This window comes from Micromonospora sp. LZ37 (genome assembly GCF_059359015.1).
Genome location: NZ_JCADBL010000002.1, coordinates 676,268 through 733,497, shown reverse-complemented (window position 1 = coordinate 733,497; position 57,230 = coordinate 676,268). Strand labels below are relative to the sequence as shown.

The window sequence follows — 57,230 nt, the reverse complement described above, 5'->3', positions numbered from 1 at the left end:
ACCAGCAGATGCGCCAGTCGGTCAACAGCCTCCAGAAGGAGTTGGAGCTGGAGGAGGACTTCGCCGCCGAGATGGCGCAGGTCGTCCTGCCGGGCAAGCTCACCGGCAAGCGGGTGCTGGTGCTGAGCATGCCCACCGGCCGGGACCAGACCGAGGGCGTGCTGGAGATGCTCAAGCTCGCCGGGGCCGACGTCACCGGCCGGGTCGACCTGCAGGACAAGTACGTGGACCCGGACAACAACACCAACCTGCTGGAGCTGGCGGTCACCGCCGCCCGCCCCACCGCGCCCGCCTCCGCGCTGCCGGGCAACGGCAACGGGGTGGAGACCTCCAGCGCGCTGCTGGCCAGCGTCCTGCTCGACCCCGCCCAGGGCGCCACGACCGTCACCGAGGCCGACCGCCGGGCGGTGCTGGCGGCGTACTCCAACGCCGGGTACCTCACCACGGAGAACAAGGTCACCGGGCCCGCCGAGGCCGTGGTGGTGGTCAACGGGCAGCCGTACGTCGACAAGGACTCCGCCACCAAGGACGAGTCGGTGGTCAAGGTCGCCGAGCAGTTCGACCGGACCGGCGCGATCGTGGTCGCCGGCAACGGCGCGGCCGGCGGCAACCTGGTCGCCGTGGTGCGGGCCGACCCGGTGCTCGCCCAGACCATCTCCACCGTCGACAACGCCAACACCGTACAGGGCCAGCTGGTCACCAGCCTGGCGCTGGTGCAGCAGCTCACCGAGAAGAAGGCCGGGCAGTACGGCGTCGCCGACAACGCCTCCCTGTTGCCTAGACTGCCCCAGTGAGCGAACCACGTACCCGGCTGACCGGAGTCCACCCGAGCGTCCCGTCCGGCGGTGCCGCGTGAGGGCCCTGGGGCGGCTGCTGGTCGCCGTCGCCGGAGCCGCCACCGCCCGCTACGCGCTGCGGGAGATCTCCATCGCGCCGCCCGCGCCGACGCTGGAACGGACCAACTTCCGCGGCCGGACCGTCACCCTGGCGGCCGGCCCGGCGCTCACCGTCGGCGCCGTCACGGCGGCCGCGCTCGGCGCGCCCAGCGCCCCGGCCGGCGGCGCGGCCCTGCTCGCCGGGGCCGGCGCGGGCGCGGTCGGGCTCTACGACGACGTGGTCGGCGCGCGTCCTGAGCAGAAGGCGGCCAAGGGCTTCACCGGCCACCTCGCGGCGCTGCGTGAGGGGCGGGTCACCGCCGGCCTGGTCAAGATCGTCGGGGTAGGCGCCGTCGGCCTCGGCGCGGCCGCGCTGCTCGCCGCCGACCCCGAGGTCGCCGCGCACCCCCGCCGGCAGCGCCACGGCGCGCTCGGGCGCACCGTCGACGTACTGCTCGGCGCCGGGGTGATCGCCGGCACCGCCAACCTGCTCAACCTGCTCGACCTGCGTCCCGGCCGGGCCCTGAAGTCGGGCCTGCTGCTGGGCGCCCCGCTGACCCGCGGCCCGCACGGCGGCATCGCCGCCGGCGCCCTCGGCGCGGCCTCCGGGCTGCTGGAGGCCGACCTGGACGAGCGGGTGATGGTCGGCGACAGCGGCGCCAACGCGCTCGGCGCGCTGCTCGGTGTCGCACTCGCCGCCCGCAGCGGGCCGCTCGGGCGGGCGGGGATCCTCGCCGCGCTGGCCGGGCTCACCGCCGCCAGCGAGAAGGTCAGCTTCACCCAGGTGATCCAGCGCACCCCGGGACTGCGTGAGCTCGACGCGCTGGGCCGGCGCACCGACTGACGTGACCAGACCGGCACCCCTCGCCGGCGCCGGCCGGGTGGCCGGAGCGGCCGCGCTCATCGCCGTGCTCACCGTCGTCGCCCGGCTCGCCGGTTTCGGCCGGACCGCCGTGTTCACCTGGGTCGTGCAGCAGAGCGACCTCGGCGGCATGTACGTGATCGCCAACACCGTCCCGAACATCATCTTCGAGATCGTCGCCGGGGGCGCCCTGGCCAGTCTCGTCGTACCGCTGCTGGCCGGACCGGTCGCGGCCGGCGACCGGACGGCGGTGGCCGCCACCACCGGCGCGCTGCTGACCTGGACGGTGACCCTGCTGGTGCCGCTGGCGGTGCTGGTCGCGCTGCTCGCCGACCCGATCGTCGCGGTGATCAGCGAGGCCCGCTCCCCGGCGGAACTGGCCGCGGGCGCCCGGATGCTGCGCGTCTTCGCACCCCAGCTGCCGCTGTACGGCATCGGCATCGTGCTGACCGGGGTGCTCCAGGCGCACCGCCGCTTCGCCTGGCCGGTGATCGCGCCGCTGCTGTCCAGCCTCACCGTGATCGTGGTCTACCTGGTCTTCGGCGCCACCCAGGGCCGGGGCGCCGCGGTCGGCGAGGTGAGCCGGGCCGGGGAGCTGATCCTCTCCGGCGGCACCACCCTCGGCGTGGTGGCGCTCTCGCTGTCCCTGCTGGTCCCGCTGCGCCGGCTCGGCCTGCCGCTGCGCCCCGGGTACGCCTTCAGCGCCGACGTCCGGGCCCGGGTCGGCGGGCTGGCGCTGGCGGGCGCGGTCACCGTCACCGCCCAGCAGGCCGCGCTGGTGGTGATCCTCAACCGGGTCTCCGGGGGCCCGACCGGCTCGCCGCAGGTCTACAACCTGGCCCAGACGATGTACCTGCTGCCGTGGGCGGTGCTCGCGGTGCCCCTCGCGGTCGCGGCGTACCCGACGCTGACCGCCGCCGCCACCGTCGGCGACGAGGACGGCTACCGGACGACCCTCGCCTCGACGGTGCGGGGGGTGCTGCTGTTCAGCTTCCTCGGCGCGGCGGCCCTGGTCGGCGTCGCCGAACCGGTGGCCCGGTTCTTCTTCGGCGACGCGGCGGTGACGCCCACCGCCGCGGCGATCGCCGGCTTCGCTCCCGGCCTGGTCGGCTACGGACTCTTCGCGGTGCTGTCCCGGGCGCTCTACGCCCGCGGCGCCACCCGGGCCGCCACCGCCGCCATCACCACCGGCTGGCTGGTGGTGCCGCTGGCCGCCGTGGCGCTGGCGGCGCTGCTGCCCACCGCGGACCGGGTCCTCGCGGTCGCCCTGGCCAACTCGGTCGGGATGCTGGTGCTCGGCGCGCTGCTGGTCGTCGCCGTGCTCCGGGCCGCCGGCCGGCCCGCCCTGGCCGGGGTGGGCCGTGCGACGGCCGCCGGGCTGCTCGCCGCCGCGCTGGCCGCGCCGGCCGGTGTGGCCGCCGCGCGCGTCGTCGGGGCGGCGGGGGACGGCACCCCGACGACATCGCAGGCACTCGTTCAGGGCATGCTGTCCGGGGCCGTGGTCGGCGTCGTGTTCCTCGTCGTGGCCGGGCTGACGGACCGGCCGGACGTCCAGCCGCTGCTCGCCGGGGCGCTGCGCCGGATCCGGCGGCGGCGCCCGCCGGCGCGCGACCTCCAGGACGGTATCCCGCCGGAACGGGGTGACGGGAAGGAGACGGTGCACCGGTGAGCGCGAGGAGTGAGCCGGGTTTGCGAGCCCCGCAGTCGCGAACGAAAGGTCGGCACCGGTGAGCGCGAGGAGTGAGCTGGGTTTTCGAGCCCCGCAGTCGCGAACGAAAGGTCGGCACCGGTGAGCGCGAGGAGTGAGCCGGGTTTGCGAGCCCCGCAGTCGCGAACGAAAGGTCGGCACCGATGACCGAGCCGACGCCGGCGTCCCGCCGGCAGGGCACCGTGGTCCTGCTGCTCGCCTCCAGCACCGGTGGGGTGGGCCAACACGTCCGGTCCGTGGCCCGGGGGCTGACCGGGGCCGGCGTACCGGTGCTGGTCTGCGGACCGGCGGCCACCGAGGACCAGTTCGACTTCACCGGCGTCGGCGCCCGCTTCGCCCCGGTGGAGATCCCGGCCAGCCCCACCCCGGCCGACGGTCGGGCGGTTGCCGCCCTGCGTCGGGCGCTCGCCGCCGAACCGGCGCGGGTGGTGCACGCGCACGGCCTGCGCGCCGGCCTGGTCGCCGCGCTGGCCCGCCCCGCCGCGCCGCTGGTGGTGACCTGGCACAACGCCGTGCTCGCCGGTGGCCTGCGGGGGCAGCTGTCCCGGTTGGCCGAGCGGATCGTCGCCCGCTCCGCGCGGGTCGCGCTGGGCGCCTCCGCCGACCTGGTCGAACGCGCCGTCGCGCTGGGCGCCGCGGACGCCCGGCTCGCCCCGGTCGCCGCGCCGGCCCTGCCCGCCCCGCGCCGCCGCCGGGCCGCGGTCCGCGCCGAGTTCGGCGTCGTGGCCGACCAACCGCTGATCCTCTCCGTCGGCCGGCTGCACCCGCAGAAACGGTACGACGTGCTCGTCGACGCCGCGGCCCGCTGGCGTACCCGGACCCCGCCGCCGGTCGTCGTCATCGCCGGCAGCGGCCCCGCGTACCTGCAACTGGCGGCCCGGATCTCCACCGCGCGGGCGCCGGTGACCCTGCTCGGGCACCGCACCGACGTGGCGGACCTGCTCGCCGGCGCCGACCTGGCCGTGGTCACCAGCGACTGGGAGGCCCGCCAGCTCTTCGCCCAGGAGGCGCTGCGCGCCGGCGTACCGCTGGTCGCGACCGCGGTGGGCGGGCTGCCGGAGCTGGTCGGCGACGCCGCCGTGCTGGTGCCCGCCGGCGACGTCGACGCGGTCGACGCGGCGGTCCGGTCGCTGCTGGACGACGAGAGCCTCCGCACCGACCTGGCCCGGCGCGGCGCCGCCCGGGCCGCCACCTGGCCCACCGAGGAGGACACCGTCGCCGCGCTGCTGTCGCTCTACGCCGAGCTGGGCCCCGACGCCGCCGGGCCGGCGGCCCCCGGCGCGGACGCCCCGTCGACGGGACGCCGGTGATGCTGCGCAGACTCACCCCGGTCCTGCTCACCCTGCTCGTGGTGGTGCTCGGCGTCACCGCGCTGGCGGCCCGGCCGGACACCGGCGCGCCGCAGCGCACCGCCGACTTCGTGGTGCTCGCCGGGGTGGCGGGGCTGCGCTGGGACGACGTCGACCCGCAGACCACGCCGACCCTGTGGCGGATGGCGGAGCAGGGCTCGATGGGATCGCTGTCGACCCGCTCCGCGCACCGCCCCACCTGTCCCACCGACGGCTGGCTCACCCTCGGCGCCGGCAGCTACGCCGCCTGGAACGGCAGCCGCCGGGCCGACGGCTGCCCCTCCGCCCCGGTGACCGTCGAACAGCCGGACCGGATCGGGGCGAACCTGCCCGCCCAGGAGAGCGTGGTCCGATACAACTTCGACCGGCTGCCCTGGGGCACCGTGCCCGGGTCGCTGTCGGAGTCGGTGCGCTGCTCGGTGGCGGTCGGACCGGGGGCCGCCGTGGCCGCCGCCCGCCCCTTCGGCCGGGTCGACCGGTACGCCCCGCGCCTGCCCGCCGACCCCGCTCCGCTGCTCGGCTCCTGCGTGCTCAGCATCGTCGACCTGGGCACCGTGGCCGCCGACGATCCGGCCACCCGCCGGGCCGAGGCCCGCGCCGCCGACGCCGCGCTGGCCCGGGTGCTGGCCGCCCGGCCGCCCCGCTCCCTCGTCATGGTCGCCGGGGTCTCCGACACCGGCACGCCGTCCCGGCTGCACGTGGCCGTCGCCGACGGTCCCGGCTGGGAGCGCGGCTGGCTGACCTCGGCCAGCACCGGCCGGGCGGGCTACCTGCAACTGGTCGACCTGGCCCCGACCGCGCTCGCCGCGCTGGGCCGGCCGATCCCGGAGCGGCTCTTCCTCGGCCGCGCGGCGGTCCGCGTCGACGGTCGCCCCGACGACCTGGCGACCGCGATCAGTCGGCCGGTCGACGCCGACCGGGAGGCGGGCGCGCAACGCACCGTCGCCGGCTGGTTCTTCGCCCTGCTCGCCGCGGCGCAGGTGGCGCTGGCCGTGACGGTGCTGCCCCTGCTGCGCCGGGCCCGCCGGCTCGCCGGCCCGCACAGTCCGCCGCCGGTGTCCCGGCGGGTGGTGGCGGCCGTGGAGCTGATGCTGGTGGCCGCCGCGCTGGCCGTGCCCGCCGCCCTGCTCGCCGACGTGGTGCCCTGGTGGCGCGGCGACCGCGCCGGCCTGTGGTTCGGCCTGGCCACCGTGACCCTGATCGCCGCCGGCACCGCCCTGGTCCGGTTCGCCCCCGGCCACGAGCGCACCCTCGGCCCGCTCGGCGCGGTCGCCGGGTTGGCCACCCTGGTGCTCGGCGCGGACGTGCTCAGCGGGTCGCGGTTGCAGCTCAACGGCGTGGTCGGCTACTCGGCGTTGGAGGGTGGCCGCTTCTCCGGGCTGGGCACGGTGGGCCTCGGCGTCTTCCTCGCCGGGTCGCTGCTCAGCGCCGGCTGGCTGGCCCAGCGGGTACGCCGGGGCTGGCGGCCCATGGTGACGGTCGCCGTCGGCGGGGCCGCCGTGGTGGTCGTGGGCAGCCCGTATTTCGGGTCGGATCCGATCGGCGCGGTGGCGCTGACCGCCGGCGTGGCCGTCGCCGCCGCGATCAGCACCGGTGGCTGGCTCACCGTGAGCCGGCTGGTCTGGGCGGCCATGGCGGGATTCGCGGTGACCGTCGGCTTCGCCGTGGTGGACGTGCGCCGGCCGGCCGAGGAGCGGGCCGCCCTGGGCCGGTTCCTCGCCGCGCTGGCCGACGGCACCGGCGGGCTGACGGTGCACCGGGTCAGCACGGCCAACTTCCAGACCCTGGTCAACAGCCCGCTCACCGTGCTCGCCGTGGTCGGCGCCCTGCTGGTCTGGTTCGCGCTGCTCCAGCCGTGGGGCGGGCTGATGCGGCTGTTCGGCATCTACCCGGCGATCCGGGCGGCGCTGGCCGGCACCGCCGTGGCGGCGGTCTTCGGCGGCCTGCTGGGCGGTTCGGCGCTGGACGTGGCCGGGGCCGCCGCCGCGCTGGTGGTGCCCATGGCGGCGCTGGCCTCGCTGCGGGTGCTCGACCATTCCACCGACCGCACCCAGCCCGGTGCCGGACGGCAGCGCGGGGACGGGTCGGGCGGCCCGCCGGTCGGCGATGCCCCGGACCGTGGCCCGGACGGGGGCGTCGTCGACAGCGGCGACCTGGTCGCCGAACCCGGCGCGGCGGCCGGCCGCGACGAGGGCTCCGGGCGTACCCGGGGCGGGGCCGGGACCGGCCGCGGGCCCGCCGCCGTGGACGCGGCCGAACCCGGACGGTCCGACGCGGCCGACCGCGATCGACCCGGTCCGGACCGCTCCGCCGGCGACGGGGAGCCGGACGGGCGTGCTGACGGCGCGGCTCGTCCGGCGGGGGGCGGTCCGAACGTCAGCGTGCCGTCGGCGCGTACCCCGGGCGACGCCGCCGCGACATCGACCGAGGTCGCGGCCCCGTGACCGGGTCCGCGCCCGGCGCCCGCCCAGGTCGGGTGCGACGCCGGGTCCGGGCCGGAGAGGTGTTACCGTGGAATCCCGTGGATCGCGTGATCACTTCGGTGGTCGGCACGGCGGTTCGCACGACCGCTACGGACGACACGGGAGCAGGCCTTGGCCCCTTCAGCACGGACGACCCGGCACATCTTCGTCACCGGGGGCGTCGCCTCCTCGCTCGGTAAGGGCCTCACCGCCTCCAGCCTCGGCAACCTGCTGACCGCGCGCGGACTGCGCGTGGTGATGCAGAAGCTCGACCCCTACCTCAACGTCGACCCCGGGACGATGAACCCGTTCCAGCACGGTGAGGTCTTCGTCACCGAGGACGGCGCGGAGACCGACCTCGACGTCGGGCACTACGAGCGGTTCCTGGACCGGGCGCTCTCCGGCAAGGCGAACGTCACCACCGGCCAGATCTACTCGGAAGTGATCGCCAAGGAGCGGCGCGGCGAGTACCTGGGCGACACCGTCCAGGTGATCCCGCACATCACCAACGAGATCAAGGCGCGGATCCTCGGCATGGCCGAGCCGGACGTCGACGGCCAGGTGCCGGACGTCGTGATCACCGAGGTCGGCGGCACCGTCGGCGACATCGAGTCGCTGCCGTTCCTGGAGGCGATCCGCCAGGTTCGCCACGACCTGGGTCGGGACAACTGTTTCTACCTGCACGTCTCGCTGGTGCCGTACCTGGCGCCGTCCGGCGAGCTGAAGACCAAGCCGACCCAGCACTCGGTGGCGCAGCTGCGCAGCATCGGCATCCAGCCCGACGCGCTGGTGCTGCGCTGCGACCGGGACATCCCGGACAAGGTCAAGGAGAAGCTCTCCCTCTACTGCGACGTGGACTCCGAGGCGGTCGTCGCCGCCCCGGACGCGCCGAGCATCTACGACATCCCGAAGGTGCTGCACCGCGAGGGTCTCGACGCGTACGTGGTGCGCCGGCTCGGGCTCTCCTTCCGTGACGTCGACTGGGTCGGCTGGGACGACCTGCTCGACCGGGTGCACCAGCCGCGGCACACGGTCACCGTCGCCCTGGTCGGCAAGTACGTCGACCTGCCCGACGCGTACCTGTCGGTCAGCGAGGCGATCCGGGCCGCCGGCTTCGGCCACCGGGCCCGGGTGCAGCTGCGCTGGGTGCCCAGCGACGACTGCGTCACCCCGGCCGGCGCGGCGGCCGCCCTGGCCGGCGTGGACGGCATCGTCATCCCCGGCGGCTTCGGCGTGCGCGGCATCGAGGGCAAGATCGGCACCGCCCGGTACGCCCGCGAGAACGGCGTCCCGCTGCTCGGCCTCTGCCTCGGCCTGCAGTGCATGACCATCGAGGTGGCCCGCCACCTGGCCGGCCTCGACGGGGCGAACTCGCTGGAGTTCGACGAGGAGGCCAAGCACCCGGTCATCGCCACCATGGCCGACCAGGAGGACATCGTCGCCGGCCGGGGCGACCTGGGCGGCACCATGCGGCTCGGGGCGTACCCGGCGACCCTGGCCGAGGGTTCGCTCGTCGCCGAGGCGTACGGCAGCACCGAGGTCAGCGAGCGGCACCGGCACCGGTACGAGGTGAACAACGCCTACCGGGACCAGCTCACCAAGGCCGGCCTGCACATCTCCGGCACCTCCCCGGACGGCCGGCTGGTCGAGTTCATCGAGTTGGACCGGGAGCTGCACCCGTTCTTCGTCGCCACCCAGGCGCACCCGGAGCTGAAGAGCCGCCCGACCCGCCCGCACCCGCTCTTCGCCGCGTTCGTGAAGGCCGCGGTGGCGTACTCGGAGGCCGGTCAGCTGCCGGTCGACCTGGACGGCGTGGCGGAGACGCCGGCGGCGAAGAAGGCGGCGCGCAACGGCGGTGCCGCGGCGAAGGCGGCGTCCGCCTCGTGAGCGCCGTCGAGCACCGCTACGAGCTGACCCACCGGCAGGAGCGATTCGCCGGGCGGATCTTCTCCGTGGTCACCGACGAGGTGACCATGCCGGGCGGCGGCACCGCGAAACGGGACTACGTCCGGCACGTCGGCGCGGTCGCCGTGGTGGCGCTCGACGACGCCGGCCAGGTGGTGCTGGTCCGCCAGTACCGCCAGCCGGTCGGGCGGCACCTGTGGGAGCTGCCCGCCGGGCTGATGGACGTCGACGGCGAGGAGTTGCCCGTGGCCGCCGCCCGGGAGCTGGCCGAGGAGGCCGACCTGACCGCCGGCGCCCTGGACCTGCTGGTCGACGTGCACACCTCGCCCGGTTTCTCCGACGAGGTGGTCCGGGTCTTCCTCGCCCGCGACCTGCACGAGGTGCCCGCCGAGCAGCGGCACGAGCGTCGCGAGGAGGAGGCGGACATCCAGATCGTCCGGCTCGACCTGGACGAGGCGGTCGGCATGGTGCTGGCCGGGGAGATCACCAACGGGCCCTGCGTGGCCGGCCTGCTGGCCGCCGCCCGGGCCCGGGACGCCGGCTGGTCGGTGCTGCGCCGCCCCGACGCCCCACTGCCCCGCTGACCCGGGACCCACCCGGAAAGGGCCGCGCGGCTACACCGCGCGGCCCTTTTCTCTGCCCGGCCTCGACCGCCTCGCCCCACGCCTCGTGCCGTGGCGGCCGCTTCGCCCGCCCTGCACCGCGCGTGCCCACCTGAGCCCCCCGTTTGCGGCGTGTCGGGGTGTCCCGGCGTCGGGAAGCCGCGACACGCCGCAAACGGGGGTCGGCCAGCTCGCGGCCGGGACCGGTGAGGGAGCGGCGCCGCCTGGTCGACGGCGTGCGGCGGCGTGCCGGAGCGGCCGGCACCGAGCGCGGCGGCGTAGACACCCGGCGTGTCGGCTGCGGCTTCCGCCCGGCGATGCCCGTCCTGCGGTGCGACGATGAGAGCGAACGTCGCGCGGACGGCGTGGACCGGGCGCCTGACACATCGTCAGGCGCATCGGGCACCGGATGTCACTGTGCTGGGCCCCACCGGGTGCTCCCACGCCTAGACTGCCGCCGGCGGGACCGGTGGACCGCGCCGGCAAAGGAGCCGGCGCGCACCGCGCAGTCGGGGGAAGGCAGCCCCGAAGAGAGGTGTCTGCATCGTGAAGGTCGGAATCCCACGCGAGGTCAAGAACCACGAGTACCGCGTGGCGATCACGCCGGCGGGTGTCAACGAGTTCACCCGCAACGGGCACGAGGTCTTCGTCGAGTCCGGCGCCGGCGTCGGGTCGAGCATCACCGACGACGAGTTCGCCGCCGCGGGCGCCAAGATCCTCGCCACCGCCGACGAGGTGTGGGAGACCGCGGAGCTGGTGCTCAAGGTCAAGGAGCCCATCGCCGAGGAGTACCACCGGATGCGCGAGGGGCAGGTGCTCTTCACCTACCTGCACCTGGCCGCCTCGAGGGAGTGCACCGACGCGCTCATCGACCGCAAGGTCACCGGCATCGCGTACGAGACCGTCGAGCTGCCGGACCGGTCGCTGCCGCTGCTGGCCCCGATGTCCGAGGTCGCCGGTCGGCTCGCCCCGCAGGTGGGCGCCTTCTACATGATGCGCACCGGCGGGGGTCGGGGCGTGCTGCCCGGCGGCGTCTCCGGCGTGTACGCGGCGAAGACCGTGGTCATCGGCGCCGGTGTCTCCGGCCTGAACGCCGCCGCGATCGCGCTGGGCCTGCAGTCCGAGGTGCTGCTGCTGGACAAGAACGTGGCCCGGCTGCGCCAGGCCGACGCCATCTACCGGGGCCACCTGCAGACCGTGGCCTCCAACGCGTACGAGATCGAGCGGGCCGTGCTCGACGCGGACCTGGTCATCGGCGCGGTCCTCGTCCCCGGCGCGAAGGCGCCGAAGCTCATCTCCAACGAGCTGGTCTCCCGGATGAAGCCGGGCAGCGTGCTGGTCGACATCGCCATCGACCAGGGCGGCTGCTTCGAGGACTCGCGTCCCACCACGCACGCCGACCCGGTCTACAAGGTGCACGAGTCGATCTTCTACTGCGTGGCGAACATGCCCGGCGCGGTGCCGAACACCAGCACCTACGCGCTGACCAACGTCACCCTGCCGTACGCCCTGGAGCTGGCCAACCAGGGCTGGCGCGAGGCGCTGCGCCGCGACCCGGCCCTGGCGCTGGGCCTGAACACCCACGCCGGCCAGGTCACCTACGGCCCGGTCGCCGAGGCGCACGGCATGCCGACCCTGCCGCTGGCCGAGGTGCTGGCCTGACCGCTGCACCGGACACCGCCGGCGCGGGCACGCAGCCCGCGCCGGCGCTGCGCCGTGCCGTCCGCGGCTACCTCGACCACCTCACCGTCGAGCGGGGGCTGTCGGCGAACACCCTCTCGTCGTACCGGCGGGATCTGGAGCGGTACCTGACGACCCTGGCCGACGCCGGCGTCGCCGACCTCGGGTCGGTCGGCGCCGGCGTCGTCGAGTCGCACCTGGCCCGGCTGCGCGCCGGCGACGACGACCATCCGCCGCTGGCCGCGTCCTCCGCCGCCCGCGCCGCCTCCGCGGTGCGCGGGCTGCACCGTTTCGCGCTGCGCGAGGGGCTGGCCGGCGCCGACCCGAGCCGGGACGTCCGCCCGCCCACGCCGCCGCGCCGGCTGCCCCGGGCGCTGCCCGTCGACGACGTGGTCCGGTTGCTGGAGACCGCCGGCCCGGTGACCGCCGCCGGTGACGGCGCGGCCCTCGCCCTGCGCGACCGGGCGCTGCTGGAATTCCTGTACGGCACCGGCGCGCGGATCTCCGAGGCGGTCGGCGCCGCCGTGGACGACGTGGACGTTGACGAGGGCACCGCCGTGCTGCGCGGCAAGGGCGGCCGGACCCGGCTCGTCCCGATCGGCGGGTACGCCGTCGAGGCGTTGCGCGCCTGGCTGGTCCGGGCCCGACCCGGGCTGGTCGCCGCGGGTCGCGGCACCCCGGCGGTCTTCGTCAACGCCCGGGGCGGGACGCTGACCCGGCAGGGCGCCTGGACCATCCTGCGGCGCGCCGCCGAGCGGGCCGGGCTGCCGGTGACCGGGCCGGGCGCGGTCTCCCCGCACACCCTGCGTCACTCGTACGCCACCCACCTGCTCGACGGCGGCGCCGACGTGCGGGTGGTGCAGGAGCTGCTCGGCCACGCCTCGGTGACCACCACCCAGGTGTACACGTTGGTCACCGTGGAGCGGCTGCGCGAGGTGTACGCGACCGCGCACCCGCGCGCCCTGGGCTGACCGGGCGCCGCCACCGGCCGACACGCCGGACCGGTACCGAACGCGCTGCTGGTCGGTGGCGTAGAGTCGGTTTCGGCGCGGACCTCCTGGGGCGACATCCGGGGTGCGCAGCGGCGCCGCGAAGGACGTCGGAAGGCTCCGACGCCGGGTGGTCGTCGGGAGGGGGCAACGAGGACATGGCTGGCAACGGTGATCGTGCCGACGCCTGGACGTCGGAGCTCCGCGAGCAGCAGGCGTCGCTCGGCGCGGATCTGGGTCCGGCGGACCCGGCCGCGTACACGATGCGCAAGCCGATCCCGGAGCCGATGCCCACCGACCGGCACGGTCCGGCGCGGATCATCGCGATGGCCAACCAGAAGGGTGGCGTCGGCAAGACGACCACCACCATCAACCTGGGCGCCGCGCTCGCCGAGTACGGCCGCAAGGTGCTGCTGGTGGACTTCGACCCGCAGGGCGCGCTCTCGGTCGGGCTGGGGGTCAACCCGCACAACCTCGACCTGTCGGTCTACAACCTGCTGATGCAGGACGACGTCACCGCCGAGGACGTCCTGATCAAGACCGACGTGGCCGGGCTGCACCTGCTGCCGGCCAACATCGACCTCTCCGCGGCCGAGATCCAGCTGGTCAACGAGGTCGCCCGGGAGATGGCGCTGGCCCGGGTGCTGCGGACCGTCCGCAAGGAGTACGACTACATCCTGATCGACTGCCAGCCCTCGCTGGGCCTGCTGGCGATCAACGCGTTGACCGTCGCGCACGGCGTGCTCATCCCGCTGGAGTGCGAGTTCTTCAGCCTGCGCGGGGTGGCGCTGCTGCTGGACACCATCGACAAGGTGCGCGAGCGGCTCAACTTCGACCTGGAGCTCGAGGGCATCCTCGCCACCATGTACGACAGCCGCACCACCCACTGCCGCCAGGTGCTCCAGCGGGTGGTCGAGGCGTTCGGCGACAAGGTCTACCAGACGGTCATCACCAAGACGGTGAAGTTCCCCGAGTCCACGGTGGCCGGAGCGCCGATCACCACCCTCGACCCGGCGTCGTCCGGCGCGCGCAACTACCGCCAGCTGGCCCGTGAGGTGATCGCCGCCCAGGCGGACCGGTAGGCCACGGTGCACCTTCGCGCCGGCCGGCCGGGGCCGTGGACTACGGTCTTCCGGTGACCGCGCCGCCCCTCGACCCGCCGACGACCCCGGAGCAGCCGCCCGTGGTGGCCGCCGAGGCCGCCGCCGGGCCGACGACGGACGCCGCCGGTGTGCCGCAGGCGGAGCAGAGCGCCGGGTTCACCGTCCGGCTGGCGAACTTCACCGGCCCGTTCGACCTGCTGCTCCAGCTCATCGGCAAGCACAAGCTGGACGTCACCGAGGTGGCGCTGCACCGGGTCACCGACGAGTTCATCGCCTACATCCGGGCCATGGGCGACCAGTGGGACCTGGACGAGGCGAGCGAGTTCCTGCTGATCGCCGCCACCCTGCTGGACCTGAAGGCGGCCCGGTTGCTGCCCGCCGCCGACGTGGAGAACGAGGAGGACCTCGCCCTGCTGGAGGCGCGGGACCTGCTCTTCGCCCGGTTGTTGCAGTACAAGGCGTACAAGGAGGCGGCGGCGCACATCGCCGAGCTGGAGTCGGTGGGCGGGCGACGCTACCCCCGGGCGGTCACCCTGGAGCCCCGGTACGCCGAGGCGCTGCCCGACCTGGTGCTCGGCATCGGCCCGGAGCGGCTGCTGAAGCTGGCGGTCAGAGCGATGACTCCGAGACCGGTGCCGGAGGTCTCCATCGCCCACGTGCACATGGTGCGGGTCAGCGTGCGGGAGCACGCGGCGATCCTCACCGAGCGGCTGCGCCGCGCCGGCACCGCCACCTTCTCGCTGCTCTGCGCCGACTGCGAGATCACCCTGGAGGTGGTGGCGCGGTTCCTCGCGCTGCTGGAGCTCTACCGGGAGGGGCTGGTCGCGTTCGTGCAGGAGCAGGCCCTGGAGGAGTTGACGGTGCGCTGGACCGGCCCGGCCGAGGGCGGCGCCGAACTGCACATCGACGAGTACGCCGGCGCCCTCGCCGAGCCGGCCGACGCCGGTGCGGCGGACGCCGGCCCGCAGGACACCGGTCCGGCTGAGGTCGATCCGGGCGATGCAGGTCGGGCCGACGTCGGGCAGCACCGGGCCTCGCCGGCCGGGGCCGGCGAGCCGGCGTTGCCGGGGACGGCGACCGGTCCGTCGGGCACCGCGCAGGACGCCGAGAACGAGGAGCAGCGGGATGAGTGACGAGGAGCGCCGGGACTCCCTGGCCGACCAGGCCGCCGCGTGGATCCCCCCGTGGCAGCGCCCCACCCCGCCGAAGAACCCCACCCCCGACCCCGCAGAGCGGGCTGAGCCCGAGATCTTGGACAGTTTCCGTTCGTCGGGAACGGAAACTGTCCAAGATCTCGCCGCCGACCTCACCGCGTCGGCGCCGACCGCGGGGTCGCCCGTCGATGCCGAGCCTTCCGTCGACGACGAACCGGCCGTACCGGCCACCGCCGACGCGGGCGGGACCGCTCCCGAGCCGGCCGGCGTCGGCCCGGACAGCACGGCGCTTCCCGCCGCCGAGCCGGCCGAGCCGACCGCCGCCGACGCGGGCGGAACCGCCGCCGACCCGACCGGCGCGGCTTCGCGCAGCGCCACGCTGCCCGGCGCCGACCTCGACGGCGCCGAGTTGGACGGCACCGACCTCGACGGCGCCGACTTGGACGGCGCCGACCTCGACGGCGCTGAGTCGGCCGGGGCCCTGCCGGCGGAGCGCGCCGCGGCCGGCGTACCGGGGAAGCGGGGACGGCGGCGGGTGACGCCCGCGCCGGAGCCGGCGCCGGTGCTCGACGACGCCGAGCTGCGCGGTGCGCTGGAGGCGATCCTGCTGGTGGTGGACGAGCCGGTGAGCGAGCTCACCCTGGCCCAGGTGCTGGAGCAGCCGGCTGAGCGGATCGGCCCGGCGCTGGACCGGATCGCCGCCGGCTACACCGCCGCCGGGCACGGTTTCGAGCTGCGTCGGGCCGCAGGTGGCTGGCGTCTCTACACCCGTCCGGAGTATGCGACCTACGTCGAGCGGTTCGTGCTGGACGGGCAGTCGGTACGGTTGACCCAGGCCGCGCTGGAGACCCTCGCCGTGATCGCCTACAAGCAGCCGGTGACCCGTTCGCGGATCTCGGCCATCCGGGGTGTCAACTGCGACGGGGTGATCCGTACCCTGGTCTCGCGCGGGCTGGTGGAGGAGTGCGGCACCGAGGCCGACAGCGGAGCCTTCCTCTACCGGACCACCACCCTGTTCCTGGAAAAGCTGGGGCTGAACTCGGTGGCCGACCTGCCGCCGCTCGCCCCGTTCCTCCCCGACGACGTAGAAGAGCTTGCCGATGCGACGCGATGACCGTGCCCCGAAGCCCGACGCCCCCGTGTACGAGGGGGCCGAGCGCCTGCAGAAGGTGCTCGCCGCCGCGGGTGTGGGCTCCCGGCGTGCCTGCGAGGACCTGATCTTCCGGCGCCGGGTGACCGTGAACGGCCGGGTCGCGCAGCTCGGTGACAAGGCCGACCCGTCCCGCGACGTGATCCACGTCGACGGGGAGCGGCTCCAGGCCGACACCCGGCTGGTCTACCTGGCGATGAACAAGCCGCGCGGGGTGGTCTCCACCATGGCGGACGAGAAGGGCCGCACCGCGCTGGCCGACTTCATCGGCAACCGGGTGGAGCAGCGCGTCTACCACGTGGGGCGGCTCGACGCCGACAGCGAGGGTCTGCTGCTGCTCACCAACGACGGCACCCTGGCCCACAAGCTGATGCACCCGTCGTACGAGGTGCTGAAGACCTACCTGTGCGAGGTGGCCGGGCCGATCCCGCGCAACCTGGGCAAGCGGCTGATGGCCGGGGTGGAGCTGGAGGACGGGCCGGTGCGGGTCGACTCCTTCAAGCTGGTGGACAGCCTGGGCAAGACCGCCCAGGTGGAGCTCTCCCTGCACGAGGGGCGCAAGCACATCGTCCGGCGCCTGCTGGCCGAGGTGGGGCACCCGGTGGCGCGTCTGGTGCGTACCGCGATCGGCCCGATCCGGCTGGGTGACCTGCGTGCCGGGCGGACCCGCCGGCTGACCAACGCGGAGGTCGCCGCCCTGTTCAAGGCCGTGGGGGACTGACCCGCCTCGTTCGGGGTACCGGTGCCGGTAGGCTCCCTCGCGGCCGGTGCGCCGGCGGGTGGCGCGGGTCGCCCCCGACGGCGTCGCGCACGGCTGCCCGCGTGGCGCGGGCATGATTGAGAATGTTGGACAACCGCTCAACGGCGCCGGAGACACCGGCGACCCGCGAGGTACGGGCTGAGGAGGACAACGGTGGGGGAAAACGTACGGGCCGGGCGCTGCGTGGTCGCTGTGGACGGGCCGTCCGGTTCGGGTAAGTCCACCGTCTCGCGGCGGCTCGCCGTCAGCATCGGTGCCCGCTACCTCGACACGGGGGCCATGTACCGGGCGATCACCTGGGCCGTGCTGCGCTCCGGGGTCGACCTGACCGACGTCGAATCGGTGGCCAAGGTCGCCCGCGAGGTCGACCTGCGCATCGGCACCGACCCCCAGGGGTACGGGGTGACCGCCGACGGCGTGACCGTCGACCGGGAGATCCGCGGCCCCGAGGTGACCGGTGCGGTCTCCGCCGTGGCCGCCGTGCCGGCGGTGCGCGAACTGCTCGTCGCCCGGCAGCGTCAGATGATCGCCAACGCGGGCCGGATCGTGGTCGAGGGCCGCGACATCGGCTCGGTGGTGGCGCCGGACGCCGACCTGAAGGTCTACCTGACCGCCTCCGAGGCGGCGCGGGCCCTGCGGCGCAGCACCGAGGACGCGGCCGACGTCGCGGCGACCGCCGCGGACCTGGCCCGGCGGGACAAGTTCGACTCGACCCGCAAGGTCAACCCGTTGCAGCAGGCCGCCGACGCGGTCGAGCTGGACACCACCGAGCTGGGCATCGACGAGGTCGTCGCCCGGCTGCGCGAGATGCTCAACGAGCGGGGGGTGGCATGACCGACGACGCTGGTTGGGTGGAGCTGCGGGAGCCGGACATCGACGTCGAGGAGCCGTCCGGTCCGCAGCCCGTGGTGGCCGTGGTCGGCCGGCCGAACGTGGGCAAGTCGACCCTGGTCAACCGGATCATCGGCCGTCGCCAGGCGGTCGTGGAGGACATCCCGGGGGTGACCCGCGACCGGGTCCCCTACGACGCGCAGTGGACCGGCCGCTCGTTCACGGTGGTGGACACCGGCGGGTGGGAGCCGGACGCGAAGGACCGGGCCGCGGCGATCGCCGCCCAGGCCGAGATCGCCGTCGCCACGGCCGACGTGGTGGTCTTCGTGGTCGACGCGATGGTCGGTTCGACGGATGTGGACGAGGCCGCCGTGAAGATGCTGCGGCGCAGCGCCAAGCCGGTCATCCTGGTGGCGAACAAGACCGACAACACCGCCATCGAGATGGAGGCGACCTCGCTCTGGTCGCTCGGCCTCGGTGAGCCGTACCCGGTCTCCGCGCTGCACGGGCGGGGCTCCGGCGAGCTGCTCGACGCCATCCTGGAGGCCCTGCCGGAGGCGCCGAAGATCGTCGAGAACCGGCCGCGCGGCCCGCGCCGGGTGGCCCTGGTCGGCCGCCCCAACGTCGGCAAGTCCAGCCTGCTCAACCGCTTCTCCGGTGAGGAGCGGGCCGTGGTCGACTCGGTCGCCGGTACCACGGTCGACCCGGTGGACAGCCTGGTGGAGATCGGCGGCGAGACCTGGCAGCTGGTGGACACCGCCGGTCTGCGCAAGCGGGTCGGCAAGGCCAGCGGCACCGAGTACTACGCCAGCCTGCGGACCGCCTCGGCGATCGAGGCGGCCGAGGTCGCGGTGGTGCTGCTCGACGCCAGCGAGCCGATCAGCGAGCAGGACCAGCGGATCCTGACCATGGTCACCGAGGCCGGCCGGGCGTTGGTCATCGCCTTCAACAAGTGGGACCTGGTCGACGACGACCGCCGGTACTACCTGGACAAGGAGATCGAGCGGGAGCTGCGCCGCATCCCCTGGGCGATCCGGCTGAACCTGTCGGCGCAGACCGGCCGGGCGGTGGACAAGCTCGCTCCGGCGCTGCGCAAGGCCCTGGCCAGCTGGGAGACCCGGGTGCCGACGGCGCAGCTGAACCAGTGGCTGACCGCGCTGGTGCAGGCGACCCCGCACCCGGTGCGCGGCGGCCGGGCGCCGAAGATCCTCTTCGCCACGCAGGCCGGTGTGGCCCCGCCGCGCTTCGTGCTCTTCACCACGGCTCCGCTGGACGCCGGCTACCAGCGCTTCGTCGAGCGCAAGCTCCGGGAGGAGTTCGGCTTCGAGGGCAGCCCGGTGGAGATCTCCGTACGCCCGCGCAAGAAGCTGGGCCCCGGCGGCCGCGGCAAGGCGCACGGCTGATCCTGGTACGTCCCGACGCCGGGTGGTCCTCGTGACCACCCGGCGTCGCTGTTTCTCGCCCACGACCACCACCCCATCCTCCTAGGACGCCCTAGGGGGAGTGGCGTGCCCGATCGAGTTGCGGTGCCGCCGGCCGTCGGCTCGCCCGCCCCGCCGCACCAGCGCGACAGGGCGGGCGGCCGTTCACTCGGCGTCCGGCGCCGCCGTCTCCCGTAGCCGGCCCTCGTGCAGCCGCAGCCACCGCCGCACCCCGATCTCCGCCAGGAACCGCTCGTCGTGGCTGACCACCACGAACGCCCCCTGGTACGCGCCGAGCGCCCCCTCCAGCTGCGCCACGCTCACCAGGTCGAGGTTGTTGGTCGGCTCGTCCAGCAGGAGCAGTTGCGGCGCCGGTTCGGCGCACAGCACGCAGGCCAGGGTGGCGCGCAGCCGCTCGCCGCCGGAGAGCACCCCGACGGGGAGGTGCGCCCGGGGACCGCGGAACAGGAAGCGGGCGAGGAGGTTCATCCGCTCGGCCTCCGGCATCGCGGGCGCGTACGCTGCCAGGTTCTCCGCCACCGTCCGGTCGGGGTCCAGCAGGTCCAGCCGTTGGGACAGGTAGGCCACCCGCCCCTCGGCCCGCCGGGTCGAGCCGTCCTCCGCCGTCAGGTCGCCGTTGATCAGGCGCAGCAGGGTGGACTTGCCGACGCCGTTGGGTCCGGTCAGCGCGATCCGCTCGGGTCCACGGATCACCAGGTCGACGCCGCCGTCGGCGAACACGGCCCGGTCACCGTGGCGGACCTGCATCCGCGCACCGTCGAAGACGGTGCGGCCGGCCGGGACGGCGGTCCCGGGCAGGTCCAGCACGATCCGCTGTTCCTCGCGCAGGGCCCGGCCCGCTTCGTCGAGCCGGGCCTTGGCCTGGCTGACCCGCGCGGCGTGCGTCTCGTTCGACTTGCCGGCCGACTCCTGGGCGTCCCGTTTCAGGGCTCCGGCGACGATCCTCGGCAGGCCGGCGTTGCCGAGGTTGCGGCTGGCGTTGCCGGCCCGGCGGGCGGCCCGCTCCCGGGCCTGCTGCATCTCCCGCTTCTCGCGTTTGACCTCCTGTTCGGCGCTGCGGACGTGCCGCTCGGCGGCCTCCTGCGCGGCGCGTGCCGACTTCTCGTACGCGCTGAAGTTCCCACCGTGGAAGCGGAGTTCGCCCCGTTCGAGTTCGGCGATGCGGTCCATCCGGTCGAGCAGGGCCCGGTCGTGGCTGACCAGCAACAGGCAGCCGGTCCAGTTCTCGATCGCCTCGTGGAGCGAGCGCCGGGCGTCGAGGTCGAGGTTGTTGGTCGGTTCGTCGAGCAGCAGGACGTCGGGCCTCCTCAGCAGTTGCGCGGCCAGGCCCAGGACGACGATCTGACCGCCGCTGAGGGTGTGCAGGTGGCGGGTGAGGGAGACCGCCCCGAGGCCCAGCCGGTCGAGCTGGGCGCGGCTGCGCTCTTCGACGTCCCAGTCGTTGCCGACGGTGGCGAAATGCTCCTCGCTGGCGTCTCCCGACTCGATGGCGTGCAGCGCCGCGATCACCGGGGCGACGCCCAGGACCTCGGCCACGGTCAGGTCGCCGGCGAGGGGCAGGCTCTGCGGGAGATAGCCGAGCACCCCGTCGACGGTGACTGCGCCGGCGGTGGGCCGCAGCTCGCCGGCGATCAGCCTGAGCAGGGTGGTCTTACCGGCGCCGTTCGGCGCGACGAGTCCCGTGCGGCCCTCGCCGATGCTGAAGGAGAGGTCCTCGAAGACGGGTGTGTCGTCCGGCCAGGAGAAGGAGAGGCGCGAGCAGATGACGAAGGCGTCGGACATGCGAAGTCCTCGGGTCTGACACGGGTCAGGCTACGGCCGCCCGTGGAGAACAGGGGCAGGTGGAACGACGGCATGGCCACGGCGGCCGCGCTTTCGCGCGCCGAGCCGGTGGCCGGACACGTCCGGTATCACCCGGAGATGTCGTCGTCACCTGCCACGTCTGGTCTCCTCTGTCGCTCCCGATGGATCGGCGACCATTTTATCGCAGTGCGAGGTCCCTTGCTGCTGGAGCGCAGCAGTCGGTCACTCGGCGTGATCGGCGGTTGGCGGGCGGTGAATTTCCACCGGCCCGGCGGGTACCCGTCGCCCATGGGCAGTCATCAGCAGAACAAACACGACAGCGGTGGCGAGTCGGCCCGCGGCCGGCGACACCCGGGCAGCGGCGCGCCGGGCCGGCAGGGCTCGGAGGTCGAACGCTCACCGAAGCGCCGGCACCTACGGACGGCGACCGGCGCCTCCGGTAGCGAACGCGACCACGGCCGGTCGAAGGTGACACAGGAGGGCCGGGTCCACCGGCAGGGCACCTGACCCGGGCGGGTGGGGCGGGTTCAGGGCTCCTGCCGGTCGTCGGTCATCGCCTGGCCGGCGGCGGCGGGCAGCAGGTGACGCACCTCCGGCTCGCCGTCGGCGAGTTCCCGGGCCCGCTCCTCCGCCTCCTGGTCGGCCCCCGTCAGCCGGCCCCCGTGCTGGCGCAAGTGCTCGTCCCAGGACGGCACCAGGTACACCTCGACGAGTCGCTCCCGGGATTCGCCCTCCCGGAACAGTCCCCAGCGCATCGCGCCGGTCCGCTGCCGGGAGCCGCGAACCAGGTCCATCGCCTTGAGGAACTCCCGCTCGCGCTCGGGGCGCACGGTGTAGGCCACCGTCACCAGCACCGGGCCGACCCGGGGGTCCGGTTCGTGCGCCAGTTGCAGGCGGGGCCAGTAGGTCGCCGGGTCTCCGGCCACTCCCCGCAGGTCCGGCAGCCGCCAGATCTGGCTGGTCACCGAGCCGACCAGCATCAGCGCCCCCGCCGCGACGAAGGCGGTGACCAGCCCGGCCATGTCGGCCACGACGCCCCAGATGAACGCCCCGAGCGCCTGCCCGCCGGCGAAGACCACCTGGTACACGGCGAGGCCACGGGCGCGTACCCAGCCGGGCAGGAACAGCTGCAGCTCGGCGCTGACGTTGACCAGCACCGTCACCCAGGCCAGCCCGGCAGGCAGCAGGACGAGCAGCACCAGCGGGATCGCCCGGACCGTCCCGACCACCAGCAGCGTCCCGCCGAACAGGAGGCCGGCCGCCAGCAGGATCTGGTTCGGCGACAGCCAGGTCTGCACCCGGGGAAGCAGCACGCCACCGAGGACCGCGCCGACCCCGAGGGCGGCCAGGAGCAGCCCGTACCCGGTGGAGTCCAGGCCCAGCCGTCGGTCGGCGACCAGCGGCAGCAGCGCCCAGAGCGCGCTGCCGGGCACCAGGAAGACCAGTGCGCGCCGCAGCAGCCGCCGGACGATGGGGGAGTGGCGTACGTACCGGCCGCCGGCGCGCAGCGCGGCGGTGAACCGTTCCGGCACCTCCACCGCCCGGGCGTTCTCGGGCCGCCACCGGTACAGCGCCAGCGCGAAGACGCCGAAGGCCACCGCGTTGAGCGCGAAGACCGGGGCGATCCCGATCCGGGCGATCAGCACCCCGGCCAGGGCCGGCCCGACGGCCCGCGCCGCGTTGAAGCTGATCGAGCCGAGCGCGGCGGCCGACCGGAGCTGGTCCCGCGGCACCAGCTCCGGGACCACCGCCGCCCAGGCCGGCAGCGTCAGCGCCTGCCCCACCCCGAAGGCGAAGGTGAGGGTGAGCAGCAGCGCCGGTGGCATCCGGCCGGCGGCGGTCAGCAGGGTCAGCGCCGCCGCCACCACGAGCAGGAACAGTTGGACCGAGATGAGCAGGTGCCGGCGGTCGAAGGAGTCGGCCAGCGTGCCGGCCGGCAGGGCCAGCAGCAGCACCGGCAGCAGGCTGGCGGTCTGGACCAGCGCCACCAGCGTCGAGGCGTTCGGCGCGTCGATCAGCAGCCACTGCGCGCCGACCGTCTGCATCCAGGTGCCGACGTTGGCGGCGAACAGGGCCAGCCAGAGGTTGCGGTACACCGCTGTCCGCAGCGGTACCCACGCCGAGAGGGGCCGCTCGGCGGTGGTGCCTTCGGCCCTTACCACCGCCCGTCCGCGCGCAGCACGCGCTCGCCGGAGACGTAGAGGTCGTCGGGGGCCAGCAGCAGCAGCCGTACGACCTCCGTGGCGACCTGGTCGGGCAGTGCGTAGGTCTCGTCCAGGAACTCGTCGCCGACGCGCTCCTGCAACCGGGTCGGCATCGGCCCGGGGTGCAGCTGCATCACCTTGACCTGGTTGCTGTGCTGCGCCTCGGCCAGCGACTCGACCAGGCTGCTGCCGTAGCTCTTGGTGGCGCGGTAGACGGGAATGCCGGGGCGGGCCTTCGTCACGGCCATCGCGCCGACGTACACCACGTTGCCGTAGCCCTGCCGGTGCAGGTGGTGCAGCGCCTCCTTGAGCACGTAGGTGGTGCCGAGCGCGTTGACCTCCACGGCCCGCCGGATCCGCTCCGGGCTGAGGTCGGCGAGGTCGCCACCGGCCCACACCGAGGCGGAGTCGACCACCCCGTCGATCGTCCCGTACCGGTCGACCACCCCGGCGAAGGCGTCCCGGACCTGGTCGTAGCAGGAGATGTCGCAGACGCTGCCGTCGCAGCCCAGCTCGCTCATCGTCGCGGTGACCTCGTCGGCGACGTTGCCGAGGACGACGACCCGGTTTGCGCTCGCGAGCCGGCGGGCCACCGCGAACCCCAGGCCGCTGGTGCCGCCGACCACCACGAACGTTGCGGCGTCCATGTTCCTCCAGCCGTCGCCGTACGAGCGGGTCACGCAACGGCGCGGTCTTCCCCCTCTGCCGGGCTCCACACCCGGCTGGACCCGCCGGGTGTGCAACCCCGGCGGGTCGGCGCGGGTAACGGGCTTCCCCCTCAGGCGAAGGTGATGTCCCGCAGCTCGATCGAGACGATGACGGTGTCCTTGACGGGGTTGCGCTGCTCGTCGGTCAGGTAGACCAGGCGGCGGGTGGGGACCAGGATGCCGTCGACCCGCTGCGGGTCGAAGCTGTAGTTGGCGGCGACGGGGGCGCCGGGTCCGAAGACCTCCGGCACGTAGTCGTGCCGCCGGATGTGCCCCTCGTCGTCGACGTAGTAGGTCTGCTCCCTGCTGTGCGTGGCCACGTTGTCGGGGAACACCACGCGCAGCGGTCGCCACACCTCACCGTCCTCGTGGTGGGGTGCCAGCTCCTCCAGCTGGAACCCCGGTCCGGCGAGCAGGAACGGCTTGGTCAGGTAGTTCGACATCGCGTACCCGTTGAAGTACGCCAGGTGCAGCCGGTCCCAAGGGGTGCCGATCTCGTGGCCGGCGAAGGCGTCCCGCGGGTGGGACCGCTCCTCGACCACGTCTCCCGTCTCGGTCTAGATCGCGACGCGGTCGGGGGTGAAGGCGCTGCGCAGCCCGGGGGCGCCGAACGGGGTGGTGCCGCTGAACTGGCGGTGCAGCTCGGCCCGCGTCACCACGTCGTTCAACACGCCCTCCTGGCCCTTGAGCCCCCAGAGGGCGCCGCCGCCGAGCACCCGGGCGCTGACGGAGGTCAGCTGGTTCCACCGATCCATGCCGCCGTGCGCGGCGATCGCCCGGTCCAACAGTTCGCTCATCTCGTCGCTCCTGCTCGTGGTTGGGAAGGGGCCGGGCTCACGCGAGCGTGTCGAGCACGACGCGGAAGCGCGCCCGGCCGGAGAGCATGCGGGCGTACGCCTCGGGCGCCTCGGCCAGGGGAACCACCTCGTTCATCGACCGCACCCCTCGCCGTGCGCTGAACCGCAGGTTGTCCTCGTTCTCGATGGCGCTTCCGGTGAGGCTTCCGCTGATCGTCCGGGTTCCGAAGATCAGGTCTGCCGGCTGCACGGAGATCGGGTCGAAGCCGGCACCGACGACGACCAGCCGGCCGCGGGTGGCGAGCCCCGGCACCAGGGCGGACATCGACGCGCCGCTCGCGGCCGTGGCGATGATCGCCGCCGCTCCGCCGAGCTTGCGCAGGGCGGCGCCGGGGTCCTCGGCGGTGCTGTCGAGGTAGTGCTCGGCGCCCAGTTCGGCCGCGAACTGCGCCTTGTCGGTGCCGCGGGCGATGGCGACGACCCGGTAGCCCAGCTCGCGGGCGTACTGGATGCCGAGGTGTCCGAGGCCACCGATGCCCTGGACGGCCACCAGGTCACCGGGTCGGGCGTCGAGCCCGAGCAGCGCCTTGTACATGGTCAGTCCGGCGCAGAGCAGGGGCGCGGCGTCCGTTGCCGCCATGCCGTCGGGGATGCGCACGAGCCCGCTGGCCCTGGCGTAGGCGACCTCGGCGTACCCACCGTCCACCGTAGTGCCGGTGAGCGGCTGGGCGGAGCAGTTCACCAGGTCGCCGCGGCGGCAGAAGTCGCACTCGCCGCAGTTGCCGTTGAGGAAGCCGACGCCCACCCGGTCGCCGACCTGCCAGGCGGTCACGCCGACGCCGACCGCGTCGATCACGCCGACGATCTCGTGCCCGGGCACGATCGGGGTCGAGGGGTCGTCGCGGAGCAGCCCGTTCGCGGCGAGGTGGTCGGTGTGGCAGACGCCGCACGCCGCCACCCGCAGGCGCACCTGGCCGGGCGCCGGATCGGTCAACTCCCGCTCGACCAGGGCGAAGTTCTCGGTTCCGGTGACCTCGAAGGCGCGGTAGGTGGACATGGTTGTTCCTCTCGGTGGAAGGGGTGATCGCCGCCCGGCGGGGACCGCGTAGGGCGTATGACTGGTCGTCTTGGAACAGATACGCGACAGGACCGCGCCCGCCACCGGAGGCGTCGGGCGGACGTGCCGAAGATCAGGTGAGCAGCCGCGCCGTGGTGACGGCGAGGAAGTCCCGGACGGGCTGAGGACTGCCGGCGGCCTTGGCCCGCGCCACCGCGCCCTCGAAGCCGCTGATGATGTAGCCCGCGAGGATCTCCGCCGGCTCGCCCGGAGACAGTTCTCCGGCCGATCGCGCCTGCTCGATGGCCTCGGCCAGCATGCTCACCCAGCGGGTGAAGCGCTCGTCCACCGCCGCGCGGAGGGCGTCGCTGTGCGCCGGGACCTCGGCCGCGAAGTTGCCGAGCAGGCAGCCGCGGTCTCCCGTGGTCTCGGAGAGCTCGGCGAGGTGCCGCAGGTGGGCGGTGATCCGCTCCAGCGGCGTGCCGCCGTGCCGCTCGTCGAGCAGCTCCACCCGCATCGCCGCCGAGTACCGGGCCACCGAGTCGAGGGCGAGGGCTTCCTTGCTGGCGAAGTGGTTGTAGAAGGTGCCCTTCGGCGCGCCCGCCACGGAGACGATGTCCTGGACGCTCGTGCCGTTGTAGCCGCGCGAGTGGAAGAGGTCCAGCGCCGCCTCGGAGAGTCGCTGCCGGGTGCCGGCGGAAGCCGACGATCGGGGTCGCCCCATGGTCCTGCCCTCCCCACCGCGGTGGTCCTGACACCGCCCGGTCGGGCGACGTGCCACAACACTATGACCGGTCGTCTTGAAATGCCAGCCCTGTGACCGCCATCGCAGCGACCACCGCCCGGTCTGCGCCCGGGCGGTGGTCGTCGGCGCGGTTGACCCCGCCCCGGGTGGGTAGTCACCGCCGCCAGCCGGGTGCCGGGCGGAGCGTCGGCACCCGCCACGAACTGCTGGCCGCGCCGCGGGGGTTCACGGGCCTATGCCGGATGTGTCGCCGCCCTCCGGAGACCAGACAGCGTCGGAGGACGTCGTGCAGTTGCGCGTCCACGGCGTCTCGGGTGCCGGGGCCGCCCTGGTGCTCGACCGTCCGCACGTGCACCAGGTGGCCGGTGACCGCAGCGGCGGCTTCTACCGCCCCCGCCCCGACTACCCGGACGCCTCCGGGCCCGGGGGAGTGGTGCTGGAGGCGTACCGGTGGAGCGACCTGCCCTCGGGCACCGCCACCCGGACGCTGTCCCTGGTGTTCCTGCTGCCGTTCATGCTGAGCAACGTGGCGATCTGGATGCGGCCCTCGGGGCGGGGATCCGGCTACGGCGTAAAGGTGCTGTGCCGGCTCTTGGCGCTGAACCTCACCCTGACGTACGTGCTCTCCGCCGCCGGCGTCGCTCTCGACCTGATCGCCTGGAAGTGCATGGCCTCGCCGCAGTGCCTCGCGGGTCGTACCTGGCTGTCCTGGCTGGGTGGCCGCCCGGTCGGACTGCGCCTGGCGGTGCTCACCGTGCTGCCGATCGCCGCCGTCGTCCTGGTCTGGCTGCTCGGCGCCCGCCCCGGCCGCTCGTACGACGCCTTCCAGGTGCCCGGCGGCGGGCCCGAGGGCGACCGGCTCGCCGCGGTCGGCCAGTGGGACGCCATGCCGATGGTGGGCCGGTTACGGGCGATCCACATCGCTGCCGCCTTCGCGGTGCTGGACCTCACCCTCCTCGTCGCGCTGGCCGCCGCCGGCCCGTCCCCGGTGACGATCGGGCTGGGCGCGGTCGCCGCCGTGGTGCTGGCGACCTGCGCGGCGCTGCTCTGCGCTCCCACCCTGCTGGAGCGGCCGAGCGCCGGCGAGATCACCGACCGGGTGACCTCGGCGTTGCGCGCCACCGCCTGCGGCCTGACGATGGTGACCCTCGTCCTCGTCGCGACCGCACCGACCCGCTGGCCGAACTCCGACGGGCTGCCCGGATACGGCCGTCTCATCGGTTGGGTCCTGGTCAGCCAGATGGTGCTGCTGTTCATGCTGGCCGTGCTGGCGCTCTGGCGGCGCACCGACCGCGACCCCAGACCGGCGCTGCTGCGTGGCCTGGGCGCGCCGGTCATCGCCGCTGTCGCGGTGGGCCTGGCGGGCGCGCTCTCCGCCGAGCTGATCTACCGCACGGCATACTTCCTCAACCGGCGGGCGATCACCGGTCGCCCCGGCGACCTGGCCGCCCCGCCGCTGGCGTACAAGTGGGCGATCTCCACCTTCTTCTTCACGACGATGGCCGCGGTGCTGGTCGGCGCGGTGATGGTCCTGCTCTCCCGGCGGGGCCGTCGCCGGGCCGCGGCGGCGATCGTCGCCGCCGACTTCCCGGACGCCCCGGCGGGCGCGGCCGCCCGGGTGGAGCGCGTGAGGAGGACCGTCGCCCGGGCGCGGTTCACCGAACGGCTCGGTCCGCTGGCCATCGCGTACGCCTCGCTGACCGCATTGGGTCTGGGGGCCAGCGTGCTGGGGCTGTTCGGCCTGCAGCCCAGCCCGCTGGCCGAACGCTTCCTCGGCGTGCCGAGCGGGTTCGTGAACTTCGTGATCGTCCTGGGCAGCTACCTCATCGCCGTCGTCGTCGTCGCCCTGGTGGTGGGCGGCCTGTTCGCCTACCGGACGGCGGAGTTCCGCCGGTACGTCGGCGTGCTGTGGGACCTGGGGACGTTCTGGCCCCGGGCGGCCCACCCGTTCGCGCCGCCCTGCTACGCCGAGCGGGCCGTGCCGGAGTTGGCGAAGCGGATCTCCTACCTGGCCGCCCGGCACCGGGGTGTCCTGCTCACCGGGCACAGTCACGGCTCGGTCCTGCTGGCCGCGACCGTGCTGCAACTGCCGCCCGAGGTGCGCCGGCGGGTCGCGCTGCTGACCTACGGCTCCCCGCTGGACCGGCTCTACGCCCGGCTCTTCCCCGCCTACCTCGGTCGGGACGTGCTGCACCAGGTGGGTGAACAGATCGACTGGCGCTGGCTGAACCTGTGGCGGGAGACCGACCCCATCGGCGGCTGGATCTTCGCCCCGCACCGGCCGGGCGACCCGCCGGTGACCGGCCCGAGCGGCACCGTCGACCGTCGCCTCCGCGACCCGGAGGACGTCGTGGTGCCGGTCAGCGACAGCGTCCCGCCACCGATCAGGGGACACTGGCCCTGCGAGTCGGAGCCACGGTTCGCCGCGGCGGTGTGCGAGCTGGCGGACCGCCTGCGCGAGCGGAACCGAGGCTGACGGCGGTAGGGTCCGGGCGGTGGAGATCGCTGACATGGAGGCGTCGGGCCGGCGCGACCGGGTCGACAGGTGCCTCGCGGTCGCCGCGGTGAACCGGGTGTCCTCCGTCGTGCCGATCTTCTTCGGACGCCTGGCCGGCCTGTCGAACACCGACCGGGCCGACGGGATCCAGGGGGTCTACCTGGTCTGGCGTGAACTCGGTGGACAGCCCAGGGCGGACGCCCTGCGGCGGCAGGTGCGGTCGACACTTCCGCAGCTGCGGGACGTGGCAGCCGGATGCGGGATGCGAGGTGCCGCGGCGGTGGTGTCGGCGCTGGACGCGATCTCCGCGCTGATCGAGGAGCCCGTGGACGCCCCGGATTACCTGCGTCGGTCCCTGGCGGCGTCGCTGGCTGTCGCGCTCGACTTCGATCTGCTGGCGGTTCCCGCACCCGCCGGGCGGTCGAGCTGGCTGGCGCACGAGCTGCACGGCCAGGCCGAGCTGTGCGAGCTGCTGCCACCGTCGGCCGCGGACGTGTCGTCGGCGCTGGTGTCCGAGCTGCGGATGAGATCCGGCGAAGAGTCGATGAACTACCGCAACGCGATGAAGTCCGTACTCGCCGCCCCCGGTGGATGATCTCCGCTGCCCGACGGGCGGGCAGTCCGGGCACCTGCCCGCCGAGGACGCCGGCTGACCTGCCCGCATCGACGCGGTTCGGGCCGGTGCCGGTCTGTCAGCCGCCCTGTCGGCCGGAGCCCCACCGGTCCAGCTCCTCGCGGACGGCGGCGGCACCGGCCGGCACCACCTGACTCGCGGTGGTGGCGACGACGTCCTGCATCTCGTCGGCGAACCACGCCGACCCACCGCCGGCCGCCCGGAGCTGGTTCAGGCCGGCGCGTCCCAGCACGACGGCGGCCGCGAGGTAGCCGCCGGTGAGTCCGGCGGTGGCCAGCCGGCGAGGCAGGAAGGTCTCCAGCAGGCGCAGCGCGGTCGCTGAGGCAGCCCCGACTCCGAGCACGAGACACCCGCCGGCCGTGGCGAGCAGCGCCACGCCGACTCCCGTCGGACGAGCGACCCTCATCAGTTGGGTCCGCGCCTCCCGAATCTCCGTACGCACCACCGCAGCCACGTCCGCGGCCAGGCGTTCGGTGGGACCGACCGCCCCTGCGGACCGTTCCGCCGCCTCACCCATGAGTCCCCCTCGTCCGTATGCGGGCACCCGCTTACCCGCCGGGATCACCGCTATACCTGCGCGCGGCCGCGCGGGTAGGTGATCTTCCCCCGATCGCCGGACGACGGCCGGGTTCGCGGTGCGAACCCGGCCGTCACGTCGAGCGGTGTGCAGACGGCGGGAGTCCCATGCCGGGCGCGGGTCACGACGCCGCGCCGATGGACCACGGCTGCGCGCGCCGCTGTCCAGCGGAATCGGCCTGGTGTCGAGGTCGGCCGTCAGGCGGGGATGTCGGCGACGCCGTTGGGGAACATGGCTCGGGCGGCACGGACCTGGTCGAGCGACTCACGGAGCAGCTTGATCTTGCCGTTCTCGGCGACCAGGCGACCCATGTACAACTGGCTGAAGGGGCGTCCCGTCGCGGTGGTCCGCTCCACCGACCACTCGCCGAAGACCTGGTCCGGGGTCTCGATGAAGATGTTCACCTCGTCGAAGCCGAAGGTCGGCACCGTCTGCAGCAGTCCGACCAGCAGCTGCCGAACTCCCTCGCGCCCCTCGAAGCGCCAGCCCCCGCCGAGCGACTCCAGATAGGGCAGCTCAATCGCGCCGTCCTCGGCGAACAACTCCGCCGCCGCGTCCGGGTCCGAAACGTTCCCCGTGTACGCCAACAGCAGCTCACGCGCGTTCATCATGTCGATGTCCTTCTCTTGGGGGCGGTAGTCCCCGCACCGGCCGTCGGTGGCCCCCTGGCCGGCGCCCTCGGCGGACTGCTCGAGCGACGGCTTCGCGCCAGGGACAGGTCGGAGCGGTACCTAATCTGTACCGACTGGTACGTAATCCGATGCTAGCGGGTCCGTGGCGGACCGACAAACCGGGGGTCGTGGACAACCGACCGGCCGGTACGGAATTTGGGATCCGCCACGGGCTCCGCTACGCTGGAATCTTGTACCAGGCGGTACTGAATTCGGCGGGACGACCGGCGTCACCTCGACGCCGGACGTCCCGCTCTCTTGCCGGGCCGCAGCGCCAGCAAGGCCCCACCCGGTCGCCGACGGCGGCCAGGACCACGGCGGCCGGGTCGACACCGAGCAGGTTCGACCCGGTGACCGCCGGCGCCGCGACGCGGCCGTCCAGCCCTGAGATGCCGAAGTGACGCTGACTCGAGTTCGCGGGCCGCACACGGCGCGGAACCGGCTCGACGCGATCCCGACCCTCCCGAGAGAGACCAGAGATGAGACCAGCCGGCCCGGCCGCACCAGCCCCTTCGAGTACGCCCCGAGCGACGTCCACGACGCCGAGCGGCGGATGGCCGGCGGTGACGTCCGTCGCGGTGCTCTGTTTCCTGCTCGTCCTGTCGGAGTTCCTGCCGATCGGCCTGCTTCCCCAGATCAGCGCGGGTGTCGGCATCTCCACCGGCACCGCCGGACTGATGATCGTCACGCCGGGCCTGATCGCCGCGGTCACCGCCCCGCTCGTCACCATCGCCGCGGGGCGGCGGGACCGGCGGCACGTCCTGATCATTCTGAGCGGCCTGCTGGCCGCCTCCAACGCGCTGGTCGCCGTCGCGCCCAACCTGGAGGTCCTGCTGATCGCCCGCATCCTGCTCGGTGTGGCAGTGGGCGGCTTCTGGGCGCTCGGCATCGGGATCGCGGTCCGCCTGGTGCCCGCCGGCAGCGTCCACCGGGCGTCCTCGGTGATCACGGCTGGCATCTCGGCCGCCACCGTGATCAGCCTGCCGCTGGGCGCGCTGATCGGGCACCTCGTCGGCTGGCGGGTCGGATTCCTCGGTGCGGGCCTCGCCGCCCTGCTCGCCCTGGTCTCGCTCGTGGCGCTGCTGCCCGCTCTCCCGCCCAGCGCCAGCGTGGGCATGGCGACCCTGACTGCGGCTGCCCGCCACTCCGGCGTCCGCCGGGTCGCGCTCGCCACCGTGCTGGTCTTCCTCGGCCACTTCGCCAGCTACACCTACATCACCCCCTTCCTGCAGGAGAGCGCTCACTTCGGGTACCCGGCGATCACCGTGACGCTGCTCGGGTACGGCGTCGGCGGGCTGGTCGGCAACTTCGTCGCCGGCGCGGCCCTCGGCCGGGGCGTACGACGGTCGTTCGTCGCCGCGACCGTCGCGCTCGCGTTCGCTGTCGCCCTGCTCGCCCCCCTGGCCGGCGTCGCGCCGCTCGTCAGCGCGCTGGTCGTCCTCTGGGGCCTGGCCTTCGGCGCGGTGCCGCTCATCCTGCAGACCTGGATGGCGCGGGCCGCCACCGACGGACCCGAGGGCGGGATGGCGATCCTGGTCAGCGCCTCGCAGATCAGCCTCGCCGCCGGCTCCCTCGCCGGCGGCGTGCTGGTCGACGGCGTCGGAACCGGAGCCACCTTCGCCGCCGCGACCGTGCTGATCCTGTGCAGCGCCGTCGTACCGCTGCGCGCCCGGTAGCTGCCCGGCACCGGGTCCGGGCTGTCTCGCCGCGACGACTCCCCAGACAACTGCCGCTGTCCAGGGCTCTGTGCTCACCTGGTCATTCGTTCCGCTCCGGACCGACCGGGGTGGTGGTGGCGGGCCGGAGCTGGTGCAGCCGACGAGACCCGTCGGGCGGTTCAAGTGGGAACCGCCCGGCGGTGATCCGCCTGTCGATGGCGACGACGCTGGCCGAGGAGCAGAGCACGTAGCCGGGTGTGGAGCCGGACGAGACGGTGAGGTGGAGCAGCCGGTCCTGATGGCGTGCCGGCACCTGCGCAAAGGAGATCATCGCCGCGCGCTGTGCCGGCCCGGCGTGGTCCAGGACCAGCGGCCGGTACGAGGAGCGGAGCTGAACGGCCAGTACGCCGCGAAAGTACACCGCCACGTCTTCCTCGTCGTCCGTGCCCGCCCAGGAACGGATGACCAGGCGCGAGTGGCCCACGTTGTAGGCCCAGGGCCGGAAGTACCGGTCAAGCACGATCGGCAGCACGCCTGCCAGGTTACGGCGGCCGGCCTCGTCGGCGATGCGTCGTAGCAGCTCGACCAGCGGCTGTCGCGTTTCAGCCGTGGGCCACCGGCTGGTGGTGGCTGGCTCAGCGGACGGTGGGGTCGGCCAGTCGGGCCAGTTCGGTGGCGGCGAGCCGGCGCAGGGCCTGGTCGGGGTCGTGGGTGTACCGCTGAAGGATGCCCGCGGCAGTGTCGGGCCCGAGGTGTCGCGCCACAGCGGCGACTCGTTGCCGGACGGTCGGGTCCGGATCGTCGGCCAGCTCGACCAGGAGCTGCTCCCAGTGCCCTGGCCTGCCACCTGCGCTGGCGATTCCGCTGACGGTGGCCGCTCGTACCGCCACCTCGTCGTCTGCCGCCAGCACCCTGACCCCCGGCGTCACGCGGGGATCCGAGTCGGCCGCCTTCGGGAGCGCCTTGGCGGCCTGGATGCGCAGCTGAGGGTCATCGTCGGCAGCCAGCGCCATCAGCGCGTCGACCGCGGCCGGCCCGCCGACGGAGCCGAGGGCTTCTCCGGCGTACGCACGGACCTGTCGTTCGGGGTCGTGGAGCAGCCGCAGCAGGGCCGGGGTCGCCTCGGCGCGGCCGAGCCGCCCCAGCGCGTACGCGACCATGGACCGCACCCGGGGCGCCCGGTCGGCGGACAGGGCAACGAGCGACGCGACCGCGTCAGCCCGGCCGGTGTGGCCGAGCCGGCTGACCGCCGCCACCCGTACCTTCTCGTCGAGGTCGCGCAGCGCCTGCACAAGCACGCGAAAGGCCCGGTCGTCGCCGGCCGGGTCAGGAATCGCGCCGACTGCCCTGGACCTCACCTCCGGGTCGACGTCAGCCGCGGCTGCGGCCAGCAGCTCGAGATCCTCTGCCTCGACCACGAATCCGAGCGCCCACAGCCCCACCCGGCGCAGCTCGGGCCGATCACCCGTGACGCACTCCAGCACCGCGCGGCGGCCAGCCGCCCGGTCGGCGTGCAGCAGCTCGATGATCTCAGTCCGCAGGCTGTCCTGGTCATCGCCGAGATCGCGGGCCGCGGCGCGCAGCAGCACCGGAAGCGCCGCCACACCCTGGACTCCGGCCAGGACGCCGGCGATCAGGTCGCGACCGTAGAAGTTCTCCTCGTCGAGGAACACCTCGAGGGCCTCGTGCAGCCGGGGTGCCAAGGTGCTGTCACCACACGCCGCCAGCGCGCTGAGGGTTGGCGCGATGTCGTCGTAGTCGTCCTCGAGCTCCACGGCGTGGCGGACCACGGCCTCCAACGCCGCGCGACTGTCGATCATCCGGGCACGATGCCACAGGACGACCGGCGGTGGAACCCCGCACCGGTCGTCGCGCCCGGTCGTTGGCGAGGACGATCAGGGGGAGTGGGGTGGCCGGATCGGGTCCGTGGTTGACGACGCGGTGGCGTGGTCGCTCGGTCTGTCTCGGGGCGGGGTCGGCCGGCACTCGAGGTAGGCGTCCAGTGCGGCGGCGCCGGTGAGCATGGCGCGGCCTCGGGCCGAGAGGCGGGCATGCCAGTCGCGCAGCGTCGACTCCAGCGGCGCGACACCTCCGGCGGAACGGACCTGGGCGATCAGCGGGGCGACCTGTTCGAGCAGGTAGCCGCCCCGCCTGAGCTGGTGGGCGAGCAGAGCGTCGCGTACGTCGGCCGCGCTGTAGACCCGGTAGCCCGTCTGCGGGTCGCGGCGCGGCTGGACCAGGCCGGCGCGTTCCCATTTGCGCAGGGTGGCCGGGCGGACGCCGAGTCTTCTGGCCAGGGCGCCGACGAACATCGCCCCGCGTTCCGGCGGTACGGGTTCGAGGTCGCGGAGCGCGGCTTCGACGGCCTGGAGGGTGCGGCGGTCGTCGAGCAGCTGGGCGTGGCTCTCGTCGATGAGTCGGAGCGCGTCCGCGGTGGCGTCCCGGTTGATCGCCTGCATGATCGCCGTGGCCGTCTGGTGGCCGTGTCCGGGCACGAGAGCCAGGAACGCGCGCAGGGCTTGCGCGTGCCGCGGGGTGTAGGTGCGGTAGCCGTGTGCGGTGCGTTCAGCGGCCGGGAGGATCCCGGCCGCCTCGTAGTTGCGGATCGCCTGCGTGGAGAGACCGTGCGCTCGCGCCAGGTCGACCGGCCTGAGTTGTCCGCCGCTTTGAAGGTTTCGCCCCACTGTCCTGCCAATATCGACGAGAAGTTTCCACCGGTGATTCAACGATACCGTTGAGGGCATGACTGCTGGTATCACCGCCGCCGCCCATGTCGTCGACGCTGCTGCCGTCATGGGCCTGCTCCCGGGCAGGCCGCGGCTGCTCGCCCTGGGCGAGCCCACCCATGGCGAGGACGTGCTGCTCGAGCTGCGAAACGAACTGTTCCGGCAACTCGTCGAGCAGGAGGGCTACCGGACGATCGCCATCGAGAGCGACTGCATGACGGGCCTGGTCGTGGACGACTACGTCACCTCGGGCACCGGCGTCCTCGACGAGGTCATGGAGCGCGGCTTCAGCCACGAGTGGGGCGCCTTCGCGGGCAACCGCGAGCTGGTGCGCTGGATGCGCGCGTACAACGACGGCCGGCCGGCGTCCGAGCAGCTCCGCTTCGCCGGTTTCGACGGCCCGCTGGAGATCACCGGGGCGGCGAGCCCCCGGCAGGCCATCACCGCACTCCACGCCTACCTCACCACCCGGGTCGACGTCGACCTGCTTCCCTGCACCGCGGAAACGCTCGACCGCCTGCTCGGCACCGACGACCGGTGGACCAGTCCCGCCGCGATGTGGGACCCGTCGCAGTCCGTGGGGCAGACGCCTGAGGCCAACCAGCTGCGGCTGCTCGCCGACGACCTGGTGGCGCTGCTCGAGGCGCAGACGCCACAGCTGATCGCGGCGTCCTCTGCGGACGACTGGGACCGGGCACGCCTGTACGGACGTACCGCCATCGGGTTGCTGCGGTACCACTTCCGGATGGCCGACACGTCACCGAGCCGCATGGGTTGGCTCTGCGCGCTGCGCGATTCGATGATGGCCGCCAACCTGCTCGCCCTCGCCGAGCGGGGCCCCACGTTGGTGAACGCCCACAACAGCCATCTGCAGCGGGACAAGAGCAGTATGCGGATGGGCGGCCTGCCGCTGGAGTGGTGGAGCGCCGGCGCGATCGTGAGCGCCCACCTGGGCGAGGGGTACGCCTTCCTGGCCACGGCCCTCGGCACGATCGGCCACCACGGTGTGGACGCCCCGCCCCCGGACACCGTCGAGGGGCTGCTGTACGCGCTCGGGCAGCAGCGGTGCCTGGTCGACGCCCGCCGGCTGGCCGCCGCGCTCGCCGAGGCGACGCCGGCCCCCCGTGTGTCCCCCTGGTACGGCTACTCACCGCTGGATCCGGCGCACCTGGCCAGCCACGACGGGATCGTCTTCGTCAAGGACGCCCGGCGGAGCTAGCCTTCCCCAGCTTCAGCAACAGCTCGATCTCGCCCTCAAAGAAGCCCTGCGCGACTCGGCGCAGAGCCGTGAAGGTTACCGTCGCGCTCGCGCAGCAGATCCATACCCTGCGACCGGCGACTGCGCGCCATTTTCGTTGGACGGTCGGGATGCAACGCGCGTAGCTTCACGCCGTGACGCGCCTCAAGCGGTACCGGTACGTCGGCCCGGCGGAGATCCTGGCCCGACAATCAACCCCGGCCGGGCTCGTCATCGTCGATACGCGAAGCACTCTCGACAGGTGGCTGGATGATGGCCGGGCGTCCGGGCACGTCGAGCCCGCCACGTTCGTCATCGACCTTGACCGCACGCTCCGGTTGGCCCCGCGCCAGAGCGAACACGTCGCCTGCGCTGCCGGACAGGACGTCCTGGCCGCTGGGGAGATCACCTTCGCCATCGACAACACCGAGCGCTTCGTCCAGGCGGTCAGCAACCAGTCGACCGGCTACTGCCCGGATCCCGACTGCTGGCCGGCGGTGGCCGCAGCACTCGATCGTCTGGGCGTACCCCGTCCCGGCGGCTTCAGCGACGCGGTGACCTTCCGGCTCTGCACGGCCTGTGGAGAGCGGAACATCGTGCGGGACAACGACTTCGTCTGCGCCCTCTGCGACGGCGTCCTGCCCACGCACTGGAACTTCGAGCGCGCCTGACTGGGACCGTACGGGTGCCACCCACCCGGACGACGCCAAGCCGATTGCGACCGGGCGAGCGACGAGCGCGCGGGGCGGACCTGTACCGCCGCTCTGGGCCAGCCAGGCTGGCCCGCGCTGCGGTCGAGCCAGTTCCGCTCTGCGGGAAATCATCGCCGCGGTCGATCGGTGGCTGGCCTGACATCCGACCGCCGCTGATGGCGCGTACGGGCGAGATGGTGTGCCGTCCGGAGCAGGGCTCGAACAGCGGTCGTGGTGCGTGGCCCCGGGTTGACGACGCAGAGCCAGCCCAGGCTGCCGTAGACAGGATGGGGCAGTACGACGTCTGCGGTGCTCGGATCGACATCGTGTGGTGCCGATCGGCCTGGCTCGTAGCCGGTCCACTCGTGGAAGGCTGCTTTCCCGACGCCGATGTTCAGGCGGAAGACGTCCGGTCGGTCGAGGCGCGACGTCTGGTCGTCGGGGTAGTCCTTCGTCACGATGGTCGCGAAGGGCTGCGACCTGGGGACGACCCCGTCAGGGGCGTAGTAGCAGAACACGTCGCCCCAACTGATCTCCGGCGAGCCATCGCCGGGTTGTGGCTCGAGGGTCAGGACGCCGCCCAGTGCGTCGAGGTACGCGATGATCTCGTCGATGTCCATGCGTTCCAGCGTTTCATTAAAGTCCTGGTGGAGACTCCGGCGGAACTGCTCCTGGGAATGACGTGAGAAGTCGCAACTCAGCTCTACGAACGGTCGATGTCGCCCGCCAGGCGGGGTACTCGGTCCAGCAGGTGCGCAACCTGGAACGCGACGGCGTGTTGCCACCCTCGACGCGCACCGCTGCCGGCTATCGGGCCTACACCGAGGCGCATGCGCAGGCCGCCGTGGCCTACCGTGCACTGGCAGCCGGTGTCGGCCCGATCGAGGCGAAGCGGATGATGCGCGCGGCTCATCGGTATCCCGCGTCGGACCTGCTCGAACGCTTGAACGCGGCGCACGCGCGACTGCACGCCGAACGTCGGGAGCTCGAGGCGGCGAAGGAGGCGGTCGCAGCGATTTCGGCGGAACCGATCGAGGACCCTCGACCGTCGGATTGGATGACCATCTCCGAACTTGCCGAGGCCCTCGGAGTGCGACCGTCGGCCCTTCGTCACTGGGACGCCGAGGGACTGGTGGTGCCTCAGCGGCCGTCGGCCCGGGCGACACGCACCTATTCGCCGAGTGATGTCCGGGACGCGCGCATCGTGCACCAGCTACGCGTGGCCGGCTATGGCATCGGCTCGATTCACACCCTGATGCCGCAGCTGCGCCGGGCGCAACGCTGGGAGGAGATCGGCAGCATGCTGGCCGCTCGGGAGCTCAGTATCACCTCCCGGTCACACGCCCTCCTGAGAGCTGCCGCCGCACTCACTGCCGTGCTCGACGCTGCCAAATCCACTGAGTGAAACAGCCAGGCGAAGGTCGGTGTCCGGCGACAGGTCTGTCAGGGGCGGGCCCCTGGAGACGACAAGAACCCTGCCTCTACGGTGGACCGATGGCAGCGGTCAAGCAGATCCAGGTCACCTTCGACTGTGCGGAACCTGAGCGCGTCGCTCGTTTCTGGTGCGAGGTGTTGGGGTACGTCGTGCCGCCGCCACCGGAGGGGTTCGCCACCTGGGACGATTTCGACCGCGCGCTGCCGGCTGAGCGTCAGGGCTCAGCGTTCGCGTGCATCGATCCCTCAGGTGTGGGCCCGCGACTGTACTTCCAGCGCGTTCCCGAAGGCAAGGTCGTCAAGAACCGCCTGCATCTCGACGTGCGGGTGGGCACCGGGCTCGTGGGTGAAGAGCGCCTGGCCGCACTTGAGGCTGAATGCGCACGACTGGTCGCGCTCGGCGCGACACGCGTGCGACTACTGGCTGCCGATGACGACAACGAGTCGTGCCTCGTGATGCAGGACATCGAGGGCAACGAGTTCTGTCTCGCCTGACTGCCCGCGAACGTGGCACCTTCGCGAGCCGACCGGTGCGGGTTGTGCGTCATGCACCGGCGGCGCCACTCTGCGCCGGTGGCTTCCGGGCCGGGGCTACGAGCGGTGCTCAATCATTCTGGACCGTCTCGGATGCGCGTAGCGCGGCGTACCGGTCGAGCAGGATCGGCACTGCCGTGTGTGCCCACCATGGAAGGTGAACGGCGCCGGCGGACATGCCATGACCTGGGTCGAACTCGGGGAGGTGTACCGCGGCGGTGTTGTCGTGCCACGGTGTGGATTCGCGGTTGGCGAGAGGTTCGCCGACGACCTGCTCGATGGTGTCGGTGATGAGCGTCCGTAGGGTGAACCAGTCGTCTGGCAGCGGCGTGTCGGCGAACCGCGCGCGAAGTTCCCGCCACAGGTAGGGGTCGCCGCGCAGGGAGTACTGGACCGGCTCGCGCTCGAACAAGGAGCCGACCGTGCCTGTGCCGACGAGCGGCGGACATCGAACCCAGATCGCCGCGCGGATCTGCTTGTACACGGCTTCGTCGGATGCGACGAGCCGTACCTCGGCGACGCGGGTCCTGGCAGCCGCGATGGTTCCGATCGCCGCCGCGATGGCGTCGGCGCGGGGCCAGCCGTAGACGCCCGTGCTGATCAGCGGAAATGCGACGCTGCGCGCGCCGAGTTCGTCGGCGACCTCCAGCGCGCGCCGGTAGCACGCCTCCAGCAGGGAGCGGTCGCGCTGCCCGGCGCGGTAGTTCGGGCCGACCGTGTGGATGACCCGCCGGGCGGGCAGGTCACCTGCCGTCGTCCAGCCGGCGTCGCCAGTGGCGAGGCCGTTCGGGAACCGGGCGATGCAGTCACGCAAGATCGCCGGGCCTCCGCGGCCATGGATGGCGCCATCCACACCGCCGCCTCCACGCATAGCGTTGTTCGCCGCGTTGACGATGGCATCGACATGCTGCGTCGTGATGTCCCCGAAGACGGCGGTGATGACTGGCACGCCATCATTCTGCCCGTGAGCACCAGCTGCAGACCCAGGGCCATCCGGTTCCGTCGGGCGTGAGGGTGGCGCGCTGGCCGTAGCAGCGCGGGCTCAGGCGATGAGCAGGCAGAGGCCGAGCTCTGCTGCCTCGAGGTCGACGAGGTCGCGGTTGCGTTCCGCCCACCGACCTGAGGCGAGGTCATCACGGAGGCTGCGCACCGCCCTCTGCTCGGCCTCCGGCCCGACTCCGGTCCAGACCGATATCCCGCGGCGGACGTTCTCGTCCAGGTATGCCTCGGGCCGGCGCCAGTAGGCCTCGAAAAACCCGTCGACGCAGTCCCATGGAATGAGCACGGGCTCCACGCGAGCTCCGATCGCGCCGGCCAGCTCGGTCAGCGAAGGCCGGCCGACCAGGAGGTCCGCGAATTCCGGAAGGTAGTCGCGAGTGAGCCAGAACCGACGAAGCCATCCGGTGTCACTGCTGTCGTACGTGAACACCACCACGCGGCGAGCCACGCGCCGCATCTCGCGCAGGCCCGCGATCGGGTCCTGCCAGTGATGGATGGTGGCGAAAGCCATCGCTGCGTCGAAGGACTGGTCCTCGAACGGAAGGTTCTCCGCGGCGGCAGCCACGCACGGCGCTGCGCCTGGGGGGCGCTGCGCACGCATGAGCGCCGACGGTTCCACCGCGGTGACGTCACGGTCGGCGGGCTCGTAGGAGCCGGTGCCAGCCCCGACATTCAATACGGTCCGCGCGTCGCCGAGCGCAGCCCAGACCCTCGCGGCGATCCGCGGCTCGGTGCGCCGCGTCACGGTGTAAGTGGCTCCGATGGTGTCGTACAACTGCGCGTTGGACATGTCGCCGCCTCCCTGGCAGTCACCAGCCCCACGCCGCGCACAGGGCCTGGCGTCGCTGCCGCCTTGGAAAGTAGGTCACGTGCGCACCACTTCACCACATTGGCCGCCCGTCGATCCAGCGGCGGATGTCCGCCCGAGGCGCGGGTGAGCTGACAGCGACAGCAGCTCTGGCTGCTACTCAGACACCCGGTTGGGCACGCGGCCGTGCTGCGGACCGAGCTGGCTGATCTCGTACCCGTCGGGGTAGCTCCTGGTTTTGATCCCGTCGGCGAACAGCGCGGTGGTCCGTGGCGTTCCGAACCACCGTTGAAGCCGCGAGCGCGTCTTCAGCGCCAGGTGCAGGCCGGCCCGGACGGGCCAGGCTGGGGTGCTGACTCGCGTCGCGCGTCGGAGCGGCGCGTCGTACATGGCGCTGACCAGCGCGTTGCCCAACGGGGCGAGGGGCTTGGGGATGCGGGTGAGCATCAGCATGCGGGTGGCTCGCTCGATGGCGGCCGCGTCGTCGTTGGGCTGCAGATGGGCGGCGTCGTGGGCGTCGAACCAGGTCTCGAACTCCTCGTAGGAGCCGGGGATGTCCGTGATGCCCATCCGCCGGCCCAGCTCCCGATAGAACAGGTAGGTGGCCTGCCGCTCGTGGCAGCAGGGTTGGCGCCAGCCGTACTGCTGCAGCCACCGGGTCGGGATGACCACCAGGCAGCCGAGGACGTAGAGGTAGTCGTCGTTGGGGATGTCGTACGGGCGGTGGATCTGGTTGACGCGCCGCAGCGCGTCGCGGCCGCGTGGCTGGTCGAAGCCGTTGAGCACCATCTCGTACATCAGCAGGCCGGTGTCGTCGATTCGCTTCTGGGTGCGTTCGGTCAGCTCACCGGTGGCGGTGTGTACCGCGGCGACGGCGGGGATGGAGAAGGACCGGTTGAAGGCGAGGTTCAGCCCGAGCTTCATGTCCCACGGGAACTCGTAGCGCAGCATGGTCTGGTAGATGGCCAGGTAGTCACGCTCGGGGTCCAGGGCGCGGGTACGGGTCAGGTTGGCGTAGCGGTCTCTCATCGTTGCGCATCTCCAACCCTGGGTCCGGGGCGTCCTGGCGTCTGTGAGCCGGGCCGCGACGAGCGTCCGGGTCGCCACGGTTGACCGGGCACAGGCGTCCGTGCCCCGCATCAGCCAGGCGATCTCGCCAGCGTAGCCACCGTCCGGGCGGTACAGCTCGTCCGCCGGCTGGGGACCGCAACGACCACACCGGCATGGTGTCCATCGTGACCTGAGGGCGAGGCTCCAGGTAAGACATGAATCGGCCAAGATCCGATGCCCCGACCGGGAGCCTCGTCGTGCTGCCTCATCCCGCCACGATTGCGCTGTGCCGTCGAACCCTGGGCCACCTCCCCGCCTCGCCGCCGACGCGGACGACCTTCGCTGTCGCCATGGCCCGAGTCCGCAAGCTGGCGTACGCGATCCTCGACGGCACGCTGATCCAGATCGACCGTGTCACCAACGTCCATGGGCAGAACCCTGAGCGGAGCTGACCGGGCTCAGTCCCGTACCCAGGTGAAGGTGACCCGGGCGCCGGCGGGTAGGCGGTCCAGGTCGTTCAGCTCCAGCACGCCGGTGACCACGCCGAACAGCTTGGCCTTGCGCAGCCGGAGCTGCCCCTCGGGAAGTTGGTAGCGGTAGAGGCGGTTGGCGCCGGTACGTTTGCTGTCCTGCACCGCGATGGTCCAGTTCCCGTCCTTCGCGTGCAGGCCCAGCTCCTTGCGCCAGGTCAGGCCGGTGCCCAGGTTCAGCACGAACTCCACCTGGTCCGCCGGCTTCACCCCGGCCTCGATCCGGTAGTCGACCGCGTCGTGGTCGCGGGTGATGAGCTGCCCCGCCGACCGCTCGGACCAGGCCGGCAGGCGGGAGGCGGGCAGCGGGTCACCCTTCGGCAGGGCGGCCAGGGAGCCCCCCGGCACGACCCCGACCCGGTCCCAGCGCAGCCCGAGCGCGGTGAACGTGACGGGGTCCGGCACGTGCCGCAGCACCCCGTCGACCATGAGGTAGACCGGATTCCGGTGCTCCTCGCGCAGCAGGGTGCCGTCGACCGGCAGCGGGCGCAGCGCCCGCAGCGAGTCACGCGGCAGCACCCGGACGTCGGACCAGCTGAACCCGAGGCGGACCAGGGTGTCGGGGTCGGGGATGTGGAAGCCGTGCCCGCCGTAGGTGACGTACACCTCCGCACGGTCGATCTCTCGGAGCAGGACGCGGTCCCCGGGCGCGTCGGCGACGTACGACGTCGACCTGTCCGGCAGCTCCACGACCTCGTTCCAGTGCAACCCCAGCCGGTCGAACTCCTGCGGGCTGGTCACCCAGAACTTCGCCCCGCCGTGCACAAGGTAGATCCGGGGGTCGGAGCGGTCGCTGAGCAACTTTCCCCCGGCGAGGTACCAGGGCAGCCGCGGCGCGTACCGTTCCACGAAGAAGCCGCGCCACTGGTCGCCGTTGCTCTGTCGCACCACCCGGTCGGCCGGGTCGTACGCGGTCTTGAACTCAAGCACGTCCTCGCGGCGGGAGTACCGGTTGTCCCAGATGAAAATCCGCGTCCGCTCACCCTCCTCGTAGCCGTACGCCACCACCTGGTGGTCGTTGCCGAAGCCGCCCGGGTCGCGGGCCTGACACAGGCCCAGCGGCTGCGGTAGCCCCTGGTCGAGGAGCTGCTTGAGCTTGGGGAACTGCTCCTCGCGAGTCATCCGGGCCACGCCGATCCCGTGCAGGGTGGTCGGGTGGTCCGGCGTCCCCATGAACCGGAAGTACATCGACCAGTTGTCGACGATGCTGGTGATCAGCCGGTCGTAGACGTAGTCGGCGACCGGGTTGCCGTCCGGCGGTAGGGCACTGGCGGCGGGCACCGGCAGTCGCTGGTGCCAGTGGTCCAGTGCGGCGAACGCCATCCCGCCGCACCGGCCCTTGGTCTCGGTGATTGGCAGGCCGGCGATCTTGATGTGGTTGGTGAAGCCGTTGCGGAAGGCGAAGCCGTCCCGGGACGGCCGGAAGGACACCCGCATGAGAACTCTCCCGTACCTCAGTAGGTGACCCGGACGCCCATCTGCGCCCAGGTGAGCCGGCCGACGACGCCGTCGTCGGTGAGGTCGCGCGTCCGCTGGTACCAGCGGACGCCGGTCTCGGTGAACTCGTCGAAGTCGGTGCCGGGCGGGCCGCAGCGGCCTGCGCCGACGAAGGCCACGTCCGCCAGCGGTCCGCGTCCTCCCGCCCTCGGGCGGTACGCGGTGGAACTTCTGTGTCCACTGTTGAAAGCGCAGGTCGCGGCGGCAAGGGATGAGTCGGCTATCGGCGTTGCGACCACCCGGGTGGCGGCCGGGTGCCGCCGATCGACATGCCGGCTCGCCGATTGGCGATTCACCCGGGTGGATCGTGGACCTCGGACGGAACATCGGTCGGCGGTCCGCCCGGCTCGGGCGGTCAGCCCACCGGTTCGGACAGGCGGGTCGGCCCACATGTCGGTCATCGCGGCGCGCACTGCCGCCGTCAGATCCGCGCCTGTGACAGGCCGGCGCCGCTGCTCAGCTTCTGCTTCACCTACGAGCGACTGCGCCTGTTCCTTGACCGCACCTTCGCGCTGCTCATGCTCGGGGAGGAGTCCGGGTGGGCGGAAGCCCGACAGATTCCGGAGGACCCCGCCAATCCGCGGGAGGCAGCGCTCGTCGCGCTGGGCCACACAAATGTCGGCGAAGCAGCGATGCGGTGGGGGCGGTAAGACGAGGCCAGTGCACGACTGGCCAGGGCGCGGGCGCTCGCCGAGCGCTACGAGTTGCTGGCGACGGCATCGCCTGCACCCAGGCCCACCTCGACTGGTTCATCGGCGCCTGGACGGGACTCGCGGATCGGGCGGCGCAGCTGATCGACGACGACGCCCACGAGTCAGGTGCGGCGACGTCACTGCCGGAAGAACCGTTCGAGCACGGGCGCGACCGCCGTCGGGTCGGCCACGTGCCCCTGACCTTGAATGATCTTGCGCTGCCCGCCGGGGATCGTCCGGGCGATCACGTCCGCAGCCAGTCCGAAGAAGCCGTCGCCGCCCCCGGTGGCTACCAGGGTCGGCTGCGTGATCGTAGCGAGGCGGGCCGTTGGTGGCTGGCCGTAGCAGGCCGCGTCGTAGGCGAGGGTGTGCGCAAGGACCTCCAGGCTGTGCCAGTACGGTGAGGCCCTGGCCTCCGCGATGTTCCCCTCGGAGGCCCCGGCCAGCCGCATGAACAGTTCGACCGCGTCGCCGCGACGGCCCTCCGCCAGCGCCGCTGCGAGCTGCTCGCCGTATCGCCGGTACCGCTGCGGCGCATCATCCGCCGGGTCGTACGGCACGTCGTACACCGCGAGCCTGTCGATGGCGACCCCCGCCGCTGCGGCCTCCAGCGCGAACCTGCCACCTGAGGAGACGCCGTACACGTACGCCGAACCGCCGGCCTCGGCGACCAGCGCGTCGATGTCCTCGATCTCGCGCTCCACCGCGTACGGCGGGGTGTCGCCGCTGTCACCCCGGCCGCGTCGGGCGTAGTTGTACACGGTTAAACGCGCTGCCAACTCTGCTGCCAGCGGCGCGTTCTCCGCACCGTCGTCCAGACCCCCACCCACCAGGATGACGGAAGGTCCACTTCCCTGGCGGTGGTACGCGATCGACGTGCCATCCTTCGACGTCACACGGCTCATCTGGCTTCTCCGAGTGAGGTGGAGGGATTCGCTCCACCACCCTCATCCTCGGCCCCGGCTGATCATGGTCGACTGTCCCGGCGCGCCGCAGCTCACTGAGCGGCGTTCGCGCAGGGCGACGGGGCTCTCCTCTCGCCGCCCGGTCCGCGCAAAAAGGCACGCCCGGCTCGACGCGGCAGGTTTGTTCGTCCTGATTCCGGTCAGTCCGTCAGCCGAGGGCAACATCAGGTCGGCGAGACGGTGAGGTGACTGGTTGTGAGCATCTTGCGCAGGAAGTCGGTCGAGCAGTCGATCCGCGACACGGAGCAGCCGGAGCACCGGCTCCGGAAGGACCTGACCGGCCTGGATCTCACCGTGTTCGGCATCGGGGTCATCATCGGTACGGGTATCTTCGTGCTGACCGGGGTGGCCGCGAACCAGACCGCCGGGCCGGCGGTCGCGCTGTCCTTCGTCGTGGCCGGTATCGCCTGCGCGCTGGCGGCGCTGTGCTACGCGGAGTTCGCGTCCACCGTGCCGGTCGCCGGCAGCGCCTACACCTATTCGTACGCGACGCTCGGCGAGCTGATCGCGTGGATCATCGGCTGGGACCTCATCCTGGAGTTCGTCCTCGCCGCTGCGGTGGTGGCCGTGGGCTGGTCGCAGTACCTCGCGGTGCTCCTGGAGACGCTGGGGGTGACGCTGCCGCCCGCCATCACAGGGGGCGAGGGCGGCGTGTTCAACCTGCCCGCCGCGTTGATCGTGTTGATCCTCACCGCGGTCCTGGTCGCCGGCATCAAGATCTCGTCACGGCTGAACGCCGTGGTGGTCACCATCAAGGTGGCGGTGGTCCTCTTCGTGATCGTCGCCGGACTGTTCTTCGTCAAGGCCGACAACTACACGCCGTTCGTCCCGCTGGCCGAGCCGGCGGCGGGCGGTACAGGCGCCGATGCGACCCTGCTGGAGGCCGTCTTCGGGCAGGCCCCCGCCAACTTCGGGATCAGCGGCATCTTCGCCGCGGGTGCGCTGGTGTTCTTCGCGTTCATCGGCTTCGACATCGTGGCCACCGCGGCCGAGGAGACCCGGGTGCCGCATCGCGACGTGCCGCGCGGGATTCTCGGTTCGCTGGCGATCTGCACCACGCTCTACGTCGCCGTCTCACTGGTGGTGGTGGGAATGCAGAACTACGCCGAGCTGGACACGGAGGCACCACTGGCGGCGGCGTTCCAGGCTGTCGGGCAGCCGTTCATCGCCAATCTGATCACCGTCGGCGCTCTCGCCGGGCTGACCACGGTGGTCATGATCCTCATGCTGGGGCAGAGCCGGGTCGCGTTCGCCATGAGTCGTGACGGGTTGCTGCCGCGCTGGTTGGGGCGGGTGCATCCGCGGTTCGGCACCCCGCACCGCATCACCATCGTCGTGGGCGTGGTGGTGGCCGTGCTCGCCGGGTTCATCCCGCTGGCGGAACTCGCGGAGTTGGTCAACATCGGCACCCTGTTCGCGTTCGTCCTCGTCGCGGCGGCGGTCCTCCTGTTGCGCCGTACCCGGCCGGACCTGCCTCGCGGCTTCCGCGTCCCCTGGGGGCCGGTGATTCCGGTGCTCGCGATGGCCGCCTGCGCCGTGCTGATGCTGTTCCTCACCGTCGAGACCTGGCTGCGGTTCTTCGCCTGGATGGCGCTGGGGTTCCTCGTCTACTTCCTCTACGGCCGTCGTCGCAGTCGCCTCGCCCACGACGGGCAGGAGCGCCCGCCGATGCCTGGCCAGCCGGACCTCGACACCGGCTTCGGCTCCGCCTCGCCTCCGCCGCAATGATCGCCTGATCGTCCCTGCCGAGGACTTCCGGCGCGTACGCCACCGGGCCACTGCGACCGGCGGATGCCCGCTGGCCCGGCCAATAATGGTGGATATCTCCGCTTCTCGGCACGACCCATCGCCGGAGACGACAAGGGAGTACATCGGCACCGGGCTCGGTCCCGGGGTACCTGGCCCGGGGCGCCGCCGGGATTCTCCGTCGTCGGTCGATTACGCGACGTAGTCAGCTTGCGGATAACACCGCGACACGCCACTACCTACCGTCAACCCGTCATCACCACCGGCCCCGGTGCCGGCAGCGGTTCCTGCGAACCGGACAGCCCATGGGCGCCGTCTCCGGGGCCTCAGACGGGAGAACACATGCGTGATCAGAAGGAAGCCCGGCGGTTCGGCGCGCGAGCGTCCGTAGTCGTGCTCGGCCTCGCCGTGACCGCCGCGGTGGTCGCGCCGGCGAGCCCGGCCTCCGCCGCGGTCCCCGGCCTGGTGCGGATCTCCGCGACCAGCGCCCTCAACTCCAACGACTTCCGCACCGTCACCGCGACCTGCCCGGTCGGCAAGGTGCTCACCGGCACCGGGTACCAGCTGAACGGGGCGGCCGGGGAGGCGGTCGTCGACGACCTGCGCCCCAACGGCGGCCCGGGCACGGCGCCGACGGCCGTCACCGTGGGCGCGTTCGAGGCGGAGGCCTTCGCCGGCGACTGGTCGGTGAGCGCGTTCGCGATCTGCGCCAACCCGGTGCCCGGCCTGGTCCGCGTCGCGGCGGTAAGCACCAACAGCTCGAACGACTTCCGCACCATCACCGCGGCCTGCCCGGCCGGCAAGGTGCTGACCGGTACGGGCTTCGAGCTGACCGGGGCGACCGGTGAGGCCGTCGTGGACGACCTCCGGCCCAACGGCGGCTCCGCCACGGCGCCGACCTCCGTCAACATCGGTGCCTTCGAGGCGGACGCCACCACCCTGAACTGGGACGTCACCGCGTACGCCATCTGCGCCAACCCGTTGCCCGGCCTGGTCCGCGTTTCGGCGGTGAGCGCCAACAGCTCGGCCGACGTCCGCAGCGTCACCACGACCTGCCCGGGGGGCAAAGTGCTGACCGGCGCGGGCTTCGAGGTGAACGGGGCGACCGGTGAGGTCGTCGTGGACGACTTCCGCCCCAGCGGCGGTGCCGCCCCCGCCCCGACATTCGTCACCGCGGGCGGGTTCGAGGAGGACGCGTTCGCCGGCAACTGGGACAACACGTCGTACGCCATCTGCGCCACCCCGTAACAGCCACCGCGCTCGGTGCGGCCGTCCGGTTCCGCCGGACGGCCGCACCGGTGCGTGCTGCGCCCTGGCGATGGACCACCCGCCCCTCCCGGGCGACGGTGGAGCGGCCCTGGTCGTGTCCCGTGCCGGCGGAGCCGGCGCCTTGAGCACCTGGGATTGGCTTTCGGAGCAGTCGTCCGGACTCTAGATGCCACCCGGCCGTCGTCCTTGGCCGCTGGTCAAGGAACGCTAGGCGCAGCGAACTCGACCGATCTTGGTGGCCAGGACGCCAAAGAGGGCCGACCCGAATGCCCGGATCAGCCCTTTGAGCTGCGTCGGGACGGCCGGATTCGAACCGACGACCCCTTGACCCCCAGGCAACGATCATCACGCGCCCAGGTGCGGCAATCGTGGGCTACCCTGGGTCATCTTGACCATCGGTGTCCACCGACGTCCGCCTTGCTCGCACCCGTCGTCACTCAGTTGGTCACCCAGCCAGATGCGGGAGCTGAAACGATGCGTGGGCCTGTCGCAAGAGAGTTACTCCGTCAGGAGGTTAGTGAGCTGACGGCCCTCATGCGGGATGACAGCGATTTCTCTGACATCCGTGAAATCTTGACTTCTAAAAGTCTAGTGCCAGCCGACACTCTGCTGGCTGGACTCATCAGCGGCGAGGACGGTAGTCAATACGGGGCACTAATCGTTGGCGATGCACAATGCGTCCTTTTCGAGACCAATCCCTATGGGTCATTGATTCTATGGGAAACCGTCGATGATATTCCGTCTTGGACGGAGATTTCGACGCAATTGCTGTGGGTGTCGAGATTAAACTGGATGGCCAGCTTTTCTAGGTGACCCGTCCTGTCCGGCGAGAGGCCGGCGGCGGTGAGGTCGTGGTGGGGATGCGGCGCGTGTTCACGGGCAGGCCACCGCCTGCCGGCAACGCCGGCGCAGAGGCTCCGGGGTCAAGGGCGGCCCGCAGGGACGTCGCGTAGGGATGCGAAGCACCCTTGGGGCCGGAGGGGCGGCCCCGCATCCTCCGCGCAGCATCCCCACCACGGCCGGCGGTGACTCGCCTCACGACGCGGCGGTGCGACGGCGGCCGCGCCCCGGCCGGCTGCCGGCCCGCCAACCTCAACCACCCACGTCGCCACCGTCTACGGCGGCCCCGGGGATTCCCGCTTCCCGCGCCAGCCGCCGGGCGTGTTGCGTGGCCGGCGTGGAGCGCCAGCGGAGCGACGGACGCGCGCCCCGGGACGCCGGCGGAGTGCGCTTTCCCGGTGCCGGCGGGCCTGGCGGCGGCGCGTGCGGCCCGTCAAAGGCCGCCTTGAAGACGTACAGAAAGTTCTCACCACTTCGCCGGCAGCCGGTTGTCGGGTCTCACGACCTGCGTGACGCATCGGGACCAGGACCTGCGTGACATCGCCCGGGCGTTCAGGCCGTCTCCCAGGCGTCAGTCACGCACGCCTCCTCAAACTGCCACCAGCCCTCCGCCTCGCCCTGAAGCAAGACCGCCTTAATCCGCGGGAAGTCAGCGTCGGCCGGCACGTTGAGCGCGACGAGCGGAAGGTCCTCGCTGAACGACTCGCCACCGAGGCCGAAGGGCGCAAGTCGGTCGTGCACGGCCTGCGCGCTTGGCCCGAGCGGGCCGCTAGGGATCGGGAGCACCCGCACCGTGCAGTTGCCGGACGCCTCGACCCGCCCGGCCGCCCAGCGAATCCCGTCAGGGTCCGTTATGAAGCGCACCACATCGCCCTCAGCCACTCCGTCCTGAAGGAACGGCACGTTGCTGACCCGAGCGACGTCAGGACCAACTTCGACGGCCCACAGGCCCTCGGTGTCGTAGGGTAGCCACCCCTCACGCGGCACGAACCTGAACCAGATCTTGACGTACTGGGCTCCGTTGGGCCGCTGCCTGTCCAGGCCTGTTGAGGTCATGGCCGACATGATCGCTCAACCTCGTACGCGGTCTTCAATCCGAGCCCTCGGGCGAGGTTGGACAGCTTCTCGTACGAGGCAAGCATCTCGGCGGAGACGACCGCGTACGGGTCCTTCGCCCGCCTCGAATTTGCCACCGACGGCCACGGTGAGCGGTCCGGTACCCAGCATGGCCCGCTCGGGCCGGGGTCCAGACGACAAGAGCTGACCGACTCGGGCACGGCTCATTCCCACGACCTGGGCGATCTGCGCGTGAGTCATGCCCTGCGACACCATCTCGTCCAGCGTTTCACGGCGCAGCCGCGACAGCTCGTTGACCGCTCAAGTGGCGGGCCGGCAGCCGGCCGGCACGCGGCGGTCGTCATGGACCGAATCTTCGACGCTGAGGCGTAGTCACTCAGTTAGTCACCCAGGTACGACAAAGGGGCCGTCTCGAACTTCCGAGATGGCCCCTCACCTGTGTCGGGACGGCCGGATTCGAACCGACGACCCCTTGACCCCCAGAGATCGGCAACACGGTGCCGTGCGGTCCGCACCGCTGGTCGTCGGTCTGATGACGGTCACCGTGGTCCCGCTCGGTGCGATTGGTTGCTGTACTTCGCTGCTGTACTGCTCGCCGACAGCCGTCTATCAATGCCCTCTACTTGAAGACGCCGATAACCCCGGTGACGGTACCTATGACGAAGCTCAGGGTGGCCAGCTTCGCCTGGGCGCCGGTCCAGATTCCTCTGGTCTTCTCGCCCCACCCCAGGGACCACCAGTCGCGTCCGAACTTCTGCCACTTGTGCTGACGAAGGTGGCAGCCGAGTAGCAGGCCAGCCGAGTTGTTACGGCAGAACTCGACTGCGCCGCCACGCTTCCGGTTGATCGCTCCGCAGTAGACCGGCGCCTGAAAGAGAACGAAGACGAGCAGGAGACCGACGAGGAGGGCGTAGATGCCGGGACCGAACGAGTTGCTACCGAGAGACAGGAGGAGCACAGCCAAGATGCCGTAGCCCCAATACCGCCACAGCTGCGACTTTCCGCGAGGCGCCATGATCGCGAAGAGTACTCAGGCAAACCCAGAACGTGAACACTACCCGCCTGTCAGATGACCGTCACTTCCAGCGGTATTGATCTAGGGCGGCGGTGTAATCGATCAAACCGGACGACTGCGGCCCCGACCTGCGACTACACCTTGCGTGGTTGGTCAACCATGGTCACTGCTGGCTCTCGTTGGACGGCCTGGAGACGGCATGATCTTGCGACCGGGCAGCGGCAACTACAGATGTGAGGGGATTTGAACCCCTTACACCCACGACAGGAGGAGAGGATCATCCGTCAGACCGACCGACGCGGTGACCGACAGGAGATGAGCGTGCAGGAAGGGCCGAGCCACGAGGCCGACCTCCGTCCCCAGCTGCCGACGCAGCAGCGGCAACCAGGAAGCGAGCACGATTCGCATGCCGCTGCGGAAGTGGCACCCGAACCGGCCATGCCGCCCAACGAAGACGTCCGCACACGACGTGACTGGCTTACGCCGCTCCGCCGCTCCGCTGCTGTGCTCTTCATCCTGGCTGGGTGCGGGTTGGCAGTAACGAGTTACTGGAATGACAGAGCCCGAATCTGTCAGGAAAACCCGACCGGCACAGTAAGTTCATCTTCCGCAGGTGCCACACCCTCGCCCTCTATTTCCCCTTCGCCTAGCAGGACGACGGTTAACACCCCCTCTCAGCTTGGCCAAGTTGCCGCACCGTCGCGAACATGTCGCCCTTGGGGCCCTGCAGAAATCAGCCCGTTTCTTGTGGTGGCTTTGCTGCTACTTCTGGCGGACGTAAGCGAGATTGGTGTCGCTAATCTACTCACGCTTAAACGCGAGGTTGCAACGCAGAAAAAGGAAATCGACGCAAACGCTTCCCGACAGGACGCACTTGAGAGCCAGCTCGCACTTGCTCTCAACTTGAATAACAACCAGTCAAATCAGTTCTCCTTCTACTACAACCTCAGCGACTTGCCGCATGAAGTCGAGGAAAAGATGGCGGCCTTCAAGAGAGCGTCGCAAGGTACGGGCGGACCACCGCTCCAGGGCGACGATGACCATCGAAGGTCGGAATCCGAGCAGCCGCCGGACGAGGCTGCCGAAACGGCGAAGCTCACGGTGGAGCTGATCGGCATCTGGGAGAGGCTTCTTCCGTATGTGGACGTCGATCGGCCGGGAAGTCGGAATAGCCGAAATAGGTGGCATGACAATGATCTGCTCCTCGAACTCACGGACAGCCAGCGCAGGACGGTAGCAAGATGGAACACTGTTTTCCAGGATGAAATTAGGGCAGTGAGGGCAGCCCGGAATCAGGTAGCCCATTCGAGGCCGATGGAACCGATCCAGCTCGGGGCGGCCGTCGATGGGGCGAAAAGGCTAGAGGCTCTTCTTAAAGAAGGTCTTGACCGCAAGTAATGTACGACCCAATTCCCAATTCCCGTCTGCCGTCGACCCACACCCTGTGGAGCGGGCCAGGGCCAGGGCGACAAGGTGGAGCGCCCTACGTCCGAACGACCTTGGCGCCCTGGCCCTGGTCTGCTCGGCTCCGCCTGGGTCGTCGGAAGGCGGGAACCCTCCCGGAGCCGGAGCGCCTGCTCTTCGCACTTGTAGCGACCCCATAATCCGCGATCGCTACACTGCTCGGCTCGCTGCTTACCGCCTGCCAAGGTCAAGGACCCGCGCCGGGAGCTGGTATCAGCGGCCCAGGGCTTCGTCGTATGTCGCGCCGCCGGCGGGCTGCAACCGACGCGCTGGCGGCCGAAGGCCAGAGGCGCGGCGGCGGGTCATCGGCCCGGCCCAGGTTCGGCGGCGCGAGCGGCCCGCGACGGCGGGCCGCCTTGATCTCGTACAGAAAGTCATCACACGCCGTCCTTGCAGGTATTCCACGGTCACCCCGGATCTACTATCGTCAGGAAATGGCCGAGACACCCCCATGGGCTGGGCCCCCACGCATCTTCCTTAGCTACGTCGCCACCGATCGTGCGATCGCGACCTTCCTTGCGAACGGGTTGAGGCGATACTTCGATGTGCAGGTAGAGCCCGGCCTCATTGAGCCGGGGCGTGCTTGGATGGGCCGCCTGGCTAGCGCCCTCAAGCGCTCTGACTCCGTTGTCATCCTGTTATCAGAGTCCACTCAGGAGCACGCGCGGAGCAGCTCGGACTTCACCGAGTTAGCCGACTCCGCAGTGCAGCGCGACGTCAACATTGTTCCAGTACTTCTTGAATCAGCCAAGGTACCCATTTCCCTCGATGCTTGGCCTCCCCTCGACCTGTCTTCAGTAGGCGCACTTGGCTTCGAGCTGTTGATATCTAGACTAATCGGTCAGAGCGCTATCGACTTCGGTCGGATCCACCCAATGGCCTTCGAGAATATGGTCGCCACTCTTCTCTCGAAAGAGGGATTTGAGTTCCACCGGGAAGCCCCGACCAGCGACTACGGCATTGATCTACTAGGTTCTAAGGACGGCCTGACCTACATAGTCCAGGCCAAGCATTACTCTCGAGGAAGAGTATCGGTTAGCTCAATCGGGCAGATGGCCGAGTTAGTCAGATACCTTGACCAGCCGACAGCCCGCGGGATCCTGGTAACCAGTGCCCACTTGACCTCGACGGCCCGCCACCTGCTACGACAAGAGCGGATCAGCAACAAGGTTGCCGTTCTGGATGGTCCTGCGTTGAAGAGCCTGCTCCTCAAACATCCCAGCGTGGTCGAGGACTACTTCGAACCAACTCAACTTGGTGGATTCGGATGATCGAGCCGGAGCAGTTGAGGCGCAAGTTGCGAAGCGTTCCGGTGGGCTCTAGCGCTTGGCGCGAGTTCGAGGACACCTGTATAGAGGTGTTGAGGTACTTGTTCGTGCCGCCACTAGCAGAACCGAAGATTCAGCCGAGAACATATTCAGGCACCGAGAGACGCGACGCCGTGTTCCCTAATCGCAACCACAACAGATACGGCACGTGGGGCACTCTTCTGAATGAGCTGAATGCGCGCCTGGTGCTCTTCGAGTTCAAGAATTACGATCGAACTGAGATCGGAAAAGACGAGGTCGTTCAGACCAGCAGCTACATGCGTGAGGCCATGGGACGCCTCGCCATCATTGTGGGCAGCAAACTCCCGGATGCAGGTGCCCACACGAAGCGCAACAACATCTTCTCCACGCACAAGAATGTCATCCTCTTTCTCACCAAAGAGCACCTTATGGAAATGCTCTACATGAAGGAACGGGGCGAGGATCCGGCAGATCTCATAATGGATGAGGTCGAATTGTTCTACCTCCAGCACGAATAGGGATACGGTCGGAGTGTCGACTCGAAAGGGAATGTGTGACTGAGGAACTGGATGGGCTTGAACAGCTTGCAGGGGCGTTAGATTCGGTTATCGGCGAGCGAGCCTACGACATTCAGCGAGCATTAGCCGAGCAGCTCCCGCGCGTCAGGCAGGACGACGAAGAGATCGAGGGAGAGCCCATCGACGACAGTACGCGAAACAGCCTGCTAACCGCCGCCAGGATGGCCTTTGACTACAAAATCCATCTCGAAGAGGTGAACGGCAAAGAGCGTGCTGTTGTATCTCCACAATTTGTCGGACCCGACGGCAATGAGTATCCTCTGCCGCCTACGAAGGTGGCACCCGAGATCGCCGAGGTGTGGGAACGGCTTGCGGAAAGGGTAAGTGCTCCATACGCAGTTGCGCGATTCAATCATCTACTATTCGTAGCCAAGCGTGGCAACGGCCGGGAGAGAGCGGCGGCCGCAGCCGCGAACTACATAAAGTCCGCTAGCAGCCTAGCCAGCAGCTATGACAAAATTCATGACCTGTCCGTCGCAATTCGTCTTGCGGCGGCGGTCCGCGAGGCTGATATTCAGTCATCAGCCATTGCGCTGGTGCGAATGGAAGTGGAATCAGCACTTGCCCACACGCCGCCTGTCTTCGGCCCTACGGTTCAGGGCCTACGCCTGCTCGTCGGTGAATTGGGCCGAACGGACGATATAGTTGGCCTACTTGCGCAGGCGTATGACGCTTTCCCCGACGTTAATCAGCGGGATCGGATTATTCAACTACAGCTGAAAATTGAGGACCCCCATTCATTGCCCGCACTCAGGGCCAAGCGGGTCGAGCTCTGGCTCGATGCCGCGGCGCAAGCTACAACGCTTATCAGGGCAGGTCATCTGAAAACGGCCCTGAGCCTTGCCGAAAAGGCGGGTGACAGAGAGCTTACGCAACGCGCCGCCGCCGCTCTCCAGAGTCTGCGATCAGAAGACTTGGGGATGATGTCGATTACTGCATCGAGTTCGCTCAGCGCCGCCGAAGCTCGCGAGGTTACCGCACACATCACCGAAGCAGAAACCTGGCAGACGGCTCTGCTGCGTTACGCGTTCTGGGGGCCGCCGACCGGCCAATGGGAGCAAACCGAGAAGGCCGTGGAAGAACAAGCCCGGTCGTTCATTTTTTCCCTATTGCCCACCGAAATGTATGGGGCAGACAACCTCCCTCGCTTTTACCCCGAAGATGACCAGCAGAAGCACGAAATGGCGCTAGCACAGCACGAAACCTTCCATATGCAGGCGTGGATCCCGCATCTCGCCAGGGCGCTGCACGGGATCGCGGACCGCCATGGCATGCCAAGCGAGGACGAGTTGGCGGCCCACTTTGTGGAGCGTCCAATCCTCGATGAAGCATCCGCAAGGGCAATCGGGCGCTCGTTCGCTCGGTATTGGGTGGGCGACTACGAAGGCGCTGCCCTCGCGGCAGCCACGCAGGTGGAGGCCGTTGCTAGGTTGCTCCTGATCAAGCTGGACGCGGGAATCTACCGACTTCAACGCCAATCGAAGCCCGGGCAATATCCGGGTCTGGCGGTTCTGCTGAACGCGCTGCTCAAGAAGGGGCTCAACAAGTCCTGGTACAGGTACATTCTCACGCTATGCGCGAACCCGGCCGGTGGATGGAACCTACGGAATGACCTGCTTCACGGATTTCACTACACCATGGGCCCGTACCCGGCGGCCGCACTTCTACAATGCGTCGCGTATCTGTCCTCGCTGACGCCTAGTCCTAGCGAAGGTGCAGGCGAGCGAGAAAGTGAGGATAGCGAGGCTGAGCCCGCCGGCACTGAGATGAACCAAGGCGATGCCAATAGCACGGACGCCGATCCGGACGGTAAGGTCGAGGAGTGACCAGCATCGTGAAGCGAGCGTCTCAGACAAGCGAGCGTCACCTCGCAGCTTCGTTGCCGCGACGTTGGAAGCATGTACAGGGTGTAGCCTCTAGCGCCCAGCAGTTGACTCGAATCGTTGGCCGTGACGGCGATCTGCTCGTCGCCGCCGCCTGGCTACACGACATCGGCTATGCCCCGGAAATCGTGGACACCGGGTTTCATTCCCTAGATGGCGCTCGCTGGCTGCTGCGCAAGGGCTTCGGGATGAGGCTTTCTGGCCTAGTGGCTCATCACTCCTGTGCCTCCTATGAGGCGGAAGAGCGCGGGCTCGGGGAGGTCCTTGCAGCGGAGTTTCCCCTCGAACAGTCTGCGACGTCCGATGCTCTCTGGTACGCGGACATGACTACTGGGCCGGACGGTCAGAGAATGTCCACCGGCGAGCGACTCACCGAGATCAGGTCGCGATACGGCCCTGGCCACTTAGTGACCCGCTTCTGGCAATCGGCAGAGCCTGCGCTAATGGAGGCGGTACAGCGAACGGAGATGCGCCTTGCAGATCACCCGATGTAGGGCCCGGGTCGACACTCGAAACCATGGCTGATCCGTAGCCTCATTGACGGGTGGATGTCTAGTCTGTCCAGTTCAGTCTGTCTAGCCCACCGGACGGCCGAAGATTCGTCGCTTGTCGTCGGTTGGCCGCCAACATAGCGGCCCCGAAAGCAGATGGAGAACTGCTGTCGCACCTCGCCGTCGCTGTAC

General features: G+C 71.2%; 51 protein-coding genes and 2 pseudogenes (2 of these 53 running past the window's edge). 31 read left to right on the top strand and 22 right to left on the bottom strand.

The window, feature by feature from the left end:
- The 15 genes from AC5L3Z_RS07610 to der all read left to right on the top strand — a co-directional run.
- A protein-coding gene (locus tag AC5L3Z_RS07610; RefSeq protein ID WP_494840580.1) for a copper transporter crosses the window boundary here: on the top strand, positions 1-794 show its 3' portion. Its footprint begins 142 nt before the window's first position; only the last 794 of its 936 coding nucleotides appear in the window; its start codon lies off the left edge, out of view; the stop codon is at positions 792-794.
- 58 nt (positions 795-852) lie between these two features.
- Positions 853-1,719: a hypothetical protein gene (locus tag AC5L3Z_RS07605; protein WP_494840579.1), complete on the top strand. Its 867-nt coding sequence runs from the start codon at positions 853-855 to the stop codon at positions 1,717-1,719.
- A 1-nt stretch (position 1,720) separates the two neighbouring features.
- Positions 1,721-3,406: a murein biosynthesis integral membrane protein MurJ gene (gene murJ / locus AC5L3Z_RS07600; RefSeq protein ID WP_494840577.1), complete on the top strand. Its 1,686-nt coding sequence runs from the start codon at positions 1,721-1,723 to the stop codon at positions 3,404-3,406.
- 182 nt (positions 3,407-3,588) lie between these two features.
- Positions 3,589-4,755, top strand: coding sequence for a glycosyltransferase family 4 protein (locus AC5L3Z_RS07595; protein ID WP_494840576.1), 1,167 nt, complete (start codon positions 3,589-3,591; stop codon positions 4,753-4,755).
- Positions 4,755-7,238, top strand: coding sequence for a hypothetical protein (locus AC5L3Z_RS07590; RefSeq protein WP_494840574.1), 2,484 nt, complete (start codon positions 4,755-4,757; stop codon positions 7,236-7,238). Before AC5L3Z_RS07595 ends, AC5L3Z_RS07590 begins: the two co-directional genes overlap by 1 nt.
- A 150-nt stretch (positions 7,239-7,388) precedes the next feature.
- Positions 7,389-9,143, top strand: coding sequence for a CTP synthase (pyrG, locus tag AC5L3Z_RS07585; RefSeq protein WP_494840573.1), 1,755 nt, complete (start codon positions 7,389-7,391; stop codon positions 9,141-9,143).
- Positions 9,140-9,745, top strand: a complete 606-nt coding sequence (locus tag AC5L3Z_RS07580) for an NUDIX domain-containing protein (protein WP_494840571.1) — start codon at positions 9,140-9,142, stop codon at positions 9,743-9,745. Before pyrG ends, AC5L3Z_RS07580 begins: the two co-directional genes overlap by 4 nt.
- A gap of 564 nt (positions 9,746-10,309) precedes the next feature.
- Positions 10,310-11,425, top strand: coding sequence for an alanine dehydrogenase (ald, locus tag AC5L3Z_RS07575; protein ID WP_494840570.1), 1,116 nt, complete (start codon positions 10,310-10,312; stop codon positions 11,423-11,425).
- The gene (locus AC5L3Z_RS07570) at positions 11,422-12,414 is read left to right on the top strand and encodes a site-specific tyrosine recombinase XerD (protein ID WP_494840652.1); all 993 of its coding nucleotides are present in this window, start codon (positions 11,422-11,424) and stop codon (positions 12,412-12,414) included. Before ald ends, AC5L3Z_RS07570 begins: the two co-directional genes overlap by 4 nt.
- Before the next feature lie 176 nt (positions 12,415-12,590).
- Positions 12,591-13,514, top strand: coding sequence for a ParA family protein (locus tag AC5L3Z_RS07565; RefSeq protein WP_154937924.1), 924 nt, complete (start codon positions 12,591-12,593; stop codon positions 13,512-13,514).
- Positions 13,515-13,567: 53 nt separating this feature from the next.
- On the top strand, positions 13,568-14,668 hold the full coding sequence (locus AC5L3Z_RS07560; protein WP_494840567.1) for a segregation and condensation protein A: 1,101 nt from the start codon (positions 13,568-13,570) through the stop codon (positions 14,666-14,668).
- A gap of 118 nt (positions 14,669-14,786) precedes the next feature.
- The gene (scpB, locus tag AC5L3Z_RS07555) at positions 14,787-15,803 is read left to right on the top strand and encodes an SMC-Scp complex subunit ScpB (protein WP_494840650.1); all 1,017 of its coding nucleotides are present in this window, start codon (positions 14,787-14,789) and stop codon (positions 15,801-15,803) included.
- A complete protein-coding gene (locus AC5L3Z_RS07550; RefSeq protein ID WP_494840566.1) occupies positions 15,790-16,560 on the top strand; it encodes a pseudouridine synthase in 771 nt (256 codons plus the stop codon). The genes scpB and AC5L3Z_RS07550 overlap by 14 nt, the downstream gene beginning before the upstream one ends.
- A gap of 192 nt (positions 16,561-16,752) precedes the next feature.
- Complete coding sequence (gene cmk, locus AC5L3Z_RS07545) at positions 16,753-17,433, top strand: (d)CMP kinase (RefSeq protein WP_494840565.1); 681 nt, start codon at positions 16,753-16,755, stop codon at positions 17,431-17,433.
- A complete protein-coding gene (der, locus tag AC5L3Z_RS07540) occupies positions 17,430-18,833 on the top strand; it encodes a ribosome biogenesis GTPase Der (protein ID WP_494840564.1) in 1,404 nt (467 codons plus the stop codon). Before cmk ends, der begins: the two co-directional genes overlap by 4 nt.
- 183 nt (positions 18,834-19,016) lie before the next feature.
- Here der and AC5L3Z_RS07535 read toward each other — a convergent pair whose 3' ends face one another.
- The 7 genes from AC5L3Z_RS07535 to AC5L3Z_RS07505 all read right to left on the bottom strand — a co-directional run bounded on the left by AC5L3Z_RS07535 (position 19,017) and on the right by AC5L3Z_RS07505 (position 26,164).
- The gene (locus AC5L3Z_RS07535) at positions 19,017-20,654 is read right to left on the bottom strand and encodes an ABC-F family ATP-binding cassette domain-containing protein (RefSeq protein ID WP_494840563.1); all 1,638 of its coding nucleotides are present in this window, start codon (positions 20,652-20,654) and stop codon (positions 19,017-19,019) included.
- 548 nt (positions 20,655-21,202) lie between these two features.
- Positions 21,203-22,837, bottom strand: coding sequence for an MFS transporter (locus AC5L3Z_RS07530; protein WP_494840562.1), 1,635 nt, complete (start codon positions 22,835-22,837; stop codon positions 21,203-21,205).
- Positions 22,831-23,526 (bottom strand): SDR family NAD(P)-dependent oxidoreductase, encoded by a 696-nt coding sequence (locus tag AC5L3Z_RS07525; protein WP_494840561.1) that lies wholly within the window; start codon positions 23,524-23,526, stop codon positions 22,831-22,833. The genes AC5L3Z_RS07530 and AC5L3Z_RS07525 overlap by 7 nt, the downstream gene beginning before the upstream one ends.
- Before the next feature lie 131 nt (positions 23,527-23,657).
- On the bottom strand, positions 23,658-24,128 hold the full coding sequence (locus tag AC5L3Z_RS07520; protein ID WP_494840560.1) for a hypothetical protein: 471 nt from the start codon (positions 24,126-24,128) through the stop codon (positions 23,658-23,660).
- A gap of 15 nt (positions 24,129-24,143) precedes the next feature.
- On the bottom strand, positions 24,144-24,383 hold the full coding sequence (locus AC5L3Z_RS07515) for a hypothetical protein (protein WP_494840559.1): 240 nt from the start codon (positions 24,381-24,383) through the stop codon (positions 24,144-24,146).
- A 37-nt stretch (positions 24,384-24,420) separates the two neighbouring features.
- Complete coding sequence (locus AC5L3Z_RS07510; protein ID WP_494840557.1) at positions 24,421-25,440, bottom strand: alcohol dehydrogenase catalytic domain-containing protein; 1,020 nt, start codon at positions 25,438-25,440, stop codon at positions 24,421-24,423.
- A 133-nt stretch (positions 25,441-25,573) separates the two neighbouring features.
- The gene (locus AC5L3Z_RS07505) at positions 25,574-26,164 is read right to left on the bottom strand and encodes a TetR/AcrR family transcriptional regulator (RefSeq protein WP_494840555.1); all 591 of its coding nucleotides are present in this window, start codon (positions 26,162-26,164) and stop codon (positions 25,574-25,576) included.
- 307 nt (positions 26,165-26,471) lie between these two features.
- Here AC5L3Z_RS07505 and AC5L3Z_RS07500 point away from each other — a divergent pair, with 307 nt between their 5' ends.
- Together AC5L3Z_RS07500 and AC5L3Z_RS07495 are read left to right on the top strand one after the other, a co-directional pair.
- A complete protein-coding gene (locus AC5L3Z_RS07500; protein ID WP_494840554.1) occupies positions 26,472-28,661 on the top strand; it encodes a hypothetical protein in 2,190 nt (729 codons plus the stop codon).
- Positions 28,662-28,680: 19 nt separating this feature from the next.
- The gene (locus AC5L3Z_RS07495; protein WP_494840553.1) at positions 28,681-29,277 is read left to right on the top strand and encodes a hypothetical protein; all 597 of its coding nucleotides are present in this window, start codon (positions 28,681-28,683) and stop codon (positions 29,275-29,277) included.
- Positions 29,278-29,374: 97 nt separating this feature from the next.
- Here AC5L3Z_RS07495 and AC5L3Z_RS07490 read toward each other — a convergent pair whose 3' ends face one another.
- Entirely contained in the window at positions 29,375-29,833 is a 459-nt protein-coding gene (locus tag AC5L3Z_RS07490) for a phage holin family protein (protein ID WP_494840551.1), read from the bottom strand.
- Positions 29,834-30,090: 257 nt separating this feature from the next.
- Positions 30,091-30,504 carry a nuclear transport factor 2 family protein gene (locus AC5L3Z_RS07485; protein WP_494840550.1) on the bottom strand — a complete coding sequence of 138 codons (414 nt, stop codon included), beginning with the start codon at positions 30,502-30,504 and terminating at the stop codon, positions 30,091-30,093.
- A 623-nt stretch (positions 30,505-31,127) separates the two neighbouring features.
- Between AC5L3Z_RS07485 and AC5L3Z_RS07480 the strand changes: the two genes are divergently transcribed.
- Positions 31,128-32,240, top strand: coding sequence for an MFS transporter (locus AC5L3Z_RS07480; RefSeq protein ID WP_494840548.1), 1,113 nt, complete (start codon positions 31,128-31,130; stop codon positions 32,238-32,240).
- 82 nt (positions 32,241-32,322) lie between these two features.
- Here the strand turns inward: AC5L3Z_RS07480 and AC5L3Z_RS07475 are convergent, their stop codons facing one another.
- The 3 genes from AC5L3Z_RS07475 to AC5L3Z_RS07465 form a co-directional block, all read right to left on the bottom strand.
- A complete protein-coding gene (locus tag AC5L3Z_RS07475; RefSeq protein WP_494840546.1) occupies positions 32,323-32,754 on the bottom strand; it encodes a hypothetical protein in 432 nt (143 codons plus the stop codon).
- A gap of 103 nt (positions 32,755-32,857) precedes the next feature.
- The gene (locus tag AC5L3Z_RS07470; RefSeq protein ID WP_494840544.1) at positions 32,858-34,042 is read right to left on the bottom strand and encodes a HEAT repeat domain-containing protein; all 1,185 of its coding nucleotides are present in this window, start codon (positions 34,040-34,042) and stop codon (positions 32,858-32,860) included.
- Positions 34,043-34,117: 75 nt separating this feature from the next.
- On the bottom strand, positions 34,118-34,906 hold the full coding sequence (locus AC5L3Z_RS07465; RefSeq protein WP_494840543.1) for a TioE family transcriptional regulator: 789 nt from the start codon (positions 34,904-34,906) through the stop codon (positions 34,118-34,120).
- A gap of 58 nt (positions 34,907-34,964) precedes the next feature.
- Here AC5L3Z_RS07465 and AC5L3Z_RS07460 point away from each other — a divergent pair, with 58 nt between their 5' ends.
- Together AC5L3Z_RS07460 and AC5L3Z_RS07455 are read left to right on the top strand one after the other, a co-directional pair.
- Positions 34,965-36,167, top strand: a complete 1,203-nt coding sequence (locus AC5L3Z_RS07460; protein WP_494840542.1) for an erythromycin esterase family protein — start codon at positions 34,965-34,967, stop codon at positions 36,165-36,167.
- Positions 36,168-36,340: 173 nt separating this feature from the next.
- Entirely contained in the window at positions 36,341-36,856 is a 516-nt protein-coding gene (locus AC5L3Z_RS07455) for a hypothetical protein (RefSeq protein ID WP_494840540.1), read from the top strand.
- 149 nt (positions 36,857-37,005) lie between these two features.
- Here the strand turns inward: AC5L3Z_RS07455 and AC5L3Z_RS07450 are convergent, their stop codons facing one another.
- On the bottom strand, positions 37,006-37,497 hold the full coding sequence (locus AC5L3Z_RS07450) for a DUF6194 family protein (RefSeq protein WP_494840539.1): 492 nt from the start codon (positions 37,495-37,497) through the stop codon (positions 37,006-37,008).
- A gap of 62 nt (positions 37,498-37,559) precedes the next feature.
- Between AC5L3Z_RS07450 and AC5L3Z_RS07445 the strand changes: the two genes are divergently transcribed.
- Positions 37,560-38,282, top strand: a complete 723-nt coding sequence (locus AC5L3Z_RS07445) for a MerR family transcriptional regulator (protein ID WP_494840538.1) — start codon at positions 37,560-37,562, stop codon at positions 38,280-38,282.
- Between the two features lie 89 nt (positions 38,283-38,371).
- Positions 38,372-38,806 carry a VOC family protein gene (locus tag AC5L3Z_RS07440; RefSeq protein WP_494840537.1) on the top strand — a complete coding sequence of 145 codons (435 nt, stop codon included), beginning with the start codon at positions 38,372-38,374 and terminating at the stop codon, positions 38,804-38,806.
- 109 nt (positions 38,807-38,915) lie between these two features.
- Here the strand turns inward: AC5L3Z_RS07440 and AC5L3Z_RS07435 are convergent, their stop codons facing one another.
- The 3 genes and pseudogenes from AC5L3Z_RS07435 to AC5L3Z_RS07425 form a co-directional block, all read right to left on the bottom strand.
- Positions 38,916-39,794 carry a macro domain-containing protein gene (locus AC5L3Z_RS07435; protein WP_494840535.1) on the bottom strand — a complete coding sequence of 293 codons (879 nt, stop codon included), beginning with the start codon at positions 39,792-39,794 and terminating at the stop codon, positions 38,916-38,918.
- 93 nt (positions 39,795-39,887) lie between these two features.
- Positions 39,888-40,625: pseudogene (locus tag AC5L3Z_RS07430) on the bottom strand (class I SAM-dependent methyltransferase); the annotation flags it as partial.
- A 183-nt stretch (positions 40,626-40,808) separates the two neighbouring features.
- Positions 40,809-41,681, bottom strand: a complete 873-nt coding sequence (locus AC5L3Z_RS07425; RefSeq protein WP_494840534.1) for an oxygenase MpaB family protein — start codon at positions 41,679-41,681, stop codon at positions 40,809-40,811.
- Between the two features lie 337 nt (positions 41,682-42,018).
- On the opposite strand from AC5L3Z_RS07425, the pseudogene AC5L3Z_RS07420 reads away from it, so the two are divergent.
- Positions 42,019-42,142: pseudogene (locus AC5L3Z_RS07420) on the top strand (IS5/IS1182 family transposase); the annotation flags it as partial.
- 18 nt (positions 42,143-42,160) lie between these two features.
- On the opposite strand, the gene AC5L3Z_RS07415 reads toward AC5L3Z_RS07420, so the two are convergent.
- Positions 42,161-43,669: a hypothetical protein gene (locus tag AC5L3Z_RS07415; protein ID WP_494840532.1), complete on the bottom strand. Its 1,509-nt coding sequence runs from the start codon at positions 43,667-43,669 to the stop codon at positions 42,161-42,163.
- Between the two features lie 17 nt (positions 43,670-43,686).
- Positions 43,687-43,848 carry a peptidoglycan-binding domain-containing protein gene (locus tag AC5L3Z_RS07410; RefSeq protein WP_334613445.1) on the bottom strand — a complete coding sequence of 54 codons (162 nt, stop codon included), beginning with the start codon at positions 43,846-43,848 and terminating at the stop codon, positions 43,687-43,689.
- A gap of 135 nt (positions 43,849-43,983) precedes the next feature.
- On the opposite strand from AC5L3Z_RS07410, the gene AC5L3Z_RS07405 reads away from it, so the two are divergent.
- Positions 43,984-44,379 carry a hypothetical protein gene (locus AC5L3Z_RS07405; RefSeq protein ID WP_494840531.1) on the top strand — a complete coding sequence of 132 codons (396 nt, stop codon included), beginning with the start codon at positions 43,984-43,986 and terminating at the stop codon, positions 44,377-44,379.
- A gap of 179 nt (positions 44,380-44,558) precedes the next feature.
- Here the strand turns inward: AC5L3Z_RS07405 and AC5L3Z_RS07400 are convergent, their stop codons facing one another.
- Positions 44,559-45,326 (bottom strand): alpha/beta fold hydrolase, encoded by a 768-nt coding sequence (locus AC5L3Z_RS07400; RefSeq protein WP_494840529.1) that lies wholly within the window; start codon positions 45,324-45,326, stop codon positions 44,559-44,561.
- 255 nt (positions 45,327-45,581) lie between these two features.
- Here AC5L3Z_RS07400 and AC5L3Z_RS07395 point away from each other — a divergent pair, with 255 nt between their 5' ends.
- On the top strand, positions 45,582-47,114 hold the full coding sequence (locus AC5L3Z_RS07395; protein WP_494840528.1) for an amino acid permease: 1,533 nt from the start codon (positions 45,582-45,584) through the stop codon (positions 47,112-47,114).
- A 360-nt stretch (positions 47,115-47,474) separates the two neighbouring features.
- Positions 47,475-48,380: a hypothetical protein gene (locus tag AC5L3Z_RS07390; RefSeq protein WP_494840527.1), complete on the top strand. Its 906-nt coding sequence runs from the start codon at positions 47,475-47,477 to the stop codon at positions 48,378-48,380.
- 1,413 nt (positions 48,381-49,793) lie between these two features.
- On the opposite strand, the gene AC5L3Z_RS07385 is transcribed toward AC5L3Z_RS07390, so the two are convergent.
- Both AC5L3Z_RS07385 and AC5L3Z_RS07380 read right to left on the bottom strand, forming a co-directional pair.
- A complete protein-coding gene (locus tag AC5L3Z_RS07385; RefSeq protein WP_494840526.1) occupies positions 49,794-50,306 on the bottom strand; it encodes a DUF4265 domain-containing protein in 513 nt (170 codons plus the stop codon).
- 631 nt (positions 50,307-50,937) lie between these two features.
- On the bottom strand, positions 50,938-51,333 hold the full coding sequence (locus tag AC5L3Z_RS07380) for a hypothetical protein (protein ID WP_494840525.1): 396 nt from the start codon (positions 51,331-51,333) through the stop codon (positions 50,938-50,940).
- A gap of 750 nt (positions 51,334-52,083) precedes the next feature.
- Here AC5L3Z_RS07380 and AC5L3Z_RS07375 point away from each other — a divergent pair.
- The 5 genes from AC5L3Z_RS07375 (at position 52,084) to AC5L3Z_RS07355 (ending at position 57,041) form a co-directional block, all read left to right on the top strand.
- A complete protein-coding gene (locus AC5L3Z_RS07375; RefSeq protein WP_494840524.1) occupies positions 52,084-52,731 on the top strand; it encodes a hypothetical protein in 648 nt (215 codons plus the stop codon).
- Positions 52,732-53,231: 500 nt separating this feature from the next.
- Positions 53,232-54,068 carry a restriction endonuclease gene (locus AC5L3Z_RS07370; RefSeq protein WP_494840523.1) on the top strand — a complete coding sequence of 279 codons (837 nt, stop codon included), beginning with the start codon at positions 53,232-53,234 and terminating at the stop codon, positions 54,066-54,068.
- Entirely contained in the window at positions 54,065-54,604 is a 540-nt protein-coding gene (locus AC5L3Z_RS07365) for a hypothetical protein (protein ID WP_494840521.1), read from the top strand. Before AC5L3Z_RS07370 ends, AC5L3Z_RS07365 begins: the two co-directional genes overlap by 4 nt.
- A 35-nt stretch (positions 54,605-54,639) precedes the next feature.
- Positions 54,640-56,490, top strand: a complete 1,851-nt coding sequence (locus AC5L3Z_RS07360) for a hypothetical protein (RefSeq protein WP_494840519.1) — start codon at positions 54,640-54,642, stop codon at positions 56,488-56,490.
- Positions 56,487-57,041: an HD domain-containing protein gene (locus AC5L3Z_RS07355; protein ID WP_494840517.1), complete on the top strand. Its 555-nt coding sequence runs from the start codon at positions 56,487-56,489 to the stop codon at positions 57,039-57,041. Before AC5L3Z_RS07360 ends, AC5L3Z_RS07355 begins: the two co-directional genes overlap by 4 nt.
- Here the strand turns inward: AC5L3Z_RS07355 and AC5L3Z_RS07350 are convergent.
- Positions 57,029-57,230, bottom strand: the 3' portion of a protein-coding gene (locus AC5L3Z_RS07350) for an NUDIX hydrolase (RefSeq protein WP_494840515.1). 269 nt of this gene lie beyond the right edge of the window; 202 of the gene's 471 nt are visible here — the last part of the coding sequence; its start codon lies off the right edge, out of view; its stop codon occupies positions 57,029-57,031. The genes AC5L3Z_RS07355 and AC5L3Z_RS07350 overlap by 13 nt on opposite strands.

What these genes read in the sequence shown, in the direction of transcription:
- AC5L3Z_RS07595 (WP_494840576.1), top strand. Translation starts at nt 3,589, where the DNA reads ATGACCGAGCCGACGCCGGCGTCCCGCCGGCAGGGCACCGTGGTCCTG.
- AC5L3Z_RS07590 (WP_494840574.1), top strand. Translation starts at nt 4,755, where the DNA reads ATGCTGCGCAGACTCACCCCGGTCCTGCTCACCCTGCTCGTGGTGGTG.
- AC5L3Z_RS07565 (WP_154937924.1), top strand. Translation starts at nt 12,591, where the DNA reads ATGGCTGGCAACGGTGATCGTGCCGACGCCTGGACGTCGGAGCTCCGC.
- AC5L3Z_RS07550 (WP_494840566.1), top strand. Translation starts at nt 15,790, where the DNA reads ATGCGACGCGATGACCGTGCCCCGAAGCCCGACGCCCCCGTGTACGAG.
- der (WP_494840564.1), top strand. Translation starts at nt 17,430, where the DNA reads ATGACCGACGACGCTGGTTGGGTGGAGCTGCGGGAGCCGGACATCGAC.
- AC5L3Z_RS07535 (WP_494840563.1), bottom strand. Translation starts at nt 20,654, where the DNA reads ATGTCCGACGCCTTCGTCATCTGCTCGCGCCTCTCCTTCTCCTGGCCG.
- AC5L3Z_RS07525 (WP_494840561.1), bottom strand. Translation starts at nt 23,526, where the DNA reads ATGGACGCCGCAACGTTCGTGGTGGTCGGCGGCACCAGCGGCCTGGGG.
- AC5L3Z_RS07515 (WP_494840559.1), bottom strand. Translation starts at nt 24,383, where the DNA reads ATGAGCGAACTGTTGGACCGGGCGATCGCCGCGCACGGCGGCATGGAT.
- AC5L3Z_RS07510 (WP_494840557.1), bottom strand. Translation starts at nt 25,440, where the DNA reads ATGTCCACCTACCGCGCCTTCGAGGTCACCGGAACCGAGAACTTCGCC.
- AC5L3Z_RS07505 (WP_494840555.1), bottom strand. Translation starts at nt 26,164, where the DNA reads ATGGGGCGACCCCGATCGTCGGCTTCCGCCGGCACCCGGCAGCGACTC.
- AC5L3Z_RS07490 (WP_494840551.1), bottom strand. Translation starts at nt 29,833, where the DNA reads ATGGGTGAGGCGGCGGAACGGTCCGCAGGGGCGGTCGGTCCCACCGAA.
- AC5L3Z_RS07485 (WP_494840550.1), bottom strand. Translation starts at nt 30,504, where the DNA reads ATGATGAACGCGCGTGAGCTGCTGTTGGCGTACACGGGGAACGTTTCG.
- AC5L3Z_RS07470 (WP_494840544.1), bottom strand. Translation starts at nt 34,042, where the DNA reads ATGATCGACAGTCGCGCGGCGTTGGAGGCCGTGGTCCGCCACGCCGTG.
- AC5L3Z_RS07460 (WP_494840542.1), top strand. Translation starts at nt 34,965, where the DNA reads ATGACTGCTGGTATCACCGCCGCCGCCCATGTCGTCGACGCTGCTGCC.
- AC5L3Z_RS07450 (WP_494840539.1), bottom strand. Translation starts at nt 37,497, where the DNA reads ATGGACATCGACGAGATCATCGCGTACCTCGACGCACTGGGCGGCGTC.
- AC5L3Z_RS07440 (WP_494840537.1), top strand. Translation starts at nt 38,372, where the DNA reads ATGGCAGCGGTCAAGCAGATCCAGGTCACCTTCGACTGTGCGGAACCT.
- AC5L3Z_RS07425 (WP_494840534.1), bottom strand. Translation starts at nt 41,681, where the DNA reads ATGAGAGACCGCTACGCCAACCTGACCCGTACCCGCGCCCTGGACCCC.
- AC5L3Z_RS07415 (WP_494840532.1), bottom strand. Translation starts at nt 43,669, where the DNA reads ATGCGGGTGTCCTTCCGGCCGTCCCGGGACGGCTTCGCCTTCCGCAAC.
- AC5L3Z_RS07400 (WP_494840529.1), bottom strand. Translation starts at nt 45,326, where the DNA reads ATGAGCCGTGTGACGTCGAAGGATGGCACGTCGATCGCGTACCACCGC.
- AC5L3Z_RS07390 (WP_494840527.1), top strand. Translation starts at nt 47,475, where the DNA reads ATGCGTGATCAGAAGGAAGCCCGGCGGTTCGGCGCGCGAGCGTCCGTA.
- AC5L3Z_RS07385 (WP_494840526.1), bottom strand. Translation starts at nt 50,306, where the DNA reads ATGTCGGCCATGACCTCAACAGGCCTGGACAGGCAGCGGCCCAACGGA.
- AC5L3Z_RS07380 (WP_494840525.1), bottom strand. Translation starts at nt 51,333, where the DNA reads ATGGCGCCTCGCGGAAAGTCGCAGCTGTGGCGGTATTGGGGCTACGGC.
- AC5L3Z_RS07370 (WP_494840523.1), top strand. Translation starts at nt 53,232, where the DNA reads ATGGCCGAGACACCCCCATGGGCTGGGCCCCCACGCATCTTCCTTAGC.
- AC5L3Z_RS07365 (WP_494840521.1), top strand. Translation starts at nt 54,065, where the DNA reads ATGATCGAGCCGGAGCAGTTGAGGCGCAAGTTGCGAAGCGTTCCGGTG.